This is a genomic window from Ruegeria sp. HKCCD7303 (assembly GCF_013111185.1).
Taxonomy (GTDB): Bacteria; Pseudomonadota; Alphaproteobacteria; order Rhodobacterales; family Rhodobacteraceae; genus Ruegeria.
Window position 1 is genome coordinate 113,246 of the sequence record NZ_WVRE01000008.1, and the last position, 56,526, is coordinate 169,771.

Here is a 56,526-nt window from a genome sequence, read left to right on the forward strand (position 1 = left end):
TTCGACGGCAAGCGCGTATTGGTTGTGGGTGCAGGCAACTCCGGTTGCGACATTGCAGTGGACGCGATCCATCATGCAAAACGCTGCGACCTGTCGATGCGGCGCGGATACTATTTCGTCCCGAAATATGTCTTTGGCAAACCTGCTGACACGATGGGTGGCAAGATCCGCCTGCCCATGTGGTTAAAGCGAAAGGTCGACAGTCTGATCCTCAGCTGCTTCGTCGGAAATCCGCAGAAATACGGCTTTCCCAAACCCGATTATCAACTTTACGAAAGCCATCCGGTGGTAAATTCACTGGTCCTGTATCACGCAGGCCACGGCGATCTGCGCATTCGCCCCGATATCGACCGGCTTGAGGGTCACACCGTTCACTTCAAAGACGGTTCCAGCGAAGACTATGACATGATCCTCGCTGCCACCGGATACAAGCTGCACTATCCGTTTGTCGACAAGGACCTGCTGAACTGGCAGGGCGATGCACCGCATCTGTACCTGAACACCATCCATCCCGAACGCGACGATCTGTTTGTGCTGGGCATGGTCGAGGCCACGGGTCTTGGCTGGCAAGGCCGGCATGAACAGGCCGAGATGGTGGCGCGCTATATCAAGGGTCTTCAAAGCGGTTGCCCGGCGGCGGCCGATCTGAAAACCGAAAAACAAAAAGACTACACGCGCGCCACCGGAGGCATGAACTATATCGATCTGCCCCGCATGGCTTATTACGTGGACAAGGCCACATATAGAAAGGCCGTCACTGGCTGGATCGACCGGCTGCGGAAAGCCGCCGCATGAGTGGTATTGACGAAGTCACGCTGAATTTCAGCCCGGCGTCGCTGACGTTGCTGAACGCCATTCTGGCGATTGTGATGTTCTCGATCGCGATCGACCTGACGCCGCGGGATTTTGATCGCCTGAGACGCGCGCCGAAACCGGTGATTGTCGGGCTGTTGTCTCAGTTCGTGGTCCTGCCCGCACTGACCTTTGCGCTGGTGTGGATCACAGAGCCACGTGCATCCATCGCGTTAGGACTGATCCTTGTTGCGGCTTGTCCCGGAGGCAACATCTCGAACTTCATCACGCATCGCGCGGGCGGCAATGCAGCTCTGTCTGTGTCGATGACAGCGTTTGCCACTATTGGCGCAATCTTCATGACGCCTTTCAACATCGCGCTTTGGGGCGGGCTGTATCCACCAACCCGAGCGATCCTGCAGCAGACCCAGATCGATCCGGTGCAAATCGCCATTCTCGTCGGCTTGATGCTGATCCTGCCCCTGGTTCTGGGTATTGCGTTGAATCAGCGTCGACCAGCCCTGACCGCCCGTCTGCGGGCGCCGTTGCAATACCTGTCGATGGGTATCTTCGCGGCCTTCATCCTGCTTGCCCTGGCCGCCAACTGGGGATTCTTCCTCAGCTTTGCCGGGGCGGTTGCCGGGCTTGTGATCCTTCACAACGCCCTGGCGCTGGGGGGCGGTTGGGTCGTGGCCACTCTGACCCGGCTATCCCCCTTTGATCGTCGCGCAATCACCATAGAGACCGGCATTCAGAATTCAGGGCTTGGACTGGTCTTGATCTTCGCTTTTTTCCACGGGCTGGGCGGCATGGCGGTTGTGGCCGCGTTCTGGGGCATCTGGCACGCGATATCGGGCATTGCGCTTGCGTCGGTCATGGCCCGAACCGAGGCCGCGCGATGACCCGTATTCTGATCACAGGCGCAGCCGGTATGGTCGGGCAAGCACTGTTGCCGGAGCTTGAGGGGCATGAGGTCTTTGCCACCGACCTAAGACGCCCGGAGTCTTTGCCGGAATACGTCGCCTTCCTGCCCATGGACGTGACAAGCGACGCCCCTGCCCGCGTGATCACCAAGGTGAAGCCGGATGTCATCGTGCATCTGGCCTCAATCGTGACGCCCACGCCCAAGATGGGACGCGCCGCAGCATACGCTGTTGACGTCGAAGGAACACGCAAGGTGGTGAATGCGGCGATTGCCAACGGCGTACGCAGACTGGTGGTCACATCATCGGGGGCTGCGTATGGGTATCACGCAGACAACCGCATTCCACTGCGCGAGCGTGACCCGCTGCGGGGCAATCCGGAATTCCCTTATTCCGACCACAAGAGACAGGTCGAGGAATTGTTGGCGGAAGCCCGAAGCGCTGCCCCTGATCTTGAACAGGTCGTTCTGCGCGTGGGGACGGTGCTGGGGGCTGGCACTGAAAACCAGATCACCGCCCTGTTTCACAAGCCGCGCCTGCTGGCTGTGGCCGGCAGCGAAAGCCCGTTTGTGTTTATCTGGACGCACGATCTGGCCCGTATCCTGCGGCGCGCAGCGACAGACGGGCCACCCGGCGTTTATAACGTCGCCGGGGACGGAGCGATGGGTGTCACCGATCTGGCCGATGCCATGGGGAAATCGGTTCTGCGTCTTCCTGCTTGGGCACTGAAGGCGGCTTTATCCGTGGCACGCCCGCTTGGCTTGTCTCGCTATGGGCCGGAACAGGTACGGTTTCTGCAATATCGACCTGTTTTGGACAATTCCGCCCTCAAATCAGAATTCGGCTATACACCCGAAAAAACCAGCGCCGAGGTGTTCGCGTTCTGGCAAAAGCAGGCCGGGCTATGAAGACAGCTGTCATATCAGGTGGAGCAGGTGGTTTGGGGCAAGCCCTGAGCCATGCCCTGCAAGCCCGCGGTTGGCGGGTCGTGTTGCTGGACCTTGACGTCTCAGGCTTGGACACCAGGCCAAACCAGTTGCCAATCGCTTGCGATCTGACAGACCCCGAGCAGCTTGCTGACGCAACCCAAAGGGTGATCGAATCCAGCGAAAGTACTGATCTGGTCATCTACAACGCCGGGGTCACGCAAATTCGGGGGTTTGATCAGTCCGACGCCGCCAGCCACCGAATGGTGTTCGACATTAACTACTTTGCAGCCGTTGAAATGGCCCGCGCGTTTCTGCAACCAGTCCGGACATCAAAGGGATCGCATTTGGCGATTTCGTCCGTGGCAGGGTTTGCACCGCTCTATCACCGGACGGCCTATGCTGCATCGAAACACGCGCTTGAGGGGTTTTTCAAATCGCTCCGCTCCGAAGAAGCACCTCATGGTGTTCGGATTCAGATCGCGGCACCGTCTTTCGTGGCCACCAACCCGGGCAACGCACAAGAGCAGGCCGATGGAACGGCAAGACCCGGATCGGCAAAGGATGGTATGGATGAGATGAGCCCTGAGGCCGCCGCCAAAGCAATCCTGCGAGGATTAGACAAATCGCAGCCGATGATTCCGGTTGGACGTGTGGCGCGTTTGTCTTGGTGGCTGAACAGCCTCTCACCGCGCCTGTATCAACGCATGATGGAGCGCAATATACGCGGGCCAGCAGAATAGATTTTTGCCATGACCCCTTGACCTTCCCGTGACTGGAACCCCCATTTGAAGGGCAAGGTAAGCTGCGGAACGAGTCGCATGGCACATGAAACACTCAAAGAGCTCAAAATCACCGGCATGGGCTGCGCGTCCTGTGTGGGCCGTGTCGAAGCGACCCTGCGCGATGTGCCAGGTGTCGATGCGGCTTCGGTCAACTTTGCAACCAAATCAGCGCAAGTGGCGTTTGACGGGCCGGTTACGGCTCTGACTACGGCGCTGGATGCGGCAGGGTATCCTGCTGAAACCAATTGCGTAGATCTGAGTGTCGACGGGATGAATTGCGCCTCGTGCGTGGCCAAGATCGAACGCGCGCTAGTAGCCAACCCGGGTGTAATAGACGCTCAGGTAAATCTCGCAACTCAAACCGCCAAAGTGACATACGCGGCGGGGACAACCACGCCAGAGCAGTTAGCACAGGTAGTCACCGGAATCGGATACCCGGCGCGCTTTCAAAACACCCAGGAACCTGAAAGCCGCGAAGATGACGAAATTCGCAATCTGAGCCGCACCACGATGCTTGCCGCCGTCCTCGCGCTGCCCGTGTTTGTTCTTGAGATGGGTGGGCACATGATCCCCGCGTTCCATCATTGGGTACACGCCACCGTCGGTGTGCAGACCAGTCAGCTTATCCAGTTTGCTCTGACCTCGGCCCTGTTGATCGGTCCGGGACGAGTGTTTTACCGCAAGGGCATCCCATCCCTGCTACACGGCACGCCGGATATGAACGCGCTTGTCGCGTTGGGGACCGGGGCGGCCTATCTCTATTCCGTGGTGGCCACATTCACCCCAAATGTGCTGCCGCAAGGCACCGCCAATGTCTATTTCGAAGCTGCAGCAGTCATCGTTGTTCTGATCCTTCTGGGTCGGCTTATGGAGGCGCGCGCCAAAGGCAGAACCGGGGCCGCAATCAGGAAGCTGGTAGGCTTGCAGCCCAAAACCGCAAGGGTCGAAGTGGATGGCCGAACAGAGGACCGTCCGATTGCTGAAATAGTTGTCGGAGACATTTTGCGCGTTCGTCCGGGCGAGCGCCTGCCAGTAGATGCCGAAGTGCTTGAGGGCACATCTTACGTCGACGAAAGCATGATCACTGGCGAGCCTGTGCCGGTCGGAAAATCGCAAGGGGCCGCTGTTGTTGGCGGCACGGTGAACGGGACCGGAGCCTTGCGGGTACGCGCCGCGCGCGTTGGGGACGACACGGTTCTGGCTCAGGTCATCCGCATGGTGCAGCAGGCACAGGGGGCCAAATTGCCCATTCAAGGGCTGGTCGACCAGATCACCTATCGCTTCGTCCCCGCCGTCATTCTCGTTGCTGTAATCACCGTCCTAATCTGGCTGATTTTCGGTCCCAGCCCCGCCTTGCCGCTCGCGCTTGTGGCAGGTGTTTCGGTGCTGATCATTGCCTGCCCCTGTGCGATGGGGCTGGCGACGCCTACTTCTATCATGGTGGGCACGGGGCGCGCAGCAGAACTGGGGGTATTGTTCCGCAAAGGCGATGCATTGCAGCAGCTTCAACAAGCACGCATTATCGCGCTGGACAAAACCGGGACACTGACGCTCGGCCGTCCCGAGTTGGATAGCGTGATGACGGCGAACGGGTTTGACAGGGATGAGGTTGTGCGACTCGCTGCGTCCCTCGAAGCACAGTCAGAGCATCCAATTGCATCGGCTATCACCCGGGCGGGCCTCTCTGCTCTACCCGAGGCGTCGAATGTCCAATCAATTACCGGGCTGGGCGTACAGGGCCTCGTTGAAGGTCAGGAAGTTTTGGTCGGGTCGTACAGGCTGATGAAAAACCGGGGGATTGAACTTGGCCGCTTGGCGGACGAGGCCGAAGAGCGCGCCTCTGAAGGGGCAACGCCGCTATTCGTTGCCTTAGATGGGCAGGCCGCTGCGACGATTTCTGTGTCCGACCCGATTAAGTCCGGCACCGAAGAAGCGCTGCAGAGGTTGCACCAGATGGGGCTGACTGTGGCCATGGTCACCGGAGACAACGCGCGGACGGCACAGGCGTTGGCTGATCGGTTGGGGATCGATCACGTCACTGCCGAGGTGTTGCCGGACGGTAAAGTAGATGCGATCACGGCTTTGCGGGGTAGTTTCGGAACGCTGGCTTTTGTTGGCGATGGGATCAACGATGCCCCGGCGCTTGCATCTGCGGATATCGGCATCGCCATTGGGACAGGTACGGATGTGGCGATCGAAACGGCGGACGTTGTGCTGATGTCGGGTGATTTGCGTGGCGTTGCAAACGCGACCGAGATCAGCCGTCGCACAATGCGAAACATTCGCCAGAACCTCGGATGGGCGTTTGGTTACAATGTCCTGCTGATCCCGGTGGCGGCTGGCGCACTGTATCCGTTTGGCGGTCATCTGTTGTCGCCTGCTTTGGCAGCAGGCGCGATGGCTTTGTCGAGTGTTTTTGTGGTCTCAAATGCTTTGCGTCTGCGTCGCGTTCGCACCAGCGTGTCGGAAACCCCGACCTTGGCCGCCAACGAGGTGCACCCATGAATATCGGAGACGTATCTGCACGCACAGGTCTGCCCGCCAAGACGATCCGCTATTATGAGGATATCGACTTGATCAAGCCTCTGCGCGACGACAACGGGTATCGCCGTTTTCGCGATCAGGACGTGCACAAGCTGAACTTTCTGGGCCGCGCCCGTGCGCTTGGGTTCACCATCGAAGATTGCCGTACCCTGTTGGCGTTGTATGAGGATGAAACCCGCGCAAGCGCCGATGTGAAACGGGTCGCGCGGGATCATCTGGCGCAGATCGAGGCCAAGATCGCGGACCTGAACGCGATGCGCGATACGCTTAGCCATCTCATCGATGCGTGCGCCGGAGATGACCGCCCTGATTGCCCGATCCTGAAAGATCTGGGAGGGAAAGGCTGACACGGGGTTGCCCTTTGGGCGCAGCTTTGCTTTGTCTTCGCCAAAGATTTCGGCCTGAGACCATGGTCGAACAGTGGAGAGGATCACAAAATGGCAAAAGTCGCGTTCCTTGGCCTTGGTGTCATGGGCTATCCCATGGCCGGACATCTGAAAGCCGCAGGTCATGACGTTACCGTCTACAACCGCACCACAGCCAAGGCCGAAGCCTGGGTGGCCCAGTATGGCGGGGCCATGGCGGCTACTCCGAAAGACGCCATCCTGGGCGCGGAATTTGTCATGGCCTGCGTGGGCAATGATAACGATCTGCGCATGGTCTGCTCAGGCGAGGACGGTGCGTTTCACGGCATGTCCGACGGAGCCATCTTCGTCGATCACACAACGGTCTCGGCAGATGTCACGCGTGAGCTTTGCAAGGCCGGCGCCGCGCAGGGGGTCGCCTTTGTCGACGCGCCGATCTCGGGCGGTCAGGCCGGGGCTGAAAACGGTGTTCTGTCCATCATGTGCGGTGGTGATCAGGCCGCATACGATGCGGCCGAACCGCTGATGGAGGTCTATTCCAAGATTTGCCGCCGCATTGGCGACAGCGGCGCGGGCCAATTGACCAAGATGTGTAACCAGATCGCGATTGCCGGTTTGGTTCAGGCCCTCAGCGAGGCGCTGCATTTTGCCGAGAAAGCAGGGTTGGACGGGCGATCCGTGGTAGAGGTAATCAGCCAGGGCGCGGCTGGAAGCTGGCAGATGGTGAACCGTCACGAGACGATGTTGGACGATCATTTCGAACACGGGTTTGCCGTGGATTGGATGCGCAAGGATTTGGGTATTTGTATGGATGAAGCCAACGTCAATGGTGCATCACTGCCCGTGACCGCATTGGTCGACCAGTTTTACAAGGACGTTCAGAAACTCGGCGGTGGGCGGTGGGATACGTCGTCTCTGTTCAAGCGCTTGCGCGCGTTGGACTGAGGGTTCAGGGGGCTGTCTGCCCCCTCTTGGCCCGTTGGGCCAATTCACCCCCGAAGGTATTTTTAGCCAGATGAAGAGGATCCCGGGTGCACCGGGGCGGAGAGCGACATGAGCGAATTGGTGAAGTTCTGGGCGGATGCATTGCGGCAGCACTGGGGGCTGGACGCGCGTTTGAAGCGGTTGGATGGCGAATACGACCTAAACTTTCTGGTGCAGGCCACCAATGGGCAGGACTATGTTCTGAAGGTCATGCGAGCAGGTTGCGAAGCCGGTTTGGTGGACCTGCAGATACAGGCACTGGCCCATATTGCATCGGAAGCACCGGGTTTGCCTTTTCCCAAAGTGTTCCCCGATTTGAACGGCGATGTGTTACCCGAGATTACAGACTCTGAGGCTCAGCCTAGGCTGGCATGGTTGCTGGAATGCCAGCCCGGGCGATGCTACGCAAAGGCGGCACCAAAATCCGAAGAATTGATCCTGAAACTTGGGCGCGTGCTGGGAGCAACCGATCGGGCCCTGGAAGGTTTCCAGCATGAGGGGCTGCATCGGGCCGATTTCAAATGGGACTTGATGCAGGCGGATTGGATTGCGGGTAAGCTGGACGCGATTTCTGGTCCTTCGCGACAAGCCTTGCTAAAGGAAATCTGCGGCGGGTTTGCTGCGATCTCCGGCACCCTTGCGGATCTGCCAAAACAAGCCATCCACAATGATGCCAATGACTATAACATTCTGGTCGAAGGGGAATTGAGTGAACGGCGGCGGATCTCGGGCCTGATCGATCTGGGTGACATGTGCGCGGCGCCGCGAGTCTGCGATCTGGCGATTGCCGGGGCTTACATAGTGTTGGACCATCCCAAACCAGAACGGGCGCTGTCTGCGTTGGTGAAAGGTTATCACGCGGCCAACCGGCTGAGCGTCGACGAAGTAGACTTGATCTGGCCGCTGCTGCGGATGCGGCTTGCCGTGTCGGTCGTCAACTCGACCCTGATGGCAGCCGAGAACCCGGATGACCCTTATGTAACCATCTCGCAGGCACCCGCATGGCGGTTCCTTGAGAATGCCTCGGTCAATGGTGGGTTGATGAAGGCGCGCTTGCGGGCGGCGTGCGGCCTGCCTGTTGTCGACGGAGCTGAGCGCATCCAAGCCTATCTGAAGGATCATCGTGGCCAGTTTGCCGATATGTTCGGTCAGGATCTGAGCGATGCGCCCATGGGCTCGCTGTCGGTTGAGAACTGTGTCTGGCCTCAGAACCCGTTCCACATGCCTTTGGCCGAAGCCGCGCGGGTCGGCGAGGAATATGGGCAAGATCTGTGGCTGGGCTATTACAACGAGCCCCGCCTGATCTATGCCGAACCGGGGTTCCGCAAGGGCCCGTGGAAAGCCTCGGACCGGCGGACAGTGCATTTGGCCGTGGATGTGTTTGCGCCTGCCGGGACGGTGCTGCACGCGCCCATGAGCGGGCGGGTTGAGGTCGTCGAGAAACGCGACAGCCACCTCGACTATGGCGGGGTGATAATCCTGCATCACGAAACGCCCGAAGGTGATCCGTTCTATACGCTCTATGGTCATCTGGATCCAGAATGCTGTGACAGGCTGAAACCCGGCGATCCGGTAGCACAGGGGGCGGCGTTTGCCCGGCTGGGCGATGCCAGCCAGAATGGCGGATGGGCCCCTCATGTGCATTTCCAACTGGCCCTGACCACCGATGGTATGGAGGCGGACTGGCCCGGTGTTGGCGATCCTGACGAGATGGAGCTGTGGCACGCGGTCTGTCCGAACCCCGCCGCCTTGCTGAACCTGCCGGATGACAAGGTGTTTTACCAACCCACTGACAAGCAGGCGATCCAGCAAGGGCGACGCGATCATTTTGGCGGTAACCTGTCTCTGACCTATGACGATCCGGTCATGCTGGTGCGTGGGTGGAAACACCACCTGTTCGACGAATGGGGCCGCCCCTATCTGGACGCCTATAACAACGTTCCTCATGTCGGCCATGCGCATCCGCGTATTCAGGCCGTGGCAGCGGATCAGTTGAGGCGGATGAATTCGAACACCCGTTATCTGCATCCGGCCCAAACCGCTTTTGCCGACAAGATCCTGTCCAAACTGCCAGATCATTTCGAGGTCTGCTTCTTCGTCAATTCCGGGACCGAGGCCAATGAGCTGGCTCTGCGACTGGCCCGTGCCCATACCGGAGCGAAAGGGATCGTGACGCCGGATCACGGCTATCACGGGAATACAAACGCGGCTGTGGCGATCTCGGCTTATAAGTTCAACAAGCCTGGTGGCATCGGCAAAGCCGACTGGGTTGAGCTGGTCGAAGTCGCGGATGACTACCGCGGTTCGTTCAAGCGAGACGATGCGGATCGGGCCCAGAAATTTGCCGATCTTTTAGACCCGGCAATCACAGCCTTGAACGCGCGCGGGCAAGGCGTAGCAGGGTTTATTGCGGAAACCTTCCCTTCGGTCGGAGGACAGATCATTCCTCCCAAGGGCTATCTGCCTGCGGTTTATGAGAAAATCCGTGCCGCCGGTGGTGTCTGCATCGCAGATGAGGTGCAGACAGGTCTTGGTCGTCTGGGCGAGTACTACTTTGGCTTTGAACACCAGGGCGCGCTGCCTGACATTGTTGTCATGGGCAAACCGATCGGCAACGGGCACCCTCTGGGCGTGTTGGTGACGACCAGGGAAATTGCGGACAGCTTCAACAATGGGATTGAATTCTTTTCCACCTTCGGCGGCTCGACCCTGTCCTGCCGGATCGGCAAGGAGGTGCTGGACATCGTTGACGACGAAGGTCTGCAAGACAATGCCCGCCTCATGGGAGACCGTCTGATGACCGGGCTGCGTCAGATCGAAAACGACTTTGGCTGTGTTGGCGACGTGCGGGGCATGGGGTTGTTTCTGGGTGTTGAGCTGATCAACACTGACGGGTCAGAAGGAACCGAGATTTGCAGCTATGTCAAAAACCGGATGCGCGATCATCGCATTCTGATCGGCAGCGAAGGTCCCAAAGACAACATCCTGAAAATCCGCCCGCCGCTGACCATCGAGGCCGAGGATGTGGACATGATCCTGTGGGCCTTGCGGGACGTGCTGTCTGAGGTGGGCGACTACACCCCTGCGCCGGTTTGCGATCATGATCATCACCACGCAGGATGTGGATGCTGCTGAACAAGATAACCCCGGCGCAATGCCGGGGTTAAGCCGCCCTGAACCGGGGATCAGTGGAGAACGGCCGAGGGGGTATGGTGTCCGGTTGTCGGAATCCTGAACCGAGCCGTGATGCGCTTGAGGGCAAGACCCAACTCTTCTGACAACGATGCGAGCGCAGGCGCAAAATCCGGGCGCACGATCAGAGACGCCAACATCATCGCATCTTCACGCGCACCCTCGGATGCTGCGGCGATCATCTGGGCGAAGCAATTCTCATCAGCACCCAGGCACGCGCATTTCAGCCCATGGCGGATTAGGGGGCGGCGTCCATAGGCGGCACAAAGGGAACACACACTTTCCAGCGTCTGCATCGCGGCCTCTCCGCAATCTGCGCCCAAGGCGATCTGGAAATCACTGGCTGCGTCGGTTCGACCGCCCTCACCCTCGCTCCACATCCGCAGATACATCACCGCACCTGCTTCAACCGGACCAAGATCCGCAAGGTGGCCAACCGTGGCGCCACCGCGTGTGGATTGCATGCTCATTTCGTCAGGATCAGTTTGCCTGCGCGGGTGATCCGCAAAGTGTAAAGCTGATCGCCAAGTTCGATATGGGCAAGATTTCCGCCCTTTGTCAGCTCCTCGGCCTTGTGCGCGGGAAGCATCGAGACAGGATAACCTTGGGTGGGGGTCGGGTTCTGTATGTTCATCAGGACATCTCCAGAGCGTGTCGGCTTAGCGCCATACCTGTTGCGTTTCATATAGTCTGGCTGACCCCGACTGGGCTGGCTTTCTGTTCCTGCAGCTTAATCTGATTATTTTAGTAAGGATTGTCAAGTGTCGTTTTAACACAAGCGATTGCACCCCTGAAGAGGGCGGGTTACGTCTGCGGTCAGACGAAAAGGACGCGCTGGGCATGACCGCAACAGTTATTTTTGATCTCGATGGAACGCTGGTGGACAGCCTTGGCGATCTGGCCGCAGCGGCCAATCGAACATTGAATGACGTTGGGCATGACCCGCTGTCGATCGACATCATCAAGGGATTCGTTGGCAATGGCCTGCCCAAACTAGTCGAACGCATGATCCACCATTGCGAACTGCCGCTGGACCGTCATGCGGAACTGACACAACTGACCCTGAAGCACTACAACGCAGCGGCCAGCGAAACGACCATTCCTTACCCCGGCATCCCCGAATCGCTGGATGCGTTACGACAGATGGGTTGCGCTCTGGGCATCTGCACAAACAAGCCCGAAGCCCCTGCCCGCCACGTGTTAGAAGCGCTGAACCTGTCGCGGTTCTTCGATGTGGTGATTGGTGGCGACAGTCTGCCGACCAGAAAGCCGGACCCCAAGCATCTTTTTGCAAGCTTCGATGCCCTTGAGGCAAAAGGTCCCCGCGTATTTGTTGGAGACAGCGAGGTAGACTCGGAAACCGCCGTCAGAGCGAAAATCCCGTTTCTGCTGTTCACGGAAGGATACCGAAAGTCCCGCGTGCAGAACATTCCACATGACATCGCCTATGAGGCTGCTGCAGACCTTCCCATTCATGTGGCGACGCTGGCCCAAAACGAACACGTGTCCTGAACTCGCCCACCAATTCTGCGGGCGGCAAGATCTGTTTCACATTCCCAAAAAGTTAAGAGGGGCCGGCCGAGGGGGTGTGACCAGCCCCTCATCGGGGAAAGTAATTACCGTGTGTTTGTGTGGTAAGTACGGTAGGTCATGTTTACCCCTGATCGCTGCCGCGCAAAATTGGGGGTTTCCCGTAGTCGCGCTATTTTCCCTGAAAACCTTTTGAAAATCCCAGCAGGAGCCTTTCGATTTGCCCATCATGCCTTGCTTAAATTTTGCCCCGACGCTCTGTTGGTAACCAAGATCACACGCAGAACAAATCGGGTAAAAAGGTAACCCATGGAAAACCCGGGCAGAAATCCCAAATCATCACCGTCACCGGTGCTGCAGGGCGTGCTGCCTTTTGACCGGTCGCGTCTTCCGACCGAGATGCTTGCCGGGCTTACCTTTGCCTGCCTCGCGATCCCCGAAGTCATGGGCTATACCAAAATCGCGGGTACGCCGGTCATTACGGGGCTCTATACGATTCTGATTCCCATGGCGCTGTTCGCCCTGTTCGGGTCGTCGCGAAATCTTGTGGTCGGGGCCGATTCGGCAACGGCGGCCATAACAGCCTCGGCGCTGGCGGGCATGGCGGTCTCGGGTTCGTCGGAATACCTCGCTTTGGCGTCCCTGTTGGCGCTGATGGCGGCCGTGCTTTTGATCGCTGCGCGGATCATCGGGCTTGGATTTCTGGCCGACTTCCTGTCGCGCACCGTTTTGGTCGGTTTTCTGACCGGCGTTGGCGTTCAGGTTGCCACTGGCGAAATACCCGGTTTATTGGGGATCGAAGCCAGCGGACACGGTACGCTTGCGCGGCTGAACGACGTATACCTGAACTTGGCTCATATCAGCTGGCCAACTGTGTTTGTCTCTGCCGCCGTGCTTGGCGTTGTTGTCGCCTCCACAATGCTGTCGCGAAGAATACCCGGCCCCCTGATCGCAATCGTAGGAGTGATCTATTGCAGCTGGGCCTTTTCCTTCGAAACAATCGGCATTGCTGTTCTGGGGACAGTTCCAAGCGGCTTGCCGTCACTCTCGATACCGAATGTGGATTGGAGTTGGACTTTGTTCAAACAACTCCTGCCCACGGCACTGTCCATCTTCGTGGTTATTCTGGCACAGAGCGCAGCGACCTCACGAGCCTACGCTGCCCGGTACGATGAGAAGTTCAGCGAGGACACAGACCTGATCGGGTTGGGCCTTGCAAATTTCGGCGCGGCATTTTCCGGCACTTTTGTGGTCAACGGTAGCCCCACCAAAACCGAAATGGTCGCCAGCGCCGGTGGGCGCAGTCAGGTGGCCCAATTGACTACTGTGGCCATTGTCCTTGTGGTGATCCTGTTTCTCACCAAACCGCTTGCTTATCTGCCAAGTGCCGCCTTGTCGGCCATTGTCTTCCTGATTGGTTTGAAGCTGATTGATCTGCGTGGTCTTACCACGATCTACAAACAAGCCCGCTCAGAGTTCTGGGTGGCCGCCGCAACGGCCGCCGTGGTCGTGCTTGTGGGCGTCGAACAAGGCATTGTCTTTGCCGTGGTCTTTTCTCTGATCGATCACACCCGCCGGGGGTATCGCCCAAAGAACGCCGCGATCGTCAAAACCGAAAACGGTGGCTGGCATTCAAAAGCCCTGACACCACCCAATCAATTTGAACCCGGCCTTGTGATCTATCGGTTCTCGCACGGCATGTATTACGCAAACACACAGCGTTTTACGAATGAAGCCACGGCCATTGTGCAAGGCTCGGACGCGAAACCTGAATGGTTCTGCATCGACGCATCGGCCATAGATGAGATCGATTTTACCGCCGGGTATGCCCTGCGCAGCTTGGTCGAGTTTCTGCATGAAAACGGCATTCGCCTCGTGTTCACGCTGGTTGAACCAGATGTAAAAGCAGAGCTTGATCGCTATGGCGTGACCGATCTGATCGGCGAAGACGCGTTCTTTGACACGGGCAACCGTTTGTTGGATGCCTTCGACAAACGTTCGGCCGCGTCGTGAAGCCCGCTTAGTTGTAGTATTTCGCCTTCGACATCTTACCGATACCAGGGTTGAACGAATTGGTCGGGTCGCAGCACTTGTAATGCGCTGCCAGGTCCGGCTTGGCCTTGTACAGGTGACCCACGTTGTGTTCAGCCGGGTATTCTGCCCCCCGTTCGTCAAACAGTTTGAGCATCGCTGCCTTCAACACCTTGGGGTCCGCGCCCTTTTTGACGATGTAATCCTGATGCATGACGTGGCACATGAAGTGGCCGTAATAGAGTTTGTGCACCAGCTTATCCTCGATCTCAGGTGGAAGTTTTTCCAGCCAGTCGTAATCGTTGCGGCGCAGCGCGACATCCAGTGCAATAATATCTTCTACATCCGAGTTATGCAGCGCCATGTAACGCACGGCGGCTCCGGCGGCTGCGAAACGATGCAGGCCGGCAATCTTGGCCTCGCGCATATCGCATTCAAAGAACCCAGCTTCACGGTCTTTCAGAAAATCCGGCAACCACGCAGCAGCCTCTGCGATCCCGTCATCTTTCATCTTCAGGATCAGGTGGTGTTCGTATTTGTCGCGGAACTCGACCATCCGCTTGGGCAGAACACGCGGCCAAAGCGCTACGGCCATTTGCATGAAACGATCAGTAAAATTGCCGAGGAGCGGTATACGCCGAAGCCGCGCATCAACCGCACCTTTCATCGCGAAGAAGAACGGCAAGCGATCCGTCCCCAGTTTGTCGATCATCACAACCGTGTCCTTGCCGTATTTGGCGGTGATGTCGAACACTTCACGCTGCATATATTCGGCCGAGACGGGCAGTGACTTGAACCTGGACAGGATATGGCGGCGCAAAGCGGCCAGATCCTCGGGGCTGTTCGTTCCAATATAGAACACTTTTTCCGCGTCGTTTTTCCGGAAGGTATCAAGGCGAACAGCAAAAACCGCCAGTTTTCCGGCAGAACCAGCGGATTCGAACAGTTTGGCCTTGTCTGCGTTGAAACGTGCAGGCGTTTCTGCGTCCACATCCCGCACGATCTGTGCGTAGTCACTTGCTGACGCCCGTTTGTTCGTGGCCCCCGGGTTGCGGTCGAAAGTGCCGGCGTCAAGGCTTGCCAGGATTTCCTCGGGCGTGTCGCCCAGATCAATGCCCAGATGGTTGACCAGTTCCAGCTCGCCCTGCTCGGATATCCGGGCGTACACGGACAGTTCGGTGTAAACGGGCCCACGCTCGACCAAAGACCCGCCCGAGTTATTGCAGACCCCACCCACAATCGATGCACCGATGCACGAGGAACCGATCACCGAATGCGGCTCGCGCCCCAGCGGGGCCAGAAGTTTTTCCAAAGCAAACAGGGTGGCACCGGGAAAGCTGACGATTTGCTCGCCATTGTTCAACGGGACCAGTGTATCCATCCGGCGGGTGTTGATCAGAACGACATCGCGGTCATAGCTGCCCGACGGTGTCGATCCTTCTGTCAGGCCGGTGTTGGCGGCCTGCATGATGACGATCTTGTCCGATGCAACACAAGCTTGCAGAACCTTCCACTGTTCCGACAGCGTACCAGGCTGAATGACACACAGCGCCTCCCCCTCGCCCGAGCGGAACCCACGCCGAAACCGCTCGGTCGCGCGCTCGCCTGTCAGGACGTGGCGCGATCCAACGACGGAGCGGAAGTGCTTGATCAATTCTTCATTGGTCATCTCGGCCCCCATCTTGGGTTCAGGCGTTGCGGAAACGGATATTCTCGCGGCTCAACTGGTCAACGCTGGTGACGCCCATGAGTTTCATGTCGCGTTCGATCTCGGCCCGCATCAGGCCAAGGGCGCGCTCAACCCCCGCCTGCCCTGCGGCAGCCAACGGGTACAGGTAGTGACGACCAACACCCACGGCTTTGGCCCCAATCGACAACGCTTTGAGCACATGGGTGCCGCGTTGGATACCACTGTCCATCATCACGTCCAGCTTGTCACCAACGGCATCGACGATCTCGGCCAGTTGGTCGAAGGGCGTACGCGAGCCGTCCAGTTGGCGGCCCCCGTGGTTCGACAAGATGATCCCGGTGCAGCCGATTTCAGCCGCGCGTTTGGCATCCTCGACGGTCATGATCCCCTTCAGGCAGAACTGACCGTCCCAGTCTCGCACCATCTGTGCCACGTCATCCCAGTTCATCGACGGATCGAGCATGTCGGTAAAGTAGCCGCCGATCGAGCTGGCCCCTCCACCCATATCGACATGTTCTTCCAGCTGCGGCAGGCGGAATTTCTCGTGCGTGACATAGTTGATCCCCCACATCGGCTTGATTGCAAACTGGATCATGCCGCCCAGCGTCAGACGGAATGGGATCGAGAAGCCGGTGCGCAGATCACGCTCACGGTTGCCGCCGGTGATGCTGTCGACGGTCAGCATCATGACCTCGACACCCGCCTCTTTCGCGCGCTGCATCATGGCGGCGTTCAGGCCGCGATCCTTGTGGAAATAGAACTGATAGACCTGCGGGTTCTTGTGTTTTTGCCGAAGCTCCTCCAACGACACGGTCCCCAGCGAGGATACGCCGAACATCGTCCCGTATTTCTCAGCCGCCGCCGCAACCGCGCGCTCGCCTTGATGGTGGAACAGGCGCTGCAAGGCGGTGGGTGAGCAATAGATGGGCATATCCAGCTTTTGCCCCATCACGGTGACCGACATGTCCACATCGGACACCCCACGCAGGACCGACGGCAACAGATCACACCGGTCAAACGCGCTGGTGTTTTCCCGATACGTCACCTCATCATCCGCTCCACCGTCGATATAGTTGAAGATGGGCCCCGGCAGCCGCTGTTGGGCCAGCCGCCGGAAGTCGTGGAAGTTATGACATTGGCTCAGACGCATCAGGCAGGCTCCTTAGTAGGCGACCGAGGGCAGCCAGGTGGCTAGTGTCGGCCATAGGAAGACTAACGCCAGGCCGGTCAACTGCAACAACACGAAGGGGATGATGCCTTTGTAAATGTGGGTCAGCTTGATCTCGGGCGGGCAAACGCCTTTCAGATAGAACAGGGCGAAGCCCACAGGCGGCGTCAGGAAGCTGGTTTGCAGCGTCACCGCCACCAGGATCACGAACCACACCAGCGCGGGTTCATCCAGAACGCCAAAGCCGGGGATGTCGATGCCCAACCCGTTCACGATGGGCCGCATCAGAGGCAACACGATCAGCGTGATCTCGATCCAGTCCAAAACGAAGCCCAGCAAGAAGACGATGAACAGGATGAAAAGGATTGTGCCGTTGGCTCCGAAACCGGTGGATTGCACCACATGCTCGATCAGCTCGTCCCCGCCCAATTCACGCAAGACGTAAGAGAATACGGTCGCCCCAAGGAAGATCGCGAAGATGTACGCAGTGGTGTTGAAGGTCGACACCAGCACGTTCCACAGTTTCGCAAAGGTCAGCTTGCGATAGCCCAGTGCCAGCAGCGTCGCACCCAGCGCACCGATGCCCGAGGCTTCGGTCGGCGTGGTCAGACCTGCAAAGATCGAACCTAGCACGGCGAGGATCAGCATCAGCGTTGGGATGACGGCAATCAGAACGTCCTTGACAGCGGCCCAATCGGGAGCTTTTGCGCCCTCGGGCACAGGGGCCGCATCACGCTTCACCAGCGCGAGAATGAAGATGTAGGTCAGGTACAGGCCACCGATGATCACGCCGGGGAAAACAGCCGCCATGAACAGGTCTCCGACAGACAAGGCCATCTGGTCGGCCATAATTACCAGCATGATCGAGGGCGGGATCAGGATACCCAGCGTACCGGACGCTGAAACCACGCCAGCAGCCAGCGTCGGCTGATATTTCTGCTGCATCATAGAGGGCAGCGACAGTACGCCCAGCAGCACAACCGAGGCTCCGATGATGCCGGTCGAGGCTGCCAGAATGATCCCAATCAGAGTCACGGTGATCGCCAAACCTCCGCGCACGGTACCGAACAGGCGCTGCATCGACGACATCAGACGCTCGGCCACACCGGATTCGTCCAGCATCAGGCCCATGAAGATGAACATCGGCAGGGCGACCAGAACCGCGTTGGACATGGTGGCATAAACGCGGTTCACCACAGCACCAAGGGTCAGATAATCAAGCCCTGTAAAGGTGCTCTCCAGCCCCGTCCACAGCATCAGATCGTTGTCGAACAGGTAAGCCAGACCGCAATAGGCCACGCCGACACCGGCCAGCACCCACGCCACCGGGTAGCCCGTGAACAGCAGCGCGATGAAGGTCAGGAACATGGCGATGACCAGCTTTTCCTCGGTCGTTTCGACAAGGAAGGTCAGGCCCACGCAGACGGCAGCAAACACGGCCAGAACCAGCAGGATACGACGCAGCGGCGCGCCTTCCCGTTCCGAGGCCGGTCCATAAAGCAGCGCGTGCCCATCGTGGATCAACCGTGCGAGTGCAGCCAGGGCGAGCAGGATGAAACTGATCGGAATGACGGCCTTAAACGCCCAGCGCGCAGGCAGACCAGTTGGGCTGTCCGAGCGTTCATTGACGCGGAAGCTTTCGTAGAAATAGTCGTACCCCTGGTCGACCATCAAATAGATGAACGGTGTCAGCAGGGTCAGGATACCGATCACTTCGATGATCCGCTGCGCGCGGCGTGACAGCTGCATATGCAGGACGTCAACGCGGACATGGCTGTCTGTGATCAAGGCATAGGAAATGCCGATCATCGTGACAATGCCGTAGAAATGCCACTGGATCTCGTCCAGCTTGGGATAGTTCTGGCTGAACAGGTAGCGCAGCGAAACCTGGCTGAAGATCGCAGCCATCAGCAGGATATTCGCCCACATGACCACATGGCCTACCGCTTTGACGCCCGTGTCGATAGCGACGGCAATTTTCTGGCGGTCTGTTTCGGGATGCTCCAGAATGCCTTCATAGGCTTCGACCGGATCATTTGTATATAGTTCGTTGGCCATGGTCATTCCTCGCTCAGCACCCCGGCGCGCGGGGCAGTGAAAGGTTAGAAATTCCGTTTTTGGGAGAGTTCGGAGCGGCGGATTCCGCCGCCCCGGTAACGTCAGTTAGGGAGAGTTTACTGACGTGGGAGGAACGCGTTGGTCTTCCACAGGTTGTAGCCGTCGCGGAATTCGTTCATGTCGGCCAGGACTTGTGCAAAAAAGGCATCGTTTGCGGCTTCTTCAGCGGCAACTTCGTCCCAGGTGGCGCGGAAGGTATCCAGCATCTCGGGCGACCACTGCTTGATGGTGACACCGTTGTTTTCAACGTTGTCGATCAGCGCGGCATGCTGGATCGCTTCACCTTCGGCAAAGCTGTCCGCCATCGACGCCTTACAGGCGCTTTCAATGATTGCCTTGTGCTGGTCGCTGGTTTCATTCCAGACGTCTTTGTTGATCAGCAGTTCGAACACAGTCGCCTGCTGGTGCCAGCCGGGGAAATAGTTGAACTTGACCAGTTTATGGAAGCCCAGGCGCGCATCAATGGCGGGCATCGAAAATTCAGTCGCGTCAATCGCGCCTTTTTCCAGCGCGGGGAATATCTCACCACCCGGCAGCAGCGACGTTGCAACACCCAACTTCTGCATAACTTTGCCGCCCAGACCAAAGAAACGCATCTTCAGACCGTTCAGGTCTTCGGGCGAGTTGATCTCGGTTGCGAACCAACCCGAGGTTTCGGGTGCGATGATTGCGCAAGGCAGAACTTTTACGTTGTAACCGGCCTGATCATACATTTCCTGATACAGAGTCATGCCGTTGCCGTAGTAGAGCCACGCCATGTATTCACCCGCTTCGGGGCCAAAAGGCACAGCCGAAAACAGCGGCGCAGCCGGGATTTTACCGGCCCAATATCCGGCTGTAGTGTAGCCCGAGTTGATCTTTCCAGTGGATACCGCGTCCAAAATTTCGAACGGCGGAACCAGCTTGCCCGGCTCGTACACTTTCATCTTCAGCGTGCCGCCCGACATCACGTCAAGCTGTTCGGCAACACGCGGGATCGGCGAGCCCAAGCCCGGCAATTCGGTCGAGAACGCAATCGGCGTTTTCAACAGCAGTTTGTCTGCGGCAACCGCAGGCGCGGCCATAATGCTGGCCGCCACGGCCAAGCTCGTCAGGGTCTTCTTCATGAATTCTCCTCCAGGGTTGGTCGGGGTTTCAGCCCGATCATTGGCGCAGGCTCTTCCAGCGCCGCTCCGGTGGTAAACTAACTTTACCAGACTTAGCCAGTCAACAATTTTATTTACCATTGGTTGATTCCCAAAAATCCCTGCGACGTTAGACGCGGCCTAAAGAACAACTTTTGAGATCTGCTAAAAAATAGGACAAATCCCAAAAACCTTTCACGAACAACAAAGTACCTAGCTACTTGTAAGAACGCTCAGAAGCTTGAGTTTCGCGCGGATACGGTTATGTTTGTTTACCAGTTGCTACGGATTTCCAGCTTCAAACAGGGCAGTGCATCATGAACACCAAGGCAATTTTTGAACCGGTTGGACACGAATCGTTGGCCGAGGCTGTGGTTGCACAAGTCGAAGATCTGATCGCCTCGGGCATCCTGAAACAGGGCCGGAAACTGCCTTCGGAACGCGATCTTGCCGAAATGTTGCGCGTATCGCGCCCAAAGCTACGCGAGGCGCTTCAGGTGCTGGAAGAACGCGGTCTGGTTGCCACGCAGCACGGCGAAGGCACGTTCGTGGCAGCCCTGACCGGACAGGCCATGATGCCTGCTCTTCTTGCACTGTATGAACGGCACGAGCCTGCTTTTTTTGATTATCTGGAATACCGCCGCGAGCAGGAAGGCTTCGCGGCCCGCCTTGCTGCACGTCGGGCAACCAAGGCGGACAAGGAGCGGATCGCCGAAATCCTAGACGAAAATGAGCGTGCGTGGCAGGAGCAAGACGCCAAAGCCTCGCAAGAGGCAGACTTTGCGCTTCACTCAGCGATTGTCGATGCCAGTCAGAACGCAACCCTCATCCATATGATGGCGTCGATCTACGAACTCACCCGTAAAGGCGTTTTCTACAATCGTGATTTCCTGCGCACGATTGACGGAACGGGGGAAAAGCTGCTGCAGCAGCATCTAGAATTGGGTCGCGCGGTGATCGACGGTGATGAAGAACGAGCCGAAAAAGCGGCAACCGAACACATCGACTTTGTCGAAAAGTCTTTCAAACTGGGAATTGAACAGAGACGACGTGAGGCCATGGCTGAAAAGCGGCGAATACTATCACGTTAATGCGTGCCCCCCGGCTATTCGGATACCAAGGCCCTATTGTCAGATGTCCTTTCCAGGCGGTTCCAACAGACCACCCGGCTCTATCAACGCCCGCTCTGACAGCCAGGGATTGAGATCAAGAGCCTCAGACAGTGCCGCTCGCGCATCCTCCAGGCGCTTCAAACCCAGCAAAGACAAAGCACGCCCGCTGAGTGCCCCAATGTGGTTTGGCGACAATTCAATTGCGACGTTCAAGTCTTGCAAAGCCGCACCAAAATCCTGCCTGAGGTAGTTTACAAAAGCTCGCTGATTGTAACCTTCAGCGTAGGTCGGACAATAGTCGACAAGTTGGTTGAAGTCGTCCAAGGCGCCCAGCAAATCCCAAGCTTCTCGTCGTGCCATCCCCCGATCCAACCAGGTTTGTGATCGAGAATCCGGTGCATCCGTCCAAAGCACCCACATCTGATCCGAGATGGCCCGCGCGTCGCTTTGCGACTCTGCCTTTTGAACCTGCTTAATGAGCGCCTCAACCCCTTCCGTATGATCCGGAGACATAGGGCATGTTTCAGCGAGCGCCAAAAGCGGAAAGGCGATCATAAGACTCGTGGCAGCGAATACTCGTTTCATGCCCCTAGGGTGGGTTGAAATCCTGTTCCGTCAAGCCTGTTGTTCAAACCCGCCAAGCATACCGGTTTCTTTAACAGCCTCCATCGCCACAAAAGTTGACGTGCTGGCAACATGCGGCAGGGATGAGATTTTCTCGGCCAAGACACGACGGTACTCGAACATCGTGGCGGTGCGAACTTTTAGAAGATAATCGAAATTCGATGCAATCATATGCGCCTGCTCGACTTCGGCGATCTTACGGACAGCGGCATTGAACTCGGCCAGCGCCTTTTCGCGCGTGTCCGTCATGCGCACTTCGACAAAAGCCACGTGATCCAGCCCAAGGCGGATCGGATCCAGCATTGCCCGATACCCCTTAATCACTCCGCTCGCCTCCAACCGCTTGAGCCGCGCCTGTGTCGGGGATTTCGACAAGCCGATCTCGCGCGCCAGATCGGCGACCGAAGCACGACCGTCTTCAGCCAAAATTTTCAGAATCGACCGATCGAACCGATCCAGATCAGGAAAGTCCATTTACACTGCCTATTTCCACAAAATCAGAACACTTGCCTTCGGATACATAAATTTTGGGCCATTGTCCTGTATTTTCCACCCTATATTAGCGCAAAGACCGGAGGACTCATGTCACACAGCCTGCGCACACTTATCGACACGCCAACCTATGCCGATCAATCGGCTGTCCTTGATACCCTGATCACTCAAGCAGACCTGACGGATGCAGATCGTGTCATAATCTGCGCCGCCGCGGCGCAGTTGGTTCGCGACATCCGCTCCAGCACTTCGCCGGGGTTGATGGAAGTGTTTCTGGCCGAATACGGCCTGTCTACTGATGAAGGCATCGCATTGATGTGTTTGGCCGAAGCGTTGCTGCGCGTGCCGGATGCTGACACTATCGACGCGTTGATAGATGACAAGATCGCTCCGTCCGACTGGGGCAAACATCTGGGAAAATCCTCGTCATCGCTGGTGAACGCGTCCACGTGGGCGCTGATGCTGACCGGTAAAGTTCTGGACGAGGGCAAAGCCTCTCCGGTCGGGGCATTGCGAGGGGCCATAAAACGACTGGGTGAGCCAGTGATCCGAACCGCCGTGGCCCGAGCGATGAAGGAAATGGGACGGCAATTCGTTCTGGGTGAATCCATTCAATCCGCGATGGATCGCGCCCGTGGAATGGAGGGAAAGGGCTATACCTATTCCTACGACATGCTGGGCGAAGCCGCGCGGACCGAGGCGGACGCAGCGCGCTATCACCTGTCATACTCCCGCGCTATTTCGGCCATTGCCGATGCTTGCACCCATGACGACATCCGTGCCAATCCAGGTATCTCGGTCAAGCTGTCCGCCCTGCATCCTCGCTATGAGCTGGCGCAGGAACAGAGGGTCATGGACGAGTTGGTCCCGCGACTGCGGGCTCTGGCACTGCTGGCCAAAGCCGCCGGCATGGGTCTGAACGTCGATGCAGAAGAGGCAGACCGCCTGTCGCTATCGCTGCAGGTTATCGAAGCGGTCATGTCTGATCCTGCCCTCGCCGGGTGGCACGGGTTCGGTATCGTGGTGCAGGCTTACGGACCGCGCGCCGGGCTGGTTCTGGATACGCTGTACGACATGGCGCAGCGCCACGACCGCAAGCTGATGGTGCGCCTGGTCAAAGGGGCCTATTGGGACACCGAGATCAAACGCGCGCAAGTCGAAGGCGTGGATGGGTTTCCAGTGTTCACCCACAAGGCAGCAACCGATGTCTCGTACATCGCCAATGCCCGCAAACTGCTGAACATGACCGACCGGATCTACCCGCAATTTGCCACCCACAACGCCCATACGGTCAGCGCCATCCTGCATATGGCCGACGATCAACCTTATGAGTTCCAGCGCCTGCATGGCATGGGCGAAACTTTGCATCAGATCGTGATGAACAAACAGAACACCCGGTGCCGGATTTATGCGCCGGTCGGGGCGCATCGTGACCTGCTGGCATATCTAGTGCGACGCCTGTTGGAAAACGGAGCAAACTCGTCTTTCGTCAACCAGATCGTCGATGAAAACGTGCCCCCGGAAGAGGTCGCCGCAGATCCGTTTGTCACTGTACAGACGCCGCCGCCCGCCCTGCCGACAGGACCCGAGCTGTTTCAACCAGAACGCCCTAATTCCAAAGGGTTTGATCTGCACCACACGCCCACTCTGGATCGGATCGAGGCGGCGCGGGATGGGTTCCGGGCCTATCACTGGTTTGCTCAACCTCTATTGGCCGACAAGGCCAAACCAGAGGCCGAAGAACCTGTTACCAACCCGGCCAACCCGCAGGACCGGCCCGGTTCCGTTGCGCCAGCCAGCGCTGCGGATGCAGAGTTGGCCCTGGCCTCGGCCAACCCCTGGGACGCACCGGCTGCTGAGCGTTCGCGCGTTCTTAACGCTGCTGCCGATCTTTATGAAGCGAACTATGGCGAGCTTTTCGCCCTTCTTGCTCGCGAAGCCGGGAAATCCCTGCCTGACGCTGTGGCGGAACTGCGCGAGGCGGTGGACTTCCTACGGTATTACGCGGCCAACATTCCTGCGGCCAAGCCTGCGGGTATTTTCACCTGTATCAGCCCGTGGAACTTCCCTCTGGCCATTTTCTCAGGGCAGATCGCAGCGGCGCTGGCCACCGGAAATGCAGTGTTGGCCAAACCTGCGCCTCAGACGCCTTTGGTTGGACATCGCGCCATTCAATTGATGCACGAGGCGGGCGTACCACGCGACGCACTGCAATTGCTGCCCGGTGGACCTGCCGTGGGCACGGCGATGACGTCGGATGAACGCATTTCAGGTGTGGCCTTTACCGGGTCGACAGCCACCGCGCTCAAAATCAGGGCCGCGATGGCCGAGAACATGCGCCCCGGTACGCCGCTGATCGCGGAAACTGGCGGCTTGAACGCCATGATCATCGACAGCACGGCCCTGCCCGAACAAGCAGTACAATCAATCATCGAAAGCGCCTTTCAGTCGGCGGGTCAGCGTTGTTCAGCCCTGCGGTGTCTGTATCTGCAGGAAGACATCGCCGAAGACGTGCTGACAATGCTCAAAGGGGCAATGGACGCGCTGAGCATTGGAGATCCTTGGCTGATCTCAACCGATTGCGGCCCGGTGATCGACGAGCAGGCCCGGCAAGGCATAGCTGATCACGTGGCCAAAGCGCGCAGCAAAGGGCGGGTTCTGAAAGAGCTTCCGCTGCCGCCCGAAGGCACTTTTGTTGCCCCTACCCTGATCGAGGTTTCTGGTATTGCCGCGCTGGAACGCGAGATTTTCGGTCCTGTGCTGCACGTGGCCCGATTCAAGGCGCAGGAGATCGACAAGGTCATCGCCGAAATAAACGCCACTGGATACGGGCTGACCTTTGGACTGCACACGCGCATCGACGACCGGGTGCAGCATGTGACCGAGGCGATCCATGCGGGCAACATCTATGTGAACCGCAACCAGATCGGCGCCATCGTTGGCTCTCAACCCTTTGGGGGCGAAGGGCTTTCGGGCACCGGCCCCAAGGCGGGTGGGCCGAACTACATGGCCCGCTTCTGTGCGCCGGATCGTCAAAATACGGCGGATACCTGGGGTGCTGTAGCCGACTTGCCCGCCCCTCAAGGGCTGCCTGTGCCGGTCAAAACTCAATCCTTGCCCGGTCCCACAGGTGAATCAAACCGCCTGAGCGAATACCCACGCTCACCCTTGCTGTGTATGGGCCCTGGAGAGGCCGCAGCGCGCGCGCAGGCCGAGGCTGTTCAGGCGCTTGGCGGTACGGTCATTCAAGCGATCGGGATGCTGGACCTGCACCGGTTGGAAAACCTGACCGGCATCTCGGGCGTGTTGTGGTGGGGGGATGACGAAACCGCCCGGCAGATCGAGCAGCATCTGGCGCGCCGCGACGGCCCAATTCTGCCGCTGATCCCCGGCAAGCCCGACCGTGCGCGGGTTCTGGGCGAACGTCATGTCTGCGTCGACACGACAGCTGCGGGCGGAAACGCTGCGTTGTTGGGAGGTGCGGCATAAGCTTGCATTGACGCTGGGCGCGCAAAAGCCCAGCGTCTCATCATGTTTCCGATCCGTGACCATAACCCTTCGGGGCGCACGCCTTATGTTGTATACGCCCTTATGGCGGCCAACATCCTGATCTTCCTCAGCTATGCGGGGATCTTGGGTGATGGGCCGAAGATCAACAGGCTGTTTTATGACTATGCCATCATCCCGGCGCACGTCAGCGATGGGTTTGGGTTGGAAACCCTTGTGACATCCATGTTCCTGCACGGCGGCTGGATGCATCTGGCGGGAAACATGCTGTTCTTATGGATCTTCGGAGACAACCTGGAAGACGAGATGGGCCACCTGCCCTTCCTTCTGTTCTATCTGGCAGCTGGGATTGGCGCTGGCCTCATTCACATCATCACTGGGCCGGACTCTCAGGTGCCGACCGTCGGCGCCTCGGGCGCGATTGCAGGTGTGATGGGCGGTTATCTGCTGCTGTTTCCGAAAGCGCGGGTGGATATCCTGCTGATCCTGATTGTCTATTTCAGGGTCTTCACCATTCCGGCCTTCATCATGCTGGGGATCTGGCTGGCGATACAGTTCTTTGGCAGCATCACCAGCAACCCAGACGAAGGCGGTATTGCCTATTGGGCCCATACCGGAGGCTTTGCCGTGGGTTTGATCCTGTGCATACCGCTTTGGCTGCGGCGTGGAGGCGCGCAGTTCTGGGACCGCACCCGCGGGCACCCGCCCCACCCGGAAGCGAAGTACAAGCTTTCGCGGTCACGTATTCCGCGTGTTCCGCGCCGGTAAAGTTAAGAGCGGCTCAGCCCCGGATCACTTTGGCGAACTGATCAAAGATCGGTTCGTTCGAGCAAATCACTTCACCATCCTCCAGCACATTGCCTTCGGGGTTCAGTGCCTGCACGAAGCCGCCTGCCTCTTTCACGATGATGATACCAGCCGCCAGATCCCATGCGTTCAGGCGGCGTTCCCAGAAACCTTCGTACCGGCCAGCGGCGACATACGCCATATCAAGCGCAGCAGCACCCCAGCGGCGCACACCGGCGCAAGCGGGCATCAAACGCGCCAGGTCTTGCAGGGTCGCGGGCAGATCCGAACGACCCCCAAAGGGCAGACCAGTCGCGAAGACCGACTCGATCATGCGGTGACGGCCCGACACGCGAATGCGGGTGTCGTTCATCCATGCACCCTCGCCCTTCTCAGCAAAGAACATTTCATCCTTGGCAGCGTCATAGATCACACCGGCAACAATCTTGCCCTTGTGTTCAAGAGCGATTGAGATCGCCCAATGCGGCAGGCCGTGCAGGAAGTTGGTGGTGCCATCCAACGGATCGACAATCCAGCGGCGGGTCGGATCTTCGCCGTCAATCGCGCCACCTTCTTCGGCCAGCCAGCCATAGGTTGGACGCGCGCCCAGCAACTCTTCTTTCAGGATGGCTTCGGCTGCGATATCGGCCTTTGAGACGAAGTCTCCCGCGCCTTTCATCGACACCTGCAAATTCTCGACTTCACGGAAATCCTTGACCAAAGAACGCCCCGCTTTGCGCGCGGCTTTGATCATGATGTTGAGATTTGCACTGCCAACCATTGTCAAAAGGCTCCTGTCCGGTCAAACCGCGCGTATACTGCTGCAATGCGCCCTTGCCAAGAGGAATGATACGCATAACAGACCCCCGGAAAACGCCGTTACTGGGATTGCAGCTTGCGCGCCTCATCTCGGGCCAGTTTCACCAGTTCCTGAACGTAAGGTTTCTCAAGATCCTCCGACCGGATCGCAGCGTACAGGCGTCGCGTGATCCCTTCATTTGTCAGGGGTCGGGTCACGTAATCCGAGTTATATTTCACCTCGCGCACAACCCAATCCGGCAGGACCGAAACCCCCCGGTTTGACGCGACCAGCAGCAGTATTACGGCGGTCAGTTCCACTTGGCGGATTGTTGCGGGCTCAACCCGTGCAGGGATCAGCAACTGGCTGAACACATCCAGACGCGTGCGCTCGACCGGATAGGTGATCAGGGTTTGTCCCCGAAAATCTTCGGCCTCGATATACTCTTTTTCAGCCAGGGGATGGGTTGAAGCCGCCACAAAGACAGCGTTGTAGTCAAACAGCTCCACAAACTCGACACCCGGCAGGTCTTCGGGGTCGGACGAGACCACCAGATCTACCTCTTCCTTTTGCAAGGCCGGAAGCGCGTCAAAGGCCAGACCTGGGCGGATGTCCACATCGACATCGCCCCAAGACTTTCTGAAGGCTTCGAGTACCGGAAACAGCCATTCGAAACAGGCATGGCATTCGATTGCGATATGCATCCGCCCGGTGCGCCCGTCCCTCAGCGAAGAAAATTCATGCTGAGCGGCCTCAACCTGCGGCAGGATCTGTTCAGCCAAGCGAAGCAAGCGCAACCCGGCGGCCGACAGTTTCATGGGTTTCGAGCGGCGCAGAAACAGTTCGACCCCTGCCTGATCCTCTAACCCTTTGATCTGATGACTTAACGCAGACTGAGTGATGTTCAACTGGTCTGCTGCACGGGCCAGCCCACCGCATTCATGGATCGCTTTGATTGTACGGAGGTGCCGGAACTCAATGTGCATTTCGAACAGCATTCATGTTGTTGTTGAATAATATGAGTTTGTCTCACATTGCTCGCCATGGCACAAGAGGCTCAGATGATCCAGCGAGGCCGTTATGTCCAAACCTGAAATTTCCTTTGAGTTCTTTCCGCCCAAAACTCTGGAAGCCTCTTTTCGTCTTTGGGACACGGTTCAGACCTTGGCTCCATTGGACCCTCGCTTTGTGTCCGTTACCTACGGCGCTGGTGGCACGACACGCGAACTGACACGCGACGCGGTCTCGACCTTGCATAAGTCGTCAGGGTTGAACGTCGCCGCACATCTGACCTGCGTCGATGCCTCACGGCAGGAAACATTGGAGATCGCCGACACGTTTGCGCGTGCCGGTGTGCAGGACATTGTCGCCCTGCGCGGTGACCCGCCGAAGGGTCAGGACAAATTCGAACCCCACCCCGACGGGTTTGCCAATTCGGTTGAGTTGATCGAAGCCCTGGCCGAAACCGAAATGTTCAGCATTCGCGTCGGCGCCTATCCAGACACTCACCCTGAGGCCGCAGATATGGCTGCGGATGTGGATTGGCTGAAGGCCAAGCTGGACGCTGGTGCTGATGAAGCTCTGACGCAGTTTTTCTTCGAGGCTGAAACCTTCTTTCGGTTCCGTGACGCCTGCGCCAAAGCGGGCATCGACAAGCCGATTGTGCCCGGCATTCTGCCGATCGAGAACTGGGCAGGTGCCCGCAATTTCGCCAAGCGCTGCGGTACACATATTCCTGTGTGGGTCGAAAACGCCTTTGAAAAAGCTGTGCGCGACGGGCGTGAAGATTTGCTGGCAACAGCGATCTGCACCGAGCTGTGTTCAGATTTGATCGATGGCGGCGTGGATAAGCTGCATTTCTACACCCTCAACCGCCCGGAACTGACGCGGGATGTATGTTTCGCACTCGGCATTACGCCGCAGGTTGAACTGGAAAACGTCGCCTAACATACCAAAATTTTCAATGATTCGCCCGGGTTACGTTCACACTCGGGCGATTTTCATCCTGCTTTGTGCAAACTGTTTCACACTCTCATAACCAAATTCACAGTTTTCGCGACAATTGAATCTCAAGATCCCAATTGTTATCCGCACCCCCGCAAATCCACCCCGAAATTTGACAAAACTATGTCCAGGGCGACACTTGGGGCGTGTAGTTTGTAATGAGTGTTTTGAGTATGGAACCTGTAGATAAAGTGCGTGCGCGCACCGATGCCCTTGCAGATTTGGGATTACCCCCATCTGCCAGTTCCCGCGAAATCCGAGAGGCGTGGCGACAGATCGCCTTTCATTCGCATCCCGATCACAGGGAAGGGGACAGTTCTGGGTTTTCACGCGCCAAGGCCGCCTATGACTTTCTGCGGAAAGAGGGTTTGGCAAAAAAAGGTGGGGGCAATGCTGGCCCGACTCAGCCGCGCCGTCCCCGTTTGAAAAAGCGGATCATTGAACTTCCGCAGGAAGAAATTTCGGCCTGCAAGGCAATGCTAAGTCCCGATCAGGTTTTGTCACATCGACACGGCGAAGATGATACACCAGGCATACCCGAAGCGTGCGTATCGGACCATGTACCGGACGCAGTTGGCTGCTACGGTCGGCATTTGACCTACTTCGTCACCACGCCTGTGCATCATGGCGCAAATCGGGTGGCTCTGCCGACCACGGTGCTAAGCGGTGCGCGACATACCGAGGCAGAGATCCTGAGCTTTCAGTCCAAGGATACCGGCGCCGGAGAGGTGGTGATCCCGGACACGATCCGTGAACGCAAATTCCCAGGGGCCAAGAGCGTGAAGATCCGGTTTGACGCCGATCAGGACATCCGGGATCAATTCTGGCTGGCGGGTTGATCGCAAAAAGCCCGGCTAAGGTAGCCGGGCTTTGAACTTTTCAAAGTCTCGTTGTCAGATCAGTTGGTAACAGGACCTTCCGAGGTGAATTTTGGGATAACATTGGTCGAGGCGTCCGAGGATTCGATGCCTGGCCAGTTGCCTTCTGCGATGTTGATGTTGCCCGGCACATCTTCTTCCCAGAAGCCAACAACCACATCGGTGATGTTCAGATAAAGCTTGTCATCGACGATGCGCCACAGGTTAGGGTTGGCTGGAACTTTACCGCCCTTGGACACACCATAAGCGCAGTGGCCATCATATTGCGGAGCATAATAGGCCGGGTTCTCAAGGAACTTGTCACGGTTTTCTTCAGTCGCGAAAGCCCAGGTTGCGCCGTTGTATTCTGCGGTTATATCAGCGTTTCCGCGCACACCTTCTGGCTGCGACTGCCCAATCGAAACCTGATCCAGACTGCGATAGGCAACAACATCATAGCCCGATACCGCAAAACCGGTTCCATCAACATATTGAGGTCCGGCAAAAGCGGGTACCGCCAAGGCCATGGCTGCAGCGAAGGTCAATGCAAAGCGTTTCATGTGGTCTATCCTTTTCGTATCAACTGTGTCCGTGGAGCCGTCATGGCAGGTCTGCCAAGACAATATGCGATTCCCGCGCGGTTCGTAGTCCTCCTAACGCCCCTGTGACCCCGCACGGGAAAACGTGAGAGTTTGGTCGCGGATTGTTACAGAAAAAGCCTGAAGCACCGGGTTGGACTCGGCGATTTGCAATATTAGCTGTAAGACAGCCATGGTATCGGCATGAAAGGCAAGAGATGAGCGACCAATTCCCCTACACCCCCCCAGCGGTCTGGACCTGGGACAGTAAAAGCGGCGGCCAGTTCGCCAATATCAACCGGCCGATTGCCGGTGCGACCCACGACAAAGACCTGCCTGTCGGACGCCACCCCCTGCAGCTGTATTCGCTGGCCACGCCCAACGGCGTGAAGGTCACTGTGATGCTGGAAGAGCTTTTGGCGCTAGGCCACGAGGGGGCCGAATACAACGCCTGGCTGATCAACATCGGTGAGGGTGATCAGTTTGGTTCGGGCTTTGTCGATGCCAACCCGAACTCAAAAATCCCCGCCCTTTGGGATCGGTCGGGCAAAGAGCCTGTTCGCGTGTTCGAAAGCGCCTCGATCCTGTTCCATCTGGCCGAAAAATTTGGAGCGTTCCTGCCCGCGTCCGGCCCTGAGCGGACCGAAGTGATGAATTGGGTGTTCTGGCAGATGGGCAGCGCGCCCTATCTGGGCGGCGGGTTCGGCCATTTCTACGCCTATGCACCCGAGAAATGGGAATACCCGATCAATCGTTTCGCGATGGAGACCAAGCGCCAGCTAGACGTTCTGGATCGGGAATTGGCGGATAAGACCTTCATCGCTGGAGACGAGTACACGATTGCCGACATGGCGATCTGGCCGTGGTATGGCCAGCTGGTTCTGGGTCGCCTCTACAGTGCTGCCGAGTTCCTGGATGTTGAATCATACAAGAACGTCATGCGTTGGGCCAAAGAGATTGACGCGCGTCCAGCAGTTCAGCGTGGTCGAATGGTCAACCGCGCCTTTGGCGAGCCGCACACGCAGCTTCACGAGCGCCATGACGCCAGCGATTTCGAAAACCGTACGCAGGACAAGTTGGAAGCGGCTGCGGAGTAACCGCATTCCAAGCGAAACACCACGCGGTGCAACGTGCGCCGCGTGTTTGCGTCTTGTCGGTTACTTCAGAATTGGCGGGTTGTCAGGGTTGCTGCCGGGGGCTTCCCGCATCGGCTCAGCCACCTGCGGCTGAGGCAGATCAAACCGAAGCCCCACTTTGGCCAGCAACGCGGCAGTGGGCGCACTGGCCGCGAAAAAACCAACATCCATTGCACCAGCCTCGATCCCGGAAAAGGTCAGCGCCTCGGACGCGGCCTTGGCCAACGCGGCCTCGGCCCCGTCAACTGCATCGACAAAGCCCAACATATGCCCCTGTGCGCCGGCCTCTGACTTGGTTGCAACCAAATAGGCGGCGCGCGCCAGCCCGCCCGCGGTTGCCAGTTTGGCATCCAAGGCGGTCAGCAAAGTATCGGGCAAGCCAGACGGCGGCATGAATTCAGCCAGCTTTTCCTCGACCTCTTGTGGATCGTGTTGCAGCGTTTCGGCCAGCCACTCCAATGCCTCTGCCGGCACCAGCATCGATGAAGGCGCGGTTTCCAGGTTCAGGCCCAGCCCAATCACCTGCCCTGCCAGCATCCCGGAAAGCACCCGCCCTGAAAGCGCCACGTAAGGTACAGGGCGACCTGCGAACTGCGCCAACCGTTCCTCTCGGTCAAAGGCCAGCACATAGCGCCCATCCGCTACGTCGAACAATTCGGGCGAGATATTCTCGTCCTTCGCTTCCTCGGTCAGCATCAGGAACAGCTCGCTGTCGGCAAGCCGCTCAAAGAAACGTAGCCGGGCGGCATCGTTTCGCGGATCCGCCTGCATCGCGGCATGTGCTGCGTCCAACGCCGTGGTTTCAGTCATTCAACACCTCTTGGACCCGCGCGCGCAGAACCGGCAAAAGCTCGGTCTCGAACCACGGGTTTTTCTTCAACCATGCCGTATTGCGCCAGGACGGATGTGGCAAGGCAAAGACCCGCGGCGCATGGTCCTGCCAGCCTTGCACGGTGCTTGTGACCGAACCTCGCGCACCAAGGTGATACTTGTGCGCATGACCACCAACCAAAACGGTCAGCGGCACCTGGCCCAAAACGCTCATCACCCGATCATGCCAGGTCTTTCGGCACACGGCGGGCGGCGGAAGGTCCGCGCTGCGTGCATCGTAACCGGGAAAGCAGAACGCCATAGGTACAATCGACACGCGGTCACGATCATAGAAGATCGTCTCATCAATCCCCAACCATTGCCGAAGCCTGTCACCTGACGGATCGGTAAAGGGCCGCCCCGACTCGTGCACTTTCGCACCTGGGGCCTGCCCTGCGATCAAAATGGGCGTACCAACGCGGAACCAAACAACCGGGCGGGGTTCATGGGCTGTTTCAGTCTGCGCAAACTTATCAGCACACAGTCGGCAAGCGCGAATTTCCTCGGCAAGGCTGTCCATCGGAATTCAAAACCTCTTGCGGCCCAAGTGTCACGATGGGGAACATAGGGTCCACCAGCCACACCGCCAATGCAGTTGTCACAGGTTTTACCGCAATGCATTGATCATTTGTTTCATAATTCGACATAATGTAGCCAACATGGATTGGTAAAAACAACCCTTTGCAGCCGTCTCAAAGAACGGCAACGCCACGGAACACGAGCAGCAGGCCCCGAATGTTAGAATTCGACAATGTCAGCAAGTCCTTCTGGACCGGAACACGCCGCAAGGTGATTCTGGATCAGGTCTCGTTCCGGGTCGAACTGGGTACGTCGCTGGGCATTCTGGCCCCGAACGGCACCGGAAAAACCACGCTGATCAACATGATGGCCGGTTTGGAAAAACCTGACGAAGGCGTGATCCGTCGCGAATGTCGTGTGTCGTTTCCCATGGGGTTCACCGGTGGTGTGTCGGGAAAACTGTCCGCGCTGGAGAACGCGCGCTATATCGCCAAGATCTATGGCATGGACCCGGACTATGTCGAAGCCTATTGCAAATGGCTCTGCGGGTTGGGTGAGTATTTCGATCAGCCGCTTGCGACCTATTCTGCCGGGATGCGATCCCGGTTCACCTTTTCACTGATGCTGGCGCTGGATTTCGACATGTATCTGATCGACGAAGGGATGCCTGCGTCGACGGATGTCGAATTCAACGAAAAGGCCGGATCAATCCTGAAAGAAAAACTAAGGACCACAACGCTGGTCATCGTTTCGCACAGCTCGTCTGTGTTGGAAAAGTTTGCCCAGCAAGCCGCCGTTTTGCTGAACGGTCAATTGTACATGTTTGAATCCTTGGAAGAGGCTAAGCAGCTATATGACTACGAATCCCAAGGTTAGAAAGTATAGCGGGCACCGCAACCGGCCAAGCGAAGGTTCGGCTGAGGCGCGGGCCGATGCGATCTCGCGCATTCGCAATGCAACGCAAGGCCAGCCTTCTGTAGATGAAGCCCAGCCGGGCGCGCAGCTGGACGACATCAAACGTGAGGGCCTGACTGGCCGACAATTGCGCATCGCGCGCAGGCTGGCGCAGAAACATGGGCTGGCTGCGACCTCGGATTACGATGCCGTGCGCCTGCTGCGTCAGAAAGGCATCGACCCTTTCCAACGCACAAATCTTCTGGATCTTGCTGCGGCCAAGCCCTCTGCTCAGAACGAGAACAAGAACGCCAAAGACAAGGTCAGTATAAAACTGCCGCAGGCCGTAGGCGCGGAAAAATCCAACCTACCCGGACCCGAGCTCAGCCCCACTGAACGCCGCAACCTTGAGATTGGGGAAATACAGAAAGACATTGCCCGCAGACGTCGGCGCAAGCTGTTTGCCTTATTTGCGCGTCTGGCCGTTTTTGTTTTTCTGCCGACCTTTGTCGTGGGCTTCTATTTCTACCGCATCGCTACTCCGATGTACGCCAGCGATTCCGAGTTTTTGATCCTACAGGCCGATGGCGGGCCAGGCAGCGTCGGCGGCTTGTTGGCGGGAACCCAGTTTGCCACAACACAGGATTCGATTTCGGTACAGTCTTTCCTTGAATCGAAAGAGGCGCTGCTGCTGCTGGATCAGGACGCAGGATTTTCTGATGTCTTCAAACAAGATTGGATCGACCCGATCCAGAGACTGGCGCCCGATGCCTCGTTGGAAGACGCATACAAACTGTTCAAACGTATGATCACCATCGGCTATGACCCAACAGAAGGGGTCATCCGGATGGAAGTCGCCGCCCCGGATCCACAAACCTCTACCGAGTTTTCGGAACGTTTGATCTCCTATGCGGAAAACCGGGTGAACGCGCTGTCTGGGAAAAAGCGCGAAGACCAGATGCGCGACGCCATCCAGAGCTTTGAGTCCGCGCAGGAGGCGCGCAAACAAGCGCAGGAAGAACTGATTGAGCTTCAGCTTCAGGGCGCGGTTCTGGACCCAGAAAACGTGATCGCCAGCCTGAGAAGCCGAATTACCGAAATCGAAATATTGGTTCAAGACAAAGAGCTTGAGCTTGCCGCCCTGCTGGACAACCTTCGACCAAACAAAGCCAAAGTTGACGGGGTTGAGGCCGATATCGCCCGGTTGGAAAAAGTGCTGGAAGACCTGAATGCCGAAATGCTGGATGCCTCAGCCGGCGAAAACTCGCTGGCAAGGCTGAGCGTGCGCATACAGATCGCCCAGGCTGATCTGGCCGCCCGTGACATGATGCTGCAAACGGCAATGCAGCAAATGGAATCGACCCGATCCGAAGCCAACCGGCAAGTTCGGTACCTGACCGTTTCGGTGAACCCTATTCCCAGTCAGGAACCCACCTATCCGCGCAAGTTCGAAAATACGATTTTGGCATTCCTGTTATTTGCTGGTATCTACCTGATGATCTCGCTTACCGCGTCGGTCCTTCGTGAACAGGTATCCTCATAAGACCCATGAAACATGTAAAAATCTCCGACCTGACAGTCGGCAATGACCTTCCGCTGACCATCATCGCAGGCCCCTGCCAGCTTGAAACGGCAGACCACGCGCAAATGATTGCGGGCAAGATGAAAGAAGCCTGTGATGCGGCTGGGGCGCAATATGTGTTCAAGGCGTCTTATGACAAAGCGAACCGGACGTCACTGTCAGGCAAGCGTGGCATGGGAATCGATGCGGGCCTGCAGGTTCTGGATGACATTCGCAAAACGATGGGCATCCCGGTCCTGACAGATGTTCACACCGAAGCACAATGCGCTGTCGCGGCCGAAGCGGTGGACGTCCTGCAAATCCCAGCCTTCCTGTGCCGTCAGACAGACATGCTGCTGGCCGCTGGTGAAACCGGCAGGGCTGTCAATGTCAAGAAAGGTCAATTCCTGGCCCCTTGGGAGATGACGAATATCGTCGACAAGGTCGAAAGCACGGGAAACCAGAACATTCTGCTGACCGAGCGTGGCACGTCGTTTGGATACAACACCTTGGTCGCAGACATGCGCGGCCTGCCCCAAATGGCAAAAACCGGCTATCCGGTTGTCATGGATGCGACCCATTCGGTCCAGCAACCCGGTGGAAAAGGCGGTTCGTCCGGCGGACAGCGCGAGTTCGCGCCCGTGATGGCCCGGGCGGCTGTTTCATTGGGAATTGGCGCAGTTTTTATTGAAACGCATCAAGAACCTGACACAGCGCCGTCTGACGGCCCAAACATGATCCCATTGGACCAAATGCCTCAACTTATTGACACATTGATGCGTTTTGATGCGCTGGCCAAAGCGAATCCTATTCAGATTTAACGATTGAGACCTGTTATGACCAAACCCCTCCCCGAGGTGACACCCAACACCTGGAGCTTTCTGCGCGACGCGATGATCAAACCCACCGGGTTTCGCGAATATGATGCCCGCTGGAAATACCCCGAAGAGATCAACCTGCCCGGCATGACTGCACTGGGCTTAGGGCTGGGCACCCAGATACGCAGGCGCGGCATTGAGCCCGTGATCGCCGTTGGCAACGACTATCGCGATTATTCGTTGGCGATCAAAAATGCTTTGATCCTTGGCCTGATGCAGGCCGGTATCCGCGTTAAGGATATTGGCCCCGCGCTCAGCCCGATGGCTTATTTCACGCAGTTTCATCTTGATGTGCCTGCCGTTGCGATGGTCACGGCCAGCCACAACCCAAACGGCTGGACCGGTGTGAAAATGGGTTTTGATCGCCCTCTGACCCATGGCCCGGACGAAATGTCGGAACTGCGCGATATCGTGCTGAACGGTGAAGGCCAACAGCACGAAGGTGGATCATACGAATTCGTCGAAGGCGTGAAGGAAGCTTACATCGATGACCTCGTCGGTGATTTCAAAATGTCCCGCCCGCTGAAGGTGGTCTGTGCCACTGGCAATGGCACCGCCTCAGCCTTTGCGCCTGAGATTTTCGAGCGGATCGGGGTCGAGGTCGTACCCAGCCACAACCGGCTGGACTATACCTTCCCTCATTACAACCCGAACCCCGAAGCGATGGAGATGTTGCACGACATGTCCGCCACGGTGAAATCCAGCGGTGCCGATCTGGCGCTTGGGTTTGACGGGGACGGCGACCGTTGCGGTGTCGTCGATGACGAGGGTGAAGAGATTTTCGCAGACAAGGTGGGCGTGATCATGGCCCGCGATCTGGCCAAGCTGTATCCGGGATCGACTTTTGTCGCGGATGTGAAATCCACCGGCTTGTTTGCCAGTGACCCCGAATTGAAGGCTTTGGATGTCAAAGCGGATTACTGGAAAACCGGCCACAGCCACATGAAACGACGCGTTAAAGAAATTGGCGCATTGGCCGGGTTCGAAAAGTCCGGCCACTACTTTCTGGCCGAGCCCGTTGGGCGTGGCTATGACTGCGGTATGCGCGTGGCGGTCGAGATCTGCAAGCTAATGGACCGCAACCCGGATCAAAGCATGTCGGACCTGCGCAAAGCGCTGCCAAAAACCTGGTCAACCCCGACCATGTCACCTTATGCCTCTGACACCGAGAAATACGATATCCTTCAGCGCTTGGTCGACAAGCTGGTTGCCAAAGGCGAAGCGAGCGAAACCTTTGCGGGCCGCGCTATCAAGGAGGTTGTTACAGTCAACGGCGCGCGCGTTATTCTGGACAACGGCAGTTGGGGGTTGGTGCGGGCATCGTCCAACACCCCCAATCTGGTGGTTGTTTGCGAAAGCAGCGAAAGCGAAGCTGAGATGCGCGCGATCTTTGCCGATATCGATGCCGTCATCCGAACCGAGCCGGGTGTTGGTGATTACGACCAGACCATCTGAATGTATCGGCTTGGAGCATCATCGTGCTCCAAGCCAAGCAAGCTCAATCTCCGCCAAGCAGCTTGAGCAGACCTTTCTTCGCCTCGTCTTCCAGCTTCTTCTTAAGCGCATCTTCGATTTGATTGCTGTCGGTGATGGTTGTATCCAACTCACTCCCGACCTTCTCAAATACCTTCTGCTTGGCATCGTCTTCCAGTTCCTTGACCTTCACATCTGCCGCCGCCTCGATGACCTTGGTCAGGTCCGGCTTGATCGACGGGTTGCTCCACGGACCAACAATACGAACCGGCACCGAGATACCCTGTCCGGAATTGGCACGAAGCGCTACGGGCGTGAAAAGGTAATCAATATCCCGCGCGCCAAGCCCAACTTGGCCCGCCCCATCAGCGCGATAGTTCTTCAGCGACATCAGCAGGTCTTTGTTAGCCAGAACACCCTGATCCATTGTGAAGCTGCCCGTCAGGCTGTTGAAAACTGTTGTTCCGCCCGATCCGGTTCCTCGCCCCATAAGCCGATCCAGATCGAATCCGGAAATCACCCCTGACCCGACATCCAGATTCCCCTTACCGCTGAGAGAGCGCATGATTTGATCCTCAGACTGGCCAACGCCCAGAAACTCCAGACTGCCCGCAGCCGAGCCGGACAACCGTTCAACCCCGACAAGCGTGGCGAGCGCCTGTTTAAGATCAATCCCGCTGGCCGTGATATTGCCGCCTACGGACAAGCCATTGCGATTGTTGGCAACCATCTGGCCGTTCAACTGACCTGCAAATAATGTGGCCGGATGCATTTCCAGAACTGCGCGTGATCGGTCCAAAGACAGGGTCAGATCACTTTTTCCAAAAGTCATTCCCGGAACTGCGATCGAGTTTGCAGTCAGACGGATTTTACCGTTCGCCAGCGCCAGAACGGATGCATCAATAGGCTCTTTCGACCACCCATCCACTGGCGGTTCACTCGACTTAGACGTGCCGCCCTTGGTAGGTTCAGATTCAGATATCCGCGAAAGATCAAAATCACCTGTATCGAGTCGCGCCACGATCTGTGGTGGATCCGAGATGGTGATGTCCGCCTCGCCTTTGAAACGGTTGTAATCCAGCTGTGCGGTCATATCCCGCAAAGAAATCCGCCCATCTTGCGTATAGGTCATGTGCGCAACGATGTTGGCCCTTCGGCCCAGCCCCGGTGGAATATACACACCGGCCTGACCAAATGCGGCAAACATCCTTTCGCTGTCCCGGGCCACAACTTTGGTGGTTCCGTCCATTTCACCAGCCAGATTGACGCGCCCGTCAAACCCGATCTCGCCCCCCGGCGCAGTCAAAGACAGTTCCAGCGCCGTAACGTCGCCATCGGAAAAGGCAGGCAGGTCCGGGATTTTCAAGTCTACTTCAACGGCTCCGCCAAGCGCGGCCATTGTGGCTTGCATGATCATGGGAGATGTGACCTCGGGCCAGCTTGCGGCCAGTGTCACACCAGAAAAATCCATCTGGGTGGCGCCGTTCTCAACGTAAATTAGCCGCGCGTTGGTCAGCTCTAGCTGATCCAAAGTAACCTCACCTGTCGCCCCGTTGGTCCCGGCGGACTCGGTCTTATTTGTGGTCGAAGCAGGTGCAGAGGTGCCAAACTCCCAATTCACCTGGCCTTCAGATGTTTCCAGACGCAACACGGGATTGTCTGCAAAAACACGTTTGATTCGCAGATCGCCGTTCCACAACGCGGCGGCGTCCACGCCAACGGCAAGACTGTCGGCGCTCAGCATCGGCTCGGACTCTGCCCAGCTTGCGTTGCCGAACTGCACCGGACCTGTTTCCATCCCCAGCACAGGCCAGAAGGACAGACGCACGTCGCCGCTCAGCGTCAGGTCGCGCCCGGTTTGCGCCTTCACCTGCTCGGCCAGAATCGCGCCCAGTTTTTCACCCGGCATCAGCAAAAGCGCGCCGATGACCAGGCCCAGAACTGCGACCACAACAAAAAGGATGCGCATCAGCCATTTCATAATCTGCTCTCCGCCTTTTGGCTTATCATTGCCGTGATCATTCAAATCACACGTCACATTTGCAAGGGGAAGCGTTCCCCACTATATGCCGCGCCATGACAACGAACCCGCCAAACCTCCGCCCCGACCTGGCGCCAGCCGCCCGGATCACCGAGACACCCCGTTCCGACCAGCCGACCATCGGCATGGTGTCGCTGGGTTGCCCCAAGGCGTTGGTGGACAGCGAACGCATCCTGACCCGGCTTCGCGCCGAAGGATACGGCATTTCACCCGATTATGCCGGGGCTGATGCCGTCATTGTGAACACCTGCGGATTTCTGGACAGCGCCAAGGCAGAATCGCTGGACGCGATCGGAGAGGCCCTGGTTGAAAACGGTAAAGTCATCGTCACAGGATGCCTGGGGGCAGAACCGGAATACATCCGGGAACATCATCCCCGCATCATGGCCGTCACCGGACCGCATCAATACGAACAAGTATTGGATGCGGTGCATGTTGCGGTACCACCCGCGCCCGATCCTTTTGTCGATCTACTTCCAACCAGCAGCGTGCAATTGACCCCGCGCCACTACAGCTATCTGAAGATCTCGGAAGGCTGTAATCATAAATGCAAGTTCTGCATCATCCCAGATATGCGTGGGAAACTGGCCAGCCGCCCGGCCCATGCGGTTCTGCGCGAGGCGGAGAAGCTGGTCGATAACGGTGTGCGCGAGCTGCTGGTGATCTCGCAGGACACATCGGCCTATGGGCTGGACCGGAAATATGATGTGAACCCGTGGAAAGACCGCGAAGTGCGCAGCCATATCACCGATCTGGCGCGGGAGTTGGGACAGTTGGAGGCGTGGGTGCGCCTGCATTATGTTTACCCCTACCCGCATGTGCGCGAGTTGATCCCACTGATGGCGGACGCGGGCTGCAATGTGCTGCCCTATCTGGATATTCCCTTCCAGCACGCTCACCCGGACGTTTTGAAACGTATGGCCCGCCCAGCTGCCGCGGCCAGAACGCTGGACGAAATCCGGGCTTGGCGCGACATCTGCCCGGACATCACCCTGCGGTCGACCTTTATTGTCGGTTATCCAGGTGAGACCGAGGCTGAATTCCAGACTCTGCTGGACTGGATGGACGAAGCGCAACTGGATCGCGTCGGTTGTTTTCAGTATGAAAATGTGGAGGGCGCGCGGTCGAACGACCTGCCCGATCACGTCCCGGCAGAAATCAAGCAAGAGCGCTGGGATCGCTTCATGGAAAAGGCCCAAGCGATTTCCGCAGCCAAACTGGCGGCAAAAGTCGGCCAGACCTTGCAGGTCATCGTGGATGAGGTCGATGACGAAGCCGCCACCTGCCGCACTAAAGCAGACGCACCAGAGATCGACGGAAACTTGTTCATTGACGAAGGTTTCGAAGACCTCAAACCAGGGGACATTGTCACAGTCGAAGTGGACGAAGCCGGGGAATACGATTTGTGGGGGAAACCTGTGTAACCCCTGAAACCTCAGTAGTCACACGCCACATGGGCAAAGCGTGAAGTGAGTTTATTGGCCTAATACGCCGCCACGCCCGATCTTAGACGGAAAGCCAAATTCGGAGGTTTTCATGTCTTCTGCCTTTAGACTTAGCTTAAACAGCGTGGTTTTTCTGTTGGCTACGCAGTTTTTGGCGACGCCCGGTTATGCGCAGGCCATTTATGTCGGATCAACGAGCTTCATCGCGGCAGGCGGCAAGCAACCAAGCTTGCACAAACACGGTCAAATCAAGATCAAGCGGTATTACCTGGCCCCAAAAGCCAAGGTACGCCCCAAGGTTCATCGCAAAAGATCACGACCAACCCTTGGCAACTACACACCAAAGCGGCGCGTGTTCGGGCATATTCCCTACACGTCGATCAAGCGGCACAAATTTAAACCGCATCGGTTCAAATACCCCTACCGTTTCAAGAAGTACTGACCCACCGCGAAACGTGCGCCAACCGGCGTATCGGTAGATACAGGCAAGAAAAAGCCGCCATGAAAGGCGGCGGCAAATGCAAAATGGTGCAGGCGGTCCGGTCTTGGACCGCCTGCGAATAGCTTATTGAGTAACCGGGTTACAGACAGTCTGGCCTGCTTCGGTTGTCGCCAGCTCATACCCACCTGGGCAGCTGGGGGTGCCGGCTTTGTCATAGCTGGGCTGGACGTATACAGGTGTCGGTTCTTCCTGCTGCGCGCAGGCAGTCAGGATCAGAGCAAATGCGCCAACGGCAGCGAGTTTCAGTTTCATGTCCGTCAATCCTCTATTACTTTTCTGATATTGCCCAACTTTTCGGGGCCGTATTCAGAATACGGGTAGAACCTCGATCTGGCAACTGAATCGATCACGACTTTGTGAGTCAGGGCGATTCCATGCCAGTTTTGCCTTTAGGAAAAGCAATTTGCTGGGTCGAACCTACCTTTTTGACTGCACTGCTCTAAAGTGTGTCACAACATCAGCCAAAGACGGAGAAGCCACATGTCAGACGCCCCAAGCATTGCCCAGAAATCGCCGATTCCGGTCGAGGTTGTCGAAGGGAAGACCTATTTTTGGTGCTCATGTGGAAAGTCTTCTCGACAACCGTTTTGTGATGGATCCCACAAGGGCAGTGCGTTTGAACCCGTGAAATATACGGCGGATACCAGTAAAAAGGTCTTCTTTTGCGGCTGCAAACACAGCGCGAAACGACCTTTGTGCGACGGCAGCCACAGTAAGCTGTGATCAGGTTTTCAAACCATTCAAGGTGTTGGCATTTGCACAAAAATCCGGGGCGCTGTTGGCCAGCATCTGCTGCTCGGCCAGCCACAATGCACATTGGCCCTCGCAATTTGAAGCCCGGCACCTTGTGACAAGTTCCGAATAACCTTCTGGCGTCAGGCGACCGTCCGCCATTGCCTCGGTCAGTGAAATGCCCATGCATCGCGAGACAGATCGCGTCAGCCAAAAGTGCTTTTCAATCTCACCCAAGGGAACCTGTGCCATCATGCGTCCTCCAATTGCTGCGCTTTCAGTGCAGCGAATCGGTCCCGGTTAGGGCAGGTACTAGGCGCTTGATCGACTTGGTCCCGCTGCTCCAGCCACTCTGGGCAATCATGCGCCCAAGCACAGCCACGGCATTGTTGTACGATCTCAGCCCATTCTTCGTGGTTCAGATGGCCCTTGCGATAAGCCCCGACCAGGTCTGTGCCGATGGCTTGCCCCATCCGCAGCACAAGCCGCAAATGAGTCATGATGTTGCCCAGACGTGACATGGCATGACCTCCGGGTTAAGGCATGAGTTTATGGAGCAATTCCTGGTTTCGGCAGTATTCGGGCGCCCGCCGCGCGGTTGTGGCCTGGCTCAACAGAGACCGGCAGTGTTGCGGGTTTGGGCAGTCGGTGCATCTTAGGACTGCTTCGGAAATCTGATCCACGGAAACCGAACCGCCAATGGCCGCTTCTTCAAGGTCGATGTCCAGCATTCTGGCCATATCGTCCACCAAACCGGCGTGCAGCCTCAAGGTGTTTCGAGTGGGCATGGTGTTTTCCTTTCCCTTTCGCGCTTTGCCAAAAAGGGTAGTGGAATTGCACCTTGAAACATTGACACAGGTCAAGATTGGACGCCGATGTGATCCAGATAGGCCCGGGTGGCATCCTGAACCCGGCGAAATCGATCCCCGCCCAGCTTCTTGCCGCCATACCACCGCGTGACGATGATCACGTGGTTCTGCAGGCCTGCCCGTTCGATCATACGCAGGATCACCATTCCAGCCCCGCTTTCCCCATCATCTGCCTTGAGCGCACCGGTCGGCAGAGTTGCCGCCCAGGTGTTATGGGTCGCCTTGGCATAGCTTTTGTCCGACTTAAGGTAGTCCAGCACGGCATCGATTTCAGCCCGAGACGCCACGGGCGCCCCTGAAACCGCATATTTCGAGCCTCGGTCTGTCAGAATCATCCCTAAACGCACAAGATCGGTCATTGTGTCAGGCCCAACTTTGCCGCGGTTTCGATCACAATCTGAACGCGCTGTGCATTTGGCGGGTGGGTTCCTAGGAACGTGTCGCCGGGATCTGGAATTCGTTCAAAGAACTTTGCCCCAATCAGAGGATTATACCCAGCATTATACGTTATGATCGTACCCAACTGGTCTGCCTCTAGCTCGAAATCCTTCACGTAAGCCTGAATGCCGACCTTGGCCCCCTGCTTTTGCGCCGCTTCTATGGCCGCTGCATCGCCGCCGCGCAATTGCTCGCGCCTGCCAAACTCCGCGGCGCTGGCGCTGGCGTTTTCGCTTTGCCGGGCGATATGCCCCAGCACGTGATGGGCCGCTTCGTGGCCCATAACAAAGGCAAGTTCATCGGCGTTTTGCGCGGATCGGATCATAGACTGAGTGAAGATGATTACCGGCTGCCCATTCTCATCGAGTGTTTGGAACGCGTTGGCCTGCGCGCGCGGGTTAAGATCGACAAATATCCGCAACTCGCAATTCTTTCGTCCGGGTTGCTTTAGGCATTGATTACGCGCCTCGGCGCCAATGGCCTGACTGACCTGCTGAAAGGTCTGAACCTCGGCACGGGAACCAGGCTCGTCCCTCAGCCAATCTTCTGATGTTTGCACACGCAGTGTATCCTGCGCACAGGCCGCAAGCAGCAGGGACAACAGTAAAACAAAGCATCTGCGCATGGTGTTTCCTTTGGGCCATTCGAGCCGTCATTTCAACATAGTATGCCCCTTCAGCCGATGCCACAGCCCACAGCGGAAGGAACGGCTTGCATTGCATCCCGGTGGCTTGCACTGTGGTCACATGTTTTCGATTGAGCATGAATTCGACTCGACGGTCATTACGCTTGTGGACGAAGGTGAGAAACCTTTGCAGGAAGATGTCGTGATCAACAATTTCGCTGAATGTGTCACGCTGGAGCAGCTGGATCCACGCACCGAACAGGTTCAAAAGATCACTCTGTCACCGGAACAGGTTCGTGATCTGGCCGCCGCTCTAGACCTTCCCGAAGGCGTTTATCAGATTCGCGAAACCGGGCCTCAGGGGTCATAAACAAACACCTTGTTCCGCGCGGTCTGCCCCTGTTTCAGCGTTAACGTTGAAGGTGCAACACCAAGACACCTGGCAAGCAACTGAAGAACCGCCTGGTTGGCTTTGCCGTGCTCGGGCGCAGCGGTCACGAATACCCTGATCTGATCATCTTCGCAGATCACCCGATCCCGTGCTGCCTTGGGCGTCACCTTCACGTTCAATGTTGCCCCGGCCTGTGCGAGCGACTTGAGATCAGGCAAGTCACGCAGGTTGGATTTCGCCATTGTCATCCCTTTTTCTTCAAAGTCTTGCATGACGGGCACCAGAATGAAAATGATCCACGCAACGCATCGGCGCACCCTTGAAACAGGCGAGTTGCCGACCAACATACAACGTCGTGATGTAAAGAAGGTTAACATATGTCCCTGAAGAACCCCGCCGCTCTGGAGTTTTTACAGGCGCGCCGGTCCCGGCCCGCCAAAACACTGATTGCACCGGCCCCGACACGGGACGAACTGCTGCCTCTGCTGACCGCCGCCGCGCGCAGCCCCGATCATGGCAAACTTGAGCCCTGGCGCTTTGTCGTTTTGGAAAAAGGTGCCATGTCACGCCTGTCGGCAATGACCGAGGCGTGTGGTCAAAAGCTGGGCAAAAGCACCGAAGACATCGCCAAGGCGCGCAGCCAGTTTGATATGGGGCACTTGGCGGTGGCCGTGATTGAAGTGCAAAAACCGTCCGAAAAAATCCCCGCTATTGAGCAAACCTATTCGGCTGGCGCAGTCTGTCTGGCCCTGCTGAATGCTGCGCTGGCGGCAGGTTGGGGCGCAAACTGGCTGTCTGGCTGGCAAACGCATGACCGCGACTTCTGCGCTGAAGCCTTTGGACTTGCCGAGAATGAACGTGTGGCCGGGCTGATTCATATCGCGACCGAAGGATCGGTACCGCCCGAACGTCCCCGACCCGACGTGGCTGCTTTGACGGAATGGATCACCGAATGATCATCCTGAATGCCTTTTTCAACGCGCTCGGACAGATCGGCGATCCGAAGTTCCGGGGTGTTCTGCTGCGCGGCGTGGGTTTGACGATCCTGCTCCTGATCGCCGCCTGCGCTGGGGCGATTTGGTTGATCAACTGGTTGTCAGGAAATGAAATTTCCCTGCCCTTCATCGGCGCTGTGCCCTGGCTGAACGACGTTTTGAACTATTCCGGCATCGTATTGGTGCTGATTCTGCCGGTTTTCCTGATGGTACCTGTGGCCTCGGCGATCACCTCGATTTTTCTGGATGAGGTGGCACAGGCGGTCGAGGATAAGCATTTTCCATCCCTGCAGCCCGCACGGCGTATTCCGGTGTCAGAGGCGGTACTTGACGGTCTCAGCTTTCTTGGCGTGCTCATTGTCGCCAACCTGCTGGCGCTGATCCTCTATGCAATTTTCACCCCGCTCGCGCCCTTTATCTTCTGGGCGATGAACGGGTTCCTGCTGGGTCGAGAGTATTTCACGCTGGCCGCTATGCGCAGGGTCGGGCGCGACGGAGCGCGCAAGCTACGTGCCAAACATGCAACAACCATCTGGGTGGCAGGCACCTTGATGGCAATTCCACTGTCCGTACCGCTGGTCAATCTGGTGATTCCAATAATAGGTGCAGCCACGTTCACCCACATTTATCACGCGGTGTCAGGCCCAAGGGCCTGACATTGGGTCAGCGGGGCTCCAGCTGGTTCAACCAGTCGAAATCCCGGACCGAGATCAATCCCGATAAAATAATACCCGCAATGATGGCCCACAAAACCACGGAAATGCCGGTTGTGATCCACATCTTTTTCTTCATGTGATGCACTTCCGGCGCGCCAGCATGGGTGCCGGGGACAATATCACCCAGATCGCCTTGTGTTTTTATGCGAACAGGCAGAACGATCAGCAGCGTCAGAAACCAGATGACTGCGAAAAGTACCAGTGCGGCAGTAATGGTCATTTCAAACCCTCCGGGGTTTGGGGTGTTACACCTGCTCCAGCTCGACCAGGCAGCCGTTGAAATCCTTGGGATGCAGGAACAGCACGGGCTTGCCATGCGCACCGATCTTGGGCTCGCCTGATCCCAGAACACGGGCACCTGTTTCTTTCAGGTGGTCGCGCGCTGCGATGATGTCTTCGACCTCGTAACACACATGATGGATGCCGCCGGCAGGGTTCTTTTCCAGAAACCCGTTGATCGGGCTGTCATCGCCCAGCGGGTAAAGCAGCTCGATTTTGGTATTGGGCAATTCGATAAACACAACCGTGACACCGTGATCCGGCTCATCTTGCGGTGCGCCGACCTTGGCGCCCAGTGCATTGCGGTATTGCTCGGACGCCGCCTCAAGATCCGGTACGGCGATGGCGACGTGGTTCAGGCGTCCAATCATGTCTCACTCCTGTGTCCTGCTTTTCATGGGTTATGGGGGCTGTTTCGTGAAAGGACAAGTGCGCCAAATCGCGCGTTAACGTCGTGTTAGCCAGAAGTTCCTAGCGTGAAGCATCTGCTGGATAGGAGAGCTGCCATGGACGATTCGGGCCTACTTGCCACCACCACCGTCACGCCCACCGCAACGCGGCCTTTGCTGGGTCAGACCATTTTGGTTGTTGAAGACAGCCGCTACGCTTGCGACGCGATCCGCCTGATGTGCCTGCACAGCGGTGCACGCATTCGCCGCGCGGATTGTTTGAAATCGGCCCGACGACACCTTCAGATCTATCGCCCCTCGGTCATACTTATCGATATGGGCCTTCCAGATGGGTGCGGGGCCGACCTGATTTCTGAGCTGGCCGAAACAACACCCCGTATCGGTGTCATTATGGGCCTGTCAGGCAACGATACCTACGAAAGTAGCGCTCTGGCCGCCGGAGCAGACGGGTTTTTGTCCAAGCCGATCAAATCAATGGCTTATTTTCAGAAATCCATTCTGGAACGCCTACCCGAAGACCGGCGACCAAGCGGCTTACATGCGATCCGGGATGAGGTTATCGAACCTGATCCAATGGCCTATCAGGACGACATGGCCCATATCGCCGATGTTCTGACAGGACCCAACGACCATCACACTCTGGATTATGCCGCCCAATTCCTGCAGGGCGTCGCACGGGAAGCCGGGGATAACCCTCTGGCAGAAGCTGCGCGTAAACTTGCTTGGTCCCGCGCAAACGGCGCGCCCTTTACCGTACAGGCGGCGCAAGTCGCTGGGATGGTTCAGTCTCGCCTGGAACAGCGAGAGGCGATCTGAAAATGGTGACGGCCTACTTCATAACCGCAACGCTCGTGTGCCTTTGGGCATATCTACAGACACGCCATGCTGCCCGCAGTATTCGGGTCAACCGAGATCATCTGGAAAACCCACTGGACTAACAGACGGAACGTTTCCAATCGCCAAACGAAAACCGCCCGCTTGATGCGGGCGATTTTTCTTAGTCCTGAGGGATAATGCGTAGACCAAGCTCCATCAACTGATCCGAAGTAGGATCAGAGGGCGCATCCATCATCAGATCTTCGGCACGCTGGTTCATCGGGAACATCATGACTTCGCGGATATTGGCTTCGTCCGCCAACAGCATGACAATCCGGTCAATGCCCGCAGCACAGCCACCGTGCGGCGGTGCGCCGTAGTGGAAAGCGTTGAACAGAGCGCCGAAGCGGGATTTGACCTCATCCTCGCCGTACCCCGCCAGTTCAAAGGCTTTCAGCATGATTTCAGGCTTGTGGTTCCGGATCGCGCCGGACACCAGCTCGTACCCGTTACAGGCCAGATCGTACTGGTATCCGCGCACGTCCAGAGGATCACCATTCAGCGCATCCATGCCACCCTGCGGCATCGAGAACGGGTTATGTTCAAAATCGATCGCGCCGGTTTCTTCGTCCTGCTCGTAGATCGGGAAATCCACGATCCAGGCAAAAGCAAAGCGGTCTTTCTCGGTCAGGTTCAGTTCTTCACCGATCACGTCGCGGGCCTTGCCAGCAACCTTTTCGAAAGCTTTCGGCTTGCCGCCCAAGAAGAACGCGGCATCGCCCACGCCTAAACCCAGTTGCTGACGGATCGCTTCTGTACGCTCGGGGCCGATGTTCTTGGCCAGGGGACCAGCGGCTTCCATGCCTTCGCCCTGATCGCGCCAGAAGATATACCCCATCCCCGGCAGACCCTCTTTCTGGGCGAACGCGTTCATGCGGTCACAGAATTTACGGCTGCCGCCGGTCGGCGCGGGGATGGCGCGGATTTCGGTGCCGTCCTGCTCCAACAGTTTTGCGAAGATTGCAAAACCAGACCCGCGGAAGTGGTCCGAGACCACTTGCATTTTAATGGGGTTCCGCAGGTCGGGCTTGTCGGTGCCGTACCACAGCGCTGCGTCCTTGTAGGAAATCTGCGGCCACTCCTGATCGACTTTGCGGCCGCCTCCGAACTCTTCAAACACGCCGGTCAGAACGGGCTGGATCGTGTCGAACACATCCTGCTGCTCGACAAAGGACATCTCAAGGTCAAGCTGGTAGAAATCGGTGGGTGAGCGGTCTGCGCGCGGGTCTTCGTCACGGAAGCAGGGTGCGATCTGGAAATACTTGTCGAAGCCAGACACCATGATCAGCTGCTTGAACTGCTGAGGCGCTTGCGGCAAAGCGTAGAATTTGCCGGGATGCAGACGCGACGGTACCAGAAAGTCACGCGCGCCTTCGGGAGAAGAGGCCGTGATGATCGGCGTCTGATATTCGCGGAAGTCTTGATCCCACATGCGTTTACGCATGGATGCAACAACGTCCGACCGCAGAGTCATGTTCTGCTGCATCGCTTCGCGGCGCAGGTCCAGATAGCGATAGCGCAGGCGCGTTTCCTCGGGGTATTCCTGATCGCCAAACACCATCAGCGGCAGTTCGTCGGCCGCACCCAGAACCTCTAGCTCTCGCACGTAAACCTCGATCTCACCGGTCGGCAGTTTCGGGTTCACCAATTCGACATCGCGCGCCTTGACGGTGCCATCAATGCGAATACACCACTCGGACCGGACCTTCTCCAGCTCGGCAAAGGCCGCGCTGTCGCCGTCGCACAGAACCTGAGTTACCCCGAAATGGTCGCGCAGGTCGATGAACAACACGCCGCCGTGATCTCGAACCCGATGCACCCATCCGGACAGGCGGACAGTTTCACCGACATTTGCGGCGGTCAGAGCGGCGCAGGTGTGGCTGCGATAGGCGTGCATGGATCATATCCCTTCGGGCGCAGAATTCGTCGCGCCGATACACCCTGTCAGGCCCGGAAAGTCAAGGCGGGTCGCCTCGTCAAAACGGCCTTTGCACGTTGCCCGAGTAGAAATAGACACCCAGCCCAACCGCAAAGATGATATTGCCCGCAATCGCGTGCAGCAGAACTGCGTAGAAGAATGAGCCGCGCTGCCGGTAAGCCCATGTAAACAGAAGCCCGCCCGCTAAGGTCATGAAGGCAACAATCCAGCTCCAATACATAAGATGCGCGAACGAGAATATCGCCGCATTCAGCAGATAGGCCGCGCGCCCCTTTGGCAGGATCGCGTGGTACCGGCGAAAGAACAGAGGGCGGAACAACAGCTCTTGCGGCAAAGCCGACAAAAGCGGATAGCCAACCCAGATGAAGGCCAGCATATCAGGCCGATGGATTGCCAAGAAAAACGCGGCGTCCGAGCGCGTCATCTGGATTAGCCCTACGCAGAAAACCGTCACTACTACGGTGAACAGCAACACCTCGCGCAAAGACCAATTGGCCCATTCATAACGCAGTTCGGCCCAGTGAAAGCCAGGTGTCTGATGCAGCAAAACGATGCCCAGCCCGGTCAGCGCGAACAGCGCCGGAAACATCCAGTTAGGCGGAAAGAGTACGGCAATCAACAGTGGCAGTCCGATATAGAAAAGGCCAAATTCCAGCCTCAGCCGCGGCAGCGCAACCGGCGGTCCGATCATCGTGCTGTCTATAGTCACGTGTCTATCAGCTCCACCCGGATCAGCCCGCGCAATGAATTGCCTACATAAACAGTTTGCGCGTTTTTCAGGTCGGTCAAGGTCAGCACGGCCTCGGTCACTGTTTCTTTATCCAGCAGTTCTTCGCGCAAAATGCCCGGCAACAGCCCGCAGGACAGCGTAGGTGTCTGGAACCGACCATCGGGCATCTTGGCAAACAGGTTCGTGATCGTCCCCTCGCACAGCTCGCCTAGTTCGTTCAGGAACAGCAACTCATCTATACCTGCCGGCAGAGCCGCCCGTGCCGAGTCGTAAAGCGCACGGTGGGTGGTCTTGTGCCGCAACCAAAGGTCGTTGGACGCCAAACGGTTCTCGGATACGGCCACGCGCCAAACCGGTGGATTCTCAGCCAAGGCACCAATGGTCAAGTCAAACGCACCAGCAGAGTCCAGCGTCAATCGGCAGCGCAGCGCGGTTTCGCCTTTTGCGGCGGTCAGCGCGGCTACGGCTTCTTCCAAGTCAAAAGGAAACCCAAAGACCCGTGCCGTGCGGGCCATACGAGCCAGATGGCGGCCCTGCCGCACGAATCCCTCGTCTGGCCGGAAGGCCAGGGTTTCGATCAGGCGGAAATCAGGCTCATTTGCCGGGCAAAGCGGGCTTTCCATAGCGCCTCCTCGTATTCTGAAGGGGCAGTACTGTCCCAAACGAGGCCACCACCCACATTCAGCGTGGCGCGATCATCCTCAAGCATCAGGGTGCGGATGGCCACGTTGAACTCGGACCGGCCATCCGGCGCGGCCCATCCAATGGTGCCACAATAGATGTCTCGCGGCCAGGGTTCCAGCTCGGCCAGAATTTCCATCGCGCGTATCTTGGGGGCGCCTGTAATCGATCCGCACGGGAACAACGCTGTCAGAATCTCACCCAGCCCCACGTATTTGTGCAACTGAGCACGCACCAGAGAGACCATCTGGTGCACAGTGGCGTAGGTCTCGACCTTGAACAGCTCGGGCACATGCACCGATCCGGGAAGCGCCACGCGGCTGATATCGTTGCGCAGCAGATCAACGATCATCAGATTCTCGGCACGGTTCTTTTCATCCGAGGTCAGAAAGGCCCGACGCAGTGCGTCTTCTTCCAGGTCATCGCTGCGCGGCTGTGTGCCCTTCATCGGACGGGTTTCAATCTTGCCACCTTCGTCCGTGCGGAAGAACAGTTCGGGCGACCGGCTGAGCAGATCCGGCAACCCGTCCTGCTGCACCAGCGCGCCATGCCCCACCGGTTGCCCGGCGACCAGCGCCGCATAAAGCGATTCACTTTCGCCTGAAACCGTCAGGTCAATGGGAAAGGTCAGGTTGGCCTGATAGATATCGCCTGCGCCGATAGCATCGTGCACGGCGCGGAATGCCTGAGTATAGCGCGCCTCATCCCAGCGCGGTTGAAAGTCGCTGACCTCGCCGCTGGACATTGGCAACGCTGCGCGATCCGGCGCGTCGTACACCCCAAAGCACAGCAAAGGCAGACGGCGGTCCTTGGGCAACAGGTTCAGCAGCCGGGGTTCCAACGCGTAACCAAGCTCATAGCTCGCATAGCCCGCCACCCAGGCACCGTTCACGCGCGCCTCATCCAGCGCCGCCAGAGCCTGGGGCACCTCTTCCGCCACATCCGCGCGGATGATCTGAGACGGGCGCTGAAACCGGGTGCCACGCCCGGCCGGTCCCTGATCGAAACGAATACGCACTTGCATCCTCAATTGCCGTAAGGGGCCGTATAGAGGATACTCCGCCAAGTGAAAGAGGGGAAAGCGGCAATTTCGCCCCTGTTTCCGATACCCCTTGAACCTTTTTGCGCGGTCCCTATAACGCAGGACAATTTGGGCACTGGGGCGGTGCCCTGACTCGCGGACAATCGAAGGAACAAGGCCAATGCCGAGAAGAACCGACATCCAGTCGATCATGATCATCGGGGCGGGCCCCATTGTTATCGGCCAGGCCTGCGAATTCGACTACTCCGGCGCTCAGGCGTGTAAAGCCCTGCGCGAGGAAGGCTACCGGGTCATTCTGGTGAATTCGAACCCTGCGACGATCATGACCGATCCCGGTCTGGCAGATGCCACCTATATCGAACCGATCACCCCCGAAGTTGTCGCTAAGATCATCGAAAAGGAACGCCCTGATGCTCTGCTGCCCACCATGGGTGGTCAGACCGGCCTGAACACATCGCTCGCACTGGAAGAGATGGGTGTGCTGGACAAGTTTGGTGTCGAGATGATCGGCGCCAAGCGTGACGCCATCGAAATGGCCGAAGACCGCAAACTGTTCCGCGAGGCAATGGACCGGCTGGGTCTTGAGAACCCCAAAGCGACGATCGTGACCGCACCTAAGAAAGAAGACGGTTCTGCCGATCTGGAGGCAGGTGTGCAAATGGCGCTGGACGAGCTGGAAGAGATCGGCTTGCCCGCGATCATCCGCCCTGCCTTTACCTTGGGCGGCACAGGTGGCGGTGTGGCCTATAACCGCGAGGATTACATCCATTTCTGCCGTTCGGGCATGGACGCCTCGCCGGTGAACCAAATTCTTGTCGATGAAAGCCTACTGGGCTGGAAAGAGTATGAGATGGAGGTGGTGCGCGACACCGCTGACAACGCCATCATCGTTTGCTCCATCGAAAACGTCGATCCGATGGGTGTGCATACCGGTGACTCGATCACCGTGGCCCCTGCCCTGACGCTGACCGACAAGGAATACCAGATCATGCGCAACGGCTCGATCGCCGTTCTGCGCGAGATTGGGGTCGAGACCGGCGGGTCGAACGTGCAATGGGCGATCAACCCTGATGACGGCCGCATGGTCGTAATCGAGATGAACCCGCGCGTGTCACGCTCTTCGGCGCTGGCGTCCAAGGCAACCGGTTTCCCGATTGCCAAGATCGCCGCGAAGCTGGCCGTCGGATATACTCTGGACGAGCTGGACAATGACATCACCAAGGTTACGCCAGCGTCGTTCGAGCCGACAATCGACTATGTCGTTACCAAGATCCCGAAATTCGCGTTCGAGAAGTTCCCGGGGTCCGAGCCCTATCTGACCACCGCGATGAAATCGGTCGGCGAAGCGATGTCCATCGGTCGCACCATCCACGAATCGATGCAAAAGGCGCTGGCTTCGATGGAATCAGGCCTGACAGGCTTTGACGAGATCGAAATCCCCGGCCTGAACGTGGGCGTGTGGGAGGAAGCCGACGACAAAGCCGCTGTGATCAAGGCGATCAGCCAGCAAACGCCAGACCGTCTGCGCACCATTGCACAAGCGATGCGTCATGGTCTGACTGACGACGAGATTTTCGGTGTGACCAAGTTCGACCCCTGGTTCTTGGCCCGCATCCGCGAGATCATTGACGCCGAGCGTCAGGTTCGCAGGGACGGCCTGCCCGTCACCGAAGACGGTATCCGCAAGCTGAAAATGCTGGGCTTCACCGATGCCCGTTTGGGCAATCTGACCGGCCGTGACGAAGACAACGTCCGCCGCGCCCGCCGCAATCTGGGCGTCAACGCCGTGTTCAAACGCATCGACACCTGCGCCGCCGAATTCGAAGCTCAGACGCCTTACATGTACTCGACCTATGAGGCCCCGATGATGGGCGAGGTCGAATGCGAAGCTCGCCCGAGCGACCGTAAAAAGGTCGTCATTCTCGGCGGCGGCCCGAACCGTATCGGTCAGGGTATCGAGTTCGATTATTGCTGTTGTCACGCCTGTTTCGCGCTGACCGAGGCGGGCTATGAAACCATCATGGTCAACTGCAACCCCGAGACGGTCTCGACCGACTATGACACCTCGGACCGTCTGTATTTCGAGCCTCTGACGTTTGAGCACGTCATGGAAATCCTGACCAAAGAGCAGGAAAACGGCACGCTGCACGGTGTGATCGTTCAGTTCGGTGGTCAAACCCCGCTAAAACTGGCGAACGCGCTTGAGGCTGAAGGTATTCCGATTCTTGGCACCACCCCGGACGCCATCGACCTGGCCGAAGACCGCGAACGGTTCCAGGCGCTGGTCAACGAACTGGGCCTGAAGCAGCCCAAGAACGGCATCGCGGCGACTGACGAACAAGCGCTCGATATCGCTGAAGAAATCGGCTTCCCACTGGTCATTCGCCCCTCTTACGTCTTGGGTGGCCGCGCGATGGAAATCGTCCGCGATATGGATCAGCTGAAACGGTACATCAACGAGGCCGTAGTGGTTTCGGGTGACAGCCCCGTTCTGCTCGACAGTTATCTGGCTGGCGCGGTGGAGCTGGATGTCGACGCGCTGTGCGACGGTACTGACGTCCACGTCGCCGGCATCATGCAGCACATCGAAGAGGCAGGCGTTCACTCGGGTGACTCCGCCTGTTCACTGCCGCCCTATTCGCTGTCCAAAGAGATTATCGACCAGATCAAGGATCAGGCGTTCAAGCTGGCCAAAGCGTTGAACGTTGTTGGTCTGATGAATGTGCAGTTCGCGATCAAAGACGATGAGATCTATCTGATCGAAGTGAACCCGCGCGCTTCACGCACCGTGCCATTTGTCGCCAAGGCGACCGACAGCGCGATTGCCTCGATCGCAGCGCGCGTCATGGCAGGTGAGAAACTGGCCAACTTCCCGATGCGCCCTGCCTACAAGAAAGGTCAGGACACCAAGATCGCCGACCAGATGACGCTGGCCGACCCGGATATGCCGTGGTTCTCGGTGAAAGAGGCTGTGATGCCCTTCGCTCGCTTCCCTGGCGTAGACACCATTTTGGGTCCGGAAATGCGTTCGACCGGTGAAGTCATGGGCTGGGACCGCGACTTCCCGCGCGCTTTCCTGAAGGCGCAGATGGGCGCGGGGATGGTGCTGCCGTCGTCGGGCCGTGCGTTCATTTCAATCAAGGATGCCGACAAGGGCTACGCCATGCAGGAAGCGGCGCAGGTTCTGGTGGATCAGGGCTTTACCCTGGTGGCCACGCGTGGCACCCAAAGCTGGCTGGACGAGCAAGGCGTTGCCTGTGACGTTGTGAACAAGGTCTACGAAGGCCGCCCGGACGTTGTGGACATGCTGAAAGACGGTCAGGTGCAGTTGGTGATGAACACCACCGAAGGCGCGCAGGCGGTCGAAGACAGCAAGGCCATCCGGTCCATCGCGCTATATGACAAGATCCCTTATTTCACCACCGCCGCCGGAGCGAACGCCGCTGCGCTTGCGATCAAGGCGCAGGCCGAAGGGGATGTAGAGGTAAAGTCGCTGCAGGGCTGAAACTGCCCTGCGCACCCAGCCCTCACACGTTCAAAAACTTCAGCGCGT

General features: G+C 57.7%; 56 protein-coding genes (2 of these 56 only partly in view). 28 read left to right on the plus strand and 28 right to left on the minus strand.

The genetic code is table 11. The features are described from left to right. From GS630_RS18385 to GS630_RS18420, 8 genes are all read left to right on the plus strand, one after another. Positions 1-795, plus strand: the 3' portion of a protein-coding gene (locus GS630_RS18385; RefSeq protein ID WP_171621287.1) for an NAD(P)/FAD-dependent oxidoreductase. The gene continues 522 nt to the left of window position 1, outside the view; only the last 795 of its 1,317 coding nucleotides appear in the window; its start codon lies off the left edge, out of view; it ends in the stop codon at positions 793-795. Further along, a complete protein-coding gene (locus GS630_RS18390) occupies positions 792-1,694 on the plus strand; it encodes a bile acid:sodium symporter family protein (protein ID WP_171238566.1) in 903 nt (300 codons plus the stop codon). Before GS630_RS18385 ends, GS630_RS18390 begins: the two co-directional genes overlap by 4 nt. Continuing rightward, complete coding sequence (locus GS630_RS18395; RefSeq protein ID WP_171712157.1) at positions 1,691-2,623, plus strand: SDR family oxidoreductase; 933 nt, start codon at positions 1,691-1,693, stop codon at positions 2,621-2,623. Before GS630_RS18390 ends, GS630_RS18395 begins: the two co-directional genes overlap by 4 nt. After that, a complete protein-coding gene (locus GS630_RS18400) occupies positions 2,620-3,384 on the plus strand; it encodes an SDR family oxidoreductase (protein ID WP_171712159.1) in 765 nt (254 codons plus the stop codon). The genes GS630_RS18395 and GS630_RS18400 overlap by 4 nt, the downstream gene beginning before the upstream one ends. A gap of 78 nt (positions 3,385-3,462) precedes the next feature. After that, on the plus strand, positions 3,463-5,931 hold the full coding sequence (locus GS630_RS18405) for a heavy metal translocating P-type ATPase (protein ID WP_171712161.1): 2,469 nt from the start codon (positions 3,463-3,465) through the stop codon (positions 5,929-5,931). After that, the gene (gene cueR / locus GS630_RS18410; RefSeq protein ID WP_171238562.1) at positions 5,928-6,317 is read left to right on the plus strand and encodes a Cu(I)-responsive transcriptional regulator; all 390 of its coding nucleotides are present in this window, start codon (positions 5,928-5,930) and stop codon (positions 6,315-6,317) included. Before GS630_RS18405 ends, cueR begins: the two co-directional genes overlap by 4 nt. 90 nt (positions 6,318-6,407) lie before the next feature. Continuing rightward, positions 6,408-7,280, plus strand: coding sequence for an NAD(P)-dependent oxidoreductase (locus GS630_RS18415; protein WP_171621290.1), 873 nt, complete (start codon positions 6,408-6,410; stop codon positions 7,278-7,280). 108 nt (positions 7,281-7,388) lie between these two features. Further along, positions 7,389-10,454, plus strand: a complete 3,066-nt coding sequence (locus tag GS630_RS18420) for an aminotransferase class III-fold pyridoxal phosphate-dependent enzyme (RefSeq protein ID WP_171621291.1) — start codon at positions 7,389-7,391, stop codon at positions 10,452-10,454. A 50-nt stretch (positions 10,455-10,504) separates the two neighbouring features. On the opposite strand, the gene GS630_RS18425 is transcribed toward GS630_RS18420, so the two are convergent. Both GS630_RS18425 and hemP read right to left on the minus strand, forming a co-directional pair. Further along, complete coding sequence (locus tag GS630_RS18425) at positions 10,505-10,981, minus strand: hypothetical protein (RefSeq protein ID WP_171176014.1); 477 nt, start codon at positions 10,979-10,981, stop codon at positions 10,505-10,507. Beyond that, complete coding sequence (gene hemP / locus GS630_RS18430; protein WP_171176275.1) at positions 10,978-11,145, minus strand: hemin uptake protein HemP; 168 nt, start codon at positions 11,143-11,145, stop codon at positions 10,978-10,980. Before hemP ends, GS630_RS18425 begins: the two co-directional genes overlap by 4 nt. Positions 11,146-11,351: 206 nt before the next feature. Between hemP and gph the strand changes: the two genes are divergently transcribed. After that, entirely contained in the window at positions 11,352-12,023 is a 672-nt protein-coding gene (gph, locus tag GS630_RS18435) for a phosphoglycolate phosphatase (protein WP_171176023.1), read from the plus strand. A gap of 327 nt (positions 12,024-12,350) precedes the next feature. Next, positions 12,351-14,054, plus strand: coding sequence for a SulP family inorganic anion transporter (locus GS630_RS18440; RefSeq protein ID WP_171712163.1), 1,704 nt, complete (start codon positions 12,351-12,353; stop codon positions 14,052-14,054). A gap of 7 nt (positions 14,055-14,061) precedes the next feature. Here GS630_RS18440 and dld read toward each other — a convergent pair whose 3' ends face one another. The 4 genes from dld to GS630_RS18460 form a co-directional block, all read right to left on the minus strand. Further along, positions 14,062-15,741: a D-lactate dehydrogenase gene (gene dld / locus GS630_RS18445; protein ID WP_171621293.1), complete on the minus strand. Its 1,680-nt coding sequence runs from the start codon at positions 15,739-15,741 to the stop codon at positions 14,062-14,064. Between the two features lie 19 nt (positions 15,742-15,760). Beyond that, positions 15,761-16,912 carry an alpha-hydroxy acid oxidase gene (locus GS630_RS18450; protein ID WP_171238558.1) on the minus strand — a complete coding sequence of 384 codons (1,152 nt, stop codon included), beginning with the start codon at positions 16,910-16,912 and terminating at the stop codon, positions 15,761-15,763. 12 nt (positions 16,913-16,924) lie between these two features. Continuing rightward, positions 16,925-18,988: a TRAP transporter large permease subunit gene (locus GS630_RS18455; protein WP_171621294.1), complete on the minus strand. Its 2,064-nt coding sequence runs from the start codon at positions 18,986-18,988 to the stop codon at positions 16,925-16,927. Positions 18,989-19,104: 116 nt separating this feature from the next. After that, positions 19,105-20,154, minus strand: a complete 1,050-nt coding sequence (locus tag GS630_RS18460; protein ID WP_171176032.1) for a TRAP transporter substrate-binding protein — start codon at positions 20,152-20,154, stop codon at positions 19,105-19,107. A 335-nt stretch (positions 20,155-20,489) separates the two neighbouring features. Between GS630_RS18460 and GS630_RS18465 the strand changes: the two genes are divergently transcribed. After that, the gene (locus tag GS630_RS18465; protein ID WP_171176034.1) at positions 20,490-21,263 is read left to right on the plus strand and encodes a FadR/GntR family transcriptional regulator; all 774 of its coding nucleotides are present in this window, start codon (positions 20,490-20,492) and stop codon (positions 21,261-21,263) included. Positions 21,264-21,302: 39 nt separating this feature from the next. Here GS630_RS18465 and GS630_RS18470 read toward each other — a convergent pair whose 3' ends face one another. Continuing rightward, entirely contained in the window at positions 21,303-21,869 is a 567-nt protein-coding gene (locus tag GS630_RS18470) for a hypothetical protein (RefSeq protein ID WP_253285945.1), read from the minus strand. A 30-nt stretch (positions 21,870-21,899) separates the two neighbouring features. Then, a complete protein-coding gene (locus GS630_RS18475) occupies positions 21,900-22,382 on the minus strand; it encodes an Lrp/AsnC family transcriptional regulator (protein ID WP_171621295.1) in 483 nt (160 codons plus the stop codon). A gap of 108 nt (positions 22,383-22,490) precedes the next feature. Between GS630_RS18475 and putA the strand changes: the two genes are divergently transcribed. Both putA and GS630_RS18485 read left to right on the plus strand, forming a co-directional pair. Continuing rightward, positions 22,491-25,889, plus strand: a complete 3,399-nt coding sequence (putA, locus tag GS630_RS18480; RefSeq protein WP_171621296.1) for a bifunctional proline dehydrogenase/L-glutamate gamma-semialdehyde dehydrogenase PutA — start codon at positions 22,491-22,493, stop codon at positions 25,887-25,889. A 42-nt stretch (positions 25,890-25,931) separates the two neighbouring features. Further along, positions 25,932-26,675: a rhomboid family intramembrane serine protease gene (locus GS630_RS18485; protein ID WP_171621297.1), complete on the plus strand. Its 744-nt coding sequence runs from the start codon at positions 25,932-25,934 to the stop codon at positions 26,673-26,675. 13 nt (positions 26,676-26,688) lie between these two features. On the opposite strand, the gene GS630_RS18490 is transcribed toward GS630_RS18485, so the two are convergent. Together GS630_RS18490 and GS630_RS18495 are read right to left on the minus strand one after the other, a co-directional pair. Then, positions 26,689-27,474, minus strand: coding sequence for an inositol monophosphatase family protein (locus GS630_RS18490; protein WP_171235644.1), 786 nt, complete (start codon positions 27,472-27,474; stop codon positions 26,689-26,691). Between the two features lie 98 nt (positions 27,475-27,572). Then, positions 27,573-28,478, minus strand: coding sequence for a LysR family transcriptional regulator (locus GS630_RS18495; protein WP_171621320.1), 906 nt, complete (start codon positions 28,476-28,478; stop codon positions 27,573-27,575). A gap of 94 nt (positions 28,479-28,572) precedes the next feature. Here GS630_RS18495 and metF point away from each other — a divergent pair, with 94 nt between their 5' ends. Continuing rightward, positions 28,573-29,439, plus strand: a complete 867-nt coding sequence (gene metF, locus GS630_RS18500; protein WP_171176043.1) for a methylenetetrahydrofolate reductase [NAD(P)H] — start codon at positions 28,573-28,575, stop codon at positions 29,437-29,439. A 230-nt stretch (positions 29,440-29,669) separates the two neighbouring features. Beyond that, positions 29,670-30,335, plus strand: coding sequence for a J domain-containing protein (locus GS630_RS18505; protein WP_171621298.1), 666 nt, complete (start codon positions 29,670-29,672; stop codon positions 30,333-30,335). 59 nt (positions 30,336-30,394) lie between these two features. Here the strand turns inward: GS630_RS18505 and GS630_RS18510 are convergent, their stop codons facing one another. Next, positions 30,395-30,913: a YHS domain-containing (seleno)protein gene (locus tag GS630_RS18510; RefSeq protein WP_171621299.1), complete on the minus strand. Its 519-nt coding sequence runs from the start codon at positions 30,911-30,913 to the stop codon at positions 30,395-30,397. A 236-nt stretch (positions 30,914-31,149) separates the two neighbouring features. On the opposite strand from GS630_RS18510, the gene yghU reads away from it, so the two are divergent. After that, positions 31,150-32,028: a glutathione-dependent disulfide-bond oxidoreductase gene (yghU, locus tag GS630_RS18515; protein ID WP_171176049.1), complete on the plus strand. Its 879-nt coding sequence runs from the start codon at positions 31,150-31,152 to the stop codon at positions 32,026-32,028. A 60-nt stretch (positions 32,029-32,088) separates the two neighbouring features. Here yghU and GS630_RS18520 read toward each other — a convergent pair whose 3' ends face one another. Together GS630_RS18520 and GS630_RS18525 are read right to left on the minus strand one after the other, a co-directional pair. Continuing rightward, on the minus strand, positions 32,089-32,877 hold the full coding sequence (locus GS630_RS18520) for an SseB family protein (protein WP_171176051.1): 789 nt from the start codon (positions 32,875-32,877) through the stop codon (positions 32,089-32,091). Beyond that, positions 32,870-33,457, minus strand: a complete 588-nt coding sequence (locus tag GS630_RS18525) for a uracil-DNA glycosylase family protein (protein ID WP_171176053.1) — start codon at positions 33,455-33,457, stop codon at positions 32,870-32,872. The genes GS630_RS18520 and GS630_RS18525 overlap by 8 nt, the downstream gene beginning before the upstream one ends. Before the next feature lie 215 nt (positions 33,458-33,672). Here GS630_RS18525 and GS630_RS18530 point away from each other — a divergent pair, with 215 nt between their 5' ends. The 4 genes from GS630_RS18530 to GS630_RS18545 are packed head-to-tail and all read left to right on the plus strand — an operon-like array spanning position 33,673 to position 38,244. Then, positions 33,673-34,332 (plus strand): ABC transporter ATP-binding protein, encoded by a 660-nt coding sequence (locus GS630_RS18530; protein WP_171712172.1) that lies wholly within the window; start codon positions 33,673-33,675, stop codon positions 34,330-34,332. Beyond that, positions 34,310-35,893: a capsule biosynthesis protein gene (locus tag GS630_RS18535; RefSeq protein ID WP_171238549.1), complete on the plus strand. Its 1,584-nt coding sequence runs from the start codon at positions 34,310-34,312 to the stop codon at positions 35,891-35,893. Before GS630_RS18530 ends, GS630_RS18535 begins: the two co-directional genes overlap by 23 nt. A gap of 5 nt (positions 35,894-35,898) precedes the next feature. After that, positions 35,899-36,732: a 3-deoxy-8-phosphooctulonate synthase gene (gene kdsA / locus GS630_RS18540; protein ID WP_171712173.1), complete on the plus strand. Its 834-nt coding sequence runs from the start codon at positions 35,899-35,901 to the stop codon at positions 36,730-36,732. Between the two features lie 15 nt (positions 36,733-36,747). Beyond that, positions 36,748-38,244: a phosphomannomutase/phosphoglucomutase gene (locus tag GS630_RS18545; protein WP_171176060.1), complete on the plus strand. Its 1,497-nt coding sequence runs from the start codon at positions 36,748-36,750 to the stop codon at positions 38,242-38,244. A gap of 43 nt (positions 38,245-38,287) precedes the next feature. Here GS630_RS18545 and GS630_RS18550 read toward each other — a convergent pair whose 3' ends face one another. Then, a complete protein-coding gene (locus GS630_RS18550) occupies positions 38,288-40,243 on the minus strand; it encodes an AsmA family protein (protein WP_171621300.1) in 1,956 nt (651 codons plus the stop codon). 95 nt (positions 40,244-40,338) lie between these two features. Between GS630_RS18550 and rimO the strand changes: the two genes are divergently transcribed. Both rimO and GS630_RS18560 read left to right on the plus strand, forming a co-directional pair. Beyond that, positions 40,339-41,727, plus strand: coding sequence for a 30S ribosomal protein S12 methylthiotransferase RimO (gene rimO / locus GS630_RS18555; protein WP_171621301.1), 1,389 nt, complete (start codon positions 40,339-40,341; stop codon positions 41,725-41,727). A 112-nt stretch (positions 41,728-41,839) separates the two neighbouring features. After that, the gene (locus GS630_RS18560) at positions 41,840-42,190 is read left to right on the plus strand and encodes a hypothetical protein (RefSeq protein ID WP_171176066.1); all 351 of its coding nucleotides are present in this window, start codon (positions 41,840-41,842) and stop codon (positions 42,188-42,190) included. Positions 42,191-42,313: 123 nt separating this feature from the next. Here the strand turns inward: GS630_RS18560 and GS630_RS18565 are convergent, their stop codons facing one another. Next, positions 42,314-42,502, minus strand: a complete 189-nt coding sequence (locus GS630_RS18565) for a hypothetical protein (RefSeq protein WP_170346096.1) — start codon at positions 42,500-42,502, stop codon at positions 42,314-42,316. A 228-nt stretch (positions 42,503-42,730) separates the two neighbouring features. Between GS630_RS18565 and GS630_RS18570 the strand changes: the two genes are divergently transcribed. Further along, positions 42,731-42,973 (plus strand): CDGSH iron-sulfur domain-containing protein, encoded by a 243-nt coding sequence (locus tag GS630_RS18570; RefSeq protein WP_171235633.1) that lies wholly within the window; start codon positions 42,731-42,733, stop codon positions 42,971-42,973. On the opposite strand, the gene GS630_RS18575 is transcribed toward GS630_RS18570, so the two are convergent. The 5 genes from GS630_RS18575 to GS630_RS18595 form a co-directional block, all read right to left on the minus strand. Beyond that, a complete protein-coding gene (locus GS630_RS18575; protein ID WP_171235632.1) occupies positions 42,974-43,234 on the minus strand; it encodes a DUF6455 family protein in 261 nt (86 codons plus the stop codon). After that, the gene (locus tag GS630_RS18580; RefSeq protein ID WP_171712175.1) at positions 43,234-43,503 is read right to left on the minus strand and encodes a DUF6455 family protein; all 270 of its coding nucleotides are present in this window, start codon (positions 43,501-43,503) and stop codon (positions 43,234-43,236) included. The genes GS630_RS18575 and GS630_RS18580 overlap by 1 nt, the downstream gene beginning before the upstream one ends. A gap of 15 nt (positions 43,504-43,518) precedes the next feature. Beyond that, positions 43,519-43,770: a DUF6455 family protein gene (locus tag GS630_RS18585; RefSeq protein ID WP_171176082.1), complete on the minus strand. Its 252-nt coding sequence runs from the start codon at positions 43,768-43,770 to the stop codon at positions 43,519-43,521. 71 nt (positions 43,771-43,841) lie between these two features. Next, positions 43,842-44,210 (minus strand): YigZ family protein, encoded by a 369-nt coding sequence (locus tag GS630_RS18590; protein ID WP_171621302.1) that lies wholly within the window; start codon positions 44,208-44,210, stop codon positions 43,842-43,844. After that, the gene (locus GS630_RS18595) at positions 44,207-44,914 is read right to left on the minus strand and encodes a M48 family metallopeptidase (protein ID WP_171621303.1); all 708 of its coding nucleotides are present in this window, start codon (positions 44,912-44,914) and stop codon (positions 44,207-44,209) included. The genes GS630_RS18590 and GS630_RS18595 overlap by 4 nt, the downstream gene beginning before the upstream one ends. Positions 44,915-45,035: 121 nt before the next feature. Between GS630_RS18595 and GS630_RS18600 the strand changes: the two genes are divergently transcribed. Further along, positions 45,036-45,284, plus strand: a complete 249-nt coding sequence (locus GS630_RS18600) for a hypothetical protein (protein ID WP_050604775.1) — start codon at positions 45,036-45,038, stop codon at positions 45,282-45,284. Here the strand turns inward: GS630_RS18600 and GS630_RS18605 are convergent. Beyond that, positions 45,272-45,577 carry a DUF167 domain-containing protein gene (locus GS630_RS18605; RefSeq protein WP_371809136.1) on the minus strand — a complete coding sequence of 102 codons (306 nt, stop codon included), beginning with the start codon at positions 45,575-45,577 and terminating at the stop codon, positions 45,272-45,274. The genes GS630_RS18600 and GS630_RS18605 overlap by 13 nt on opposite strands. A 105-nt stretch (positions 45,578-45,682) precedes the next feature. On the opposite strand from GS630_RS18605, the gene GS630_RS18610 reads away from it, so the two are divergent. Then, on the plus strand, positions 45,683-46,261 hold the full coding sequence (locus tag GS630_RS18610; protein WP_171621304.1) for a nitroreductase family protein: 579 nt from the start codon (positions 45,683-45,685) through the stop codon (positions 46,259-46,261). Then, positions 46,258-46,956 carry an EI24 domain-containing protein gene (locus GS630_RS18615; RefSeq protein ID WP_171621305.1) on the plus strand — a complete coding sequence of 233 codons (699 nt, stop codon included), beginning with the start codon at positions 46,258-46,260 and terminating at the stop codon, positions 46,954-46,956. The genes GS630_RS18610 and GS630_RS18615 overlap by 4 nt, the downstream gene beginning before the upstream one ends. 7 nt (positions 46,957-46,963) lie before the next feature. Here GS630_RS18615 and GS630_RS18620 read toward each other — a convergent pair whose 3' ends face one another. Together GS630_RS18620 and mce are read right to left on the minus strand one after the other, a co-directional pair. Continuing rightward, the gene (locus GS630_RS18620) at positions 46,964-47,236 is read right to left on the minus strand and encodes a DUF1467 family protein (RefSeq protein WP_171091626.1); all 273 of its coding nucleotides are present in this window, start codon (positions 47,234-47,236) and stop codon (positions 46,964-46,966) included. 25 nt (positions 47,237-47,261) lie between these two features. Then, the gene (mce, locus tag GS630_RS18625) at positions 47,262-47,666 is read right to left on the minus strand and encodes a methylmalonyl-CoA epimerase (protein WP_109313240.1); all 405 of its coding nucleotides are present in this window, start codon (positions 47,664-47,666) and stop codon (positions 47,262-47,264) included. 135 nt (positions 47,667-47,801) lie between these two features. On the opposite strand from mce, the gene GS630_RS18630 reads away from it, so the two are divergent. Continuing rightward, positions 47,802-48,521, plus strand: coding sequence for a response regulator (locus tag GS630_RS18630; protein WP_171621306.1), 720 nt, complete (start codon positions 47,802-47,804; stop codon positions 48,519-48,521). Between the two features lie 181 nt (positions 48,522-48,702). Here GS630_RS18630 and aspS read toward each other — a convergent pair whose 3' ends face one another. From aspS to GS630_RS18650, 4 genes are all read right to left on the minus strand, one after another. Beyond that, on the minus strand, positions 48,703-50,478 hold the full coding sequence (gene aspS / locus GS630_RS18635) for an aspartate--tRNA ligase (protein ID WP_171621307.1): 1,776 nt from the start codon (positions 50,476-50,478) through the stop codon (positions 48,703-48,705). A 79-nt stretch (positions 50,479-50,557) separates the two neighbouring features. Then, the gene (locus GS630_RS18640; protein WP_371809137.1) at positions 50,558-51,229 is read right to left on the minus strand and encodes a CPBP family intramembrane glutamic endopeptidase; all 672 of its coding nucleotides are present in this window, start codon (positions 51,227-51,229) and stop codon (positions 50,558-50,560) included. Then, the gene (locus tag GS630_RS18645) at positions 51,226-51,873 is read right to left on the minus strand and encodes an aminotransferase class IV family protein (protein ID WP_171176097.1); all 648 of its coding nucleotides are present in this window, start codon (positions 51,871-51,873) and stop codon (positions 51,226-51,228) included. Before GS630_RS18645 ends, GS630_RS18640 begins: the two co-directional genes overlap by 4 nt. Next, positions 51,828-52,955, minus strand: a complete 1,128-nt coding sequence (locus tag GS630_RS18650) for an aminodeoxychorismate synthase component I (protein WP_171235624.1) — start codon at positions 52,953-52,955, stop codon at positions 51,828-51,830. Before GS630_RS18650 ends, GS630_RS18645 begins: the two co-directional genes overlap by 46 nt. A 178-nt stretch (positions 52,956-53,133) precedes the next feature. On the opposite strand from GS630_RS18650, the gene carB reads away from it, so the two are divergent. Further along, positions 53,134-56,478 (plus strand): carbamoyl-phosphate synthase large subunit, encoded by a 3,345-nt coding sequence (gene carB / locus GS630_RS18655; protein WP_171621308.1) that lies wholly within the window; start codon positions 53,134-53,136, stop codon positions 56,476-56,478. A gap of 22 nt (positions 56,479-56,500) precedes the next feature. Here the strand turns inward: carB and GS630_RS18660 are convergent, their stop codons facing one another. Continuing rightward, a protein-coding gene (locus tag GS630_RS18660; RefSeq protein ID WP_171238539.1) for a glycoside hydrolase family 108 protein crosses the window boundary here: on the minus strand, positions 56,501-56,526 show its 3' portion. It continues 1,279 nt past the right edge of the window; only the last 26 of its 1,305 coding nucleotides appear in the window; the start codon falls outside the window, past its right edge; it ends in the stop codon at positions 56,501-56,503.

Coding starts and splice junctions, on each gene's coding strand:
- GS630_RS18470 (WP_253285945.1), bottom strand. CDS start 21,869: ATGAAACGAGTATTCGCTGCCACGAGTCTTATGATCGCCTTTCCGCTT.
- metF (WP_171176043.1), top strand. CDS start 28,573: ATGTCCAAACCTGAAATTTCCTTTGAGTTCTTTCCGCCCAAAACTCTG.
- dld (WP_171621293.1), bottom strand. CDS start 15,741: ATGACCAATGAAGAATTGATCAAGCACTTCCGCTCCGTCGTTGGATCG.
- GS630_RS18560 (WP_171176066.1), top strand. CDS start 41,840: ATGTCTTCTGCCTTTAGACTTAGCTTAAACAGCGTGGTTTTTCTGTTG.
- GS630_RS18440 (WP_171712163.1), top strand. CDS start 12,351: ATGGAAAACCCGGGCAGAAATCCCAAATCATCACCGTCACCGGTGCTG.
- GS630_RS18510 (WP_171621299.1), bottom strand. CDS start 30,913: ATGAAACGCTTTGCATTGACCTTCGCTGCAGCCATGGCCTTGGCGGTA.
- mce (WP_109313240.1), bottom strand. CDS start 47,666: ATGATTGGACGCCTGAACCACGTCGCCATCGCCGTACCGGATCTTGAG.
- GS630_RS18550 (WP_171621300.1), bottom strand. CDS start 40,243: ATGAAATGGCTGATGCGCATCCTTTTTGTTGTGGTCGCAGTTCTGGGC.
- hemP (WP_171176275.1), bottom strand. CDS start 11,145: ATGAACATACAGAACCCGACCCCCACCCAAGGTTATCCTGTCTCGATG.
- GS630_RS18495 (WP_171621320.1), bottom strand. CDS start 28,478: ATGCACATTGAGTTCCGGCACCTCCGTACAATCAAAGCGATCCATGAA.
- GS630_RS18610 (WP_171621304.1), top strand. CDS start 45,683: ATGTCCCTGAAGAACCCCGCCGCTCTGGAGTTTTTACAGGCGCGCCGG.
- gph (WP_171176023.1), top strand. CDS start 11,352: ATGACCGCAACAGTTATTTTTGATCTCGATGGAACGCTGGTGGACAGC.
- GS630_RS18485 (WP_171621297.1), top strand. CDS start 25,932: ATGTTTCCGATCCGTGACCATAACCCTTCGGGGCGCACGCCTTATGTT.
- GS630_RS18580 (WP_171712175.1), bottom strand. CDS start 43,503: ATGTCACGTCTGGGCAACATCATGACTCATTTGCGGCTTGTGCTGCGG.
- GS630_RS18475 (WP_171621295.1), bottom strand. CDS start 22,382: ATGGACTTTCCTGATCTGGATCGGTTCGATCGGTCGATTCTGAAAATT.
- GS630_RS18615 (WP_171621305.1), top strand. CDS start 46,258: ATGATCATCCTGAATGCCTTTTTCAACGCGCTCGGACAGATCGGCGAT.
- GS630_RS18415 (WP_171621290.1), top strand. CDS start 6,408: ATGGCAAAAGTCGCGTTCCTTGGCCTTGGTGTCATGGGCTATCCCATG.
- cueR (WP_171238562.1), top strand. CDS start 5,928: ATGAATATCGGAGACGTATCTGCACGCACAGGTCTGCCCGCCAAGACG.
- GS630_RS18600 (WP_050604775.1), top strand. CDS start 45,036: ATGTTTTCGATTGAGCATGAATTCGACTCGACGGTCATTACGCTTGTG.
- GS630_RS18400 (WP_171712159.1), top strand. CDS start 2,620: ATGAAGACAGCTGTCATATCAGGTGGAGCAGGTGGTTTGGGGCAAGCC.
- GS630_RS18605 (WP_371809136.1), bottom strand. CDS start 45,577: ATGCAAGACTTTGAAGAAAAAGGGATGACAATGGCGAAATCCAACCTG.
- aspS (WP_171621307.1), bottom strand. CDS start 50,478: ATGCACGCCTATCGCAGCCACACCTGCGCCGCTCTGACCGCCGCAAAT.
- GS630_RS18460 (WP_171176032.1), bottom strand. CDS start 20,154: ATGAAGAAGACCCTGACGAGCTTGGCCGTGGCGGCCAGCATTATGGCC.
- GS630_RS18545 (WP_171176060.1), top strand. CDS start 36,748: ATGACCAAACCCCTCCCCGAGGTGACACCCAACACCTGGAGCTTTCTG.
- GS630_RS18630 (WP_171621306.1), top strand. CDS start 47,802: ATGGACGATTCGGGCCTACTTGCCACCACCACCGTCACGCCCACCGCA.
- GS630_RS18405 (WP_171712161.1), top strand. CDS start 3,463: ATGGCACATGAAACACTCAAAGAGCTCAAAATCACCGGCATGGGCTGC.
- putA (WP_171621296.1), top strand. CDS start 22,491: ATGTCACACAGCCTGCGCACACTTATCGACACGCCAACCTATGCCGAT.
- GS630_RS18520 (WP_171176051.1), bottom strand. CDS start 32,877: ATGACTGAAACCACGGCGTTGGACGCAGCACATGCCGCGATGCAGGCG.
- carB (WP_171621308.1), top strand. CDS start 53,134: ATGCCGAGAAGAACCGACATCCAGTCGATCATGATCATCGGGGCGGGC.
- GS630_RS18570 (WP_171235633.1), top strand. CDS start 42,731: ATGTCAGACGCCCCAAGCATTGCCCAGAAATCGCCGATTCCGGTCGAG.
- GS630_RS18575 (WP_171235632.1), bottom strand. CDS start 43,234: ATGGCACAGGTTCCCTTGGGTGAGATTGAAAAGCACTTTTGGCTGACG.
- GS630_RS18395 (WP_171712157.1), top strand. CDS start 1,691: ATGACCCGTATTCTGATCACAGGCGCAGCCGGTATGGTCGGGCAAGCA.
- GS630_RS18590 (WP_171621302.1), bottom strand. CDS start 44,210: ATGACCGATCTTGTGCGTTTAGGGATGATTCTGACAGACCGAGGCTCG.
- GS630_RS18650 (WP_171235624.1), bottom strand. CDS start 52,955: ATGCAAGTGCGTATTCGTTTCGATCAGGGACCGGCCGGGCGTGGCACC.
- GS630_RS18535 (WP_171238549.1), top strand. CDS start 34,310: ATGACTACGAATCCCAAGGTTAGAAAGTATAGCGGGCACCGCAACCGG.
- GS630_RS18565 (WP_170346096.1), bottom strand. CDS start 42,502: ATGAAACTGAAACTCGCTGCCGTTGGCGCATTTGCTCTGATCCTGACT.
- GS630_RS18465 (WP_171176034.1), top strand. CDS start 20,490: ATGAACACCAAGGCAATTTTTGAACCGGTTGGACACGAATCGTTGGCC.
- GS630_RS18505 (WP_171621298.1), top strand. CDS start 29,670: ATGGAACCTGTAGATAAAGTGCGTGCGCGCACCGATGCCCTTGCAGAT.
- GS630_RS18530 (WP_171712172.1), top strand. CDS start 33,673: ATGTTAGAATTCGACAATGTCAGCAAGTCCTTCTGGACCGGAACACGC.
- kdsA (WP_171712173.1), top strand. CDS start 35,899: ATGAAACATGTAAAAATCTCCGACCTGACAGTCGGCAATGACCTTCCG.
- GS630_RS18525 (WP_171176053.1), bottom strand. CDS start 33,457: ATGGACAGCCTTGCCGAGGAAATTCGCGCTTGCCGACTGTGTGCTGAT.
- rimO (WP_171621301.1), top strand. CDS start 40,339: ATGACAACGAACCCGCCAAACCTCCGCCCCGACCTGGCGCCAGCCGCC.
- GS630_RS18390 (WP_171238566.1), top strand. CDS start 792: ATGAGTGGTATTGACGAAGTCACGCTGAATTTCAGCCCGGCGTCGCTG.
- GS630_RS18645 (WP_171176097.1), bottom strand. CDS start 51,873: ATGGAAAGCCCGCTTTGCCCGGCAAATGAGCCTGATTTCCGCCTGATC.
- GS630_RS18595 (WP_171621303.1), bottom strand. CDS start 44,914: ATGCGCAGATGCTTTGTTTTACTGTTGTCCCTGCTGCTTGCGGCCTGT.
- GS630_RS18490 (WP_171235644.1), bottom strand. CDS start 27,474: ATGGTTGGCAGTGCAAATCTCAACATCATGATCAAAGCCGCGCGCAAA.
- yghU (WP_171176049.1), top strand. CDS start 31,150: ATGAGCGACCAATTCCCCTACACCCCCCCAGCGGTCTGGACCTGGGAC.
- GS630_RS18455 (WP_171621294.1), bottom strand. CDS start 18,988: ATGGCCAACGAACTATATACAAATGATCCGGTCGAAGCCTATGAAGGC.
- GS630_RS18450 (WP_171238558.1), bottom strand. CDS start 16,912: ATGCGTCTGAGCCAATGTCATAACTTCCACGACTTCCGGCGGCTGGCC.
- GS630_RS18585 (WP_171176082.1), bottom strand. CDS start 43,770: ATGCCCACTCGAAACACCTTGAGGCTGCACGCCGGTTTGGTGGACGAT.
- GS630_RS18620 (WP_171091626.1), bottom strand. CDS start 47,236: ATGACCATTACTGCCGCACTGGTACTTTTCGCAGTCATCTGGTTTCTG.
- GS630_RS18425 (WP_171176014.1), bottom strand. CDS start 10,981: ATGAGCATGCAATCCACACGCGGTGGCGCCACGGTTGGCCACCTTGCG.
- GS630_RS18420 (WP_171621291.1), top strand. CDS start 7,389: ATGAGCGAATTGGTGAAGTTCTGGGCGGATGCATTGCGGCAGCACTGG.